Below are 53,576 nucleotides of genomic sequence, written 5' to 3'. Positions count from 1 at the left end.
GCGTCGCCGTCACGGTCGCGGAACGGGCGGTCGCCACGCGGCTTGAACTCGCCGCGCGGTTTGAAGTCACCACGCGGAGCGTCGCCGTCACGATCCCGGAACGGCCGGTCACCACGCGGCTTGAACTCGCCGCGCGGCTTGAACTCGCCACGCGGGGCATCGCCGTCCCGATCCCGGAACGGGCGCTCTCCGCGGGGCTTGAACTCTCCGCGGGGCTTGAACTCGCCGCGCGGGGCATCGCCGTCACGGTCGCGGAACGGGCGGTCGCCACGCGGCTGGAACTCGCCACGGGGCTTGAACTCGCCACGCGGCTTGAACTCGCCGCGGGGTTTGAAGTCACCGCGCGGCGCGTCGCCGTCGCGGCTGCGGAACGGACGATCGCCGGCATCCTCGGCCTGGCGGGCCTGGCGGTTGTCGAAACGCTCCTGCCGCGCGGCGGCCGGTTCGTCGCCGCCCATCTTCTCGACGCGGACGCGTCGGCCACGCGAATCGGTCACCGGCGCACCGCGCTTGAAGTCGCGCGCGCCGTCCTCCTCGGCCGTCCGGGTGCCCTTGAAGGCCGGGCGCGCCTTGTTGCGCGGTCCGAAATCGGTCGCCTCGCCGTCGCGCCAGACGCGCGGACGGTTGCCGAACCGGTGCTCCGGGGTCTTGGACGCGCCCCTGTCGCCCTCGTCGCGGTCGCGGCCGGAACGGGCGGGACGCTCGTCGCGGTCGCCGAACCGGGCGGGACGCTCGCTGCGGACCGGGCGTTCGCCGCGCGGCTCGAAGCGGGCCGGGCGGGCGTCGCGGTCGGGGCGTGCTTCGGGACGGCCCTTGCGGGCGGAGCGGTCGTCGCGGGCGCCCACCATCTCGAAGACCGGTCGGTCGAATTCGACGCCGGCGAGTTCCGACAGCTCGTCGCCGAGCTGGTCGCGAAGCACGCGGGTCCTGATCTCGTCGACCTCGCCCTCGGGCAGCTCGCCGAGCTGGAAGGGGCCGAAGGAGACGCGGATGAGGCGGTTCACGTCGAGACCGATGGCACCGAGGACGTTCTTCACCTCGCGGTTCTTGCCCTCGCGCAGCGACAGGGTGAGCCAACTGTTGGCGCCCTGCACGCGGTCGAGTTCCGCCTCGATCGGCCCGTATTCGATGCCGTCCACTTCGATGCCCTGGCGCAGGCGGTCGAGCGTGGCCTGATCGACGCTGCCATGGGCGCGCACCCGGTAGCGCCGCAGCCAGCCCGTGGCGGGCAGCGCGAGGACGCGGGCGAGGCCGCCGTCATTGGTCAGCAGCAGGAGGCCCTCGGTGTTGATGTCGAGGCGTCCCACGGTCACCACCCGCGGCAGGTCGTCAGGCAGGCGGTCGAAGATGGTCGGGCGCCCCTCCGGGTCGCTGTTGGTGGTCACCAGGCCGGCGGGCTTGTGGTAGAGCCACAGCCGCGTGCGCTCGCGCTCGGGCAGCTTTTCGCCGTCGACCAGCACCACGTCGCGCTCGGTGACGTTCATGGCCGGCGAGGTCAGCACCTTGCCGTTGACGCTGACGCGCCCCGCCTCGATCCACTCCTCGGCCTCGCGACGCGAGCACAGGCCGGCGCGGGCGAGCACCCGGGCAATCCGTTCCTCGCCGCGATTGACCGGCTCGAACGAGCGGTCGCGCTCGCGCGGCACGGTGTTGCGGTCACGCTGGCCGCGGTCCTCGCTGAACGTGCGCTGCGGACGGTCGTCGCGCGACCGCTCGCCGCGCGGCTTCTTCTCGATCCCCGCCTCGCGGGCGAGAGCCTTCACCACCGGATCCTCGTCGATGTCCTCGAGAAAGGCCGGCGCGTCGTCGGAGAGGTCGAGGTCGAGATCGATGGGATCGTAGCTCTCCTCGCGCGGCGTCTTGGCCTTGCGGGCGGCCTTGCCGGCCTTGGCCGGCTTCGCGGCGGCCGGCTCGGCTTCCATCACGGACGCGACGGCGGCGGGCTCCACCGGAGCGGCCGCAGCGATCTCGGCGGTCTCGGCCTTCGGCGCCTTGGCCTTGGTCGTTTTTGCGGCCACCGTCTTGGCGGTCGCCGTCTTGGCGGTCGCCGTCTTGGCCTTGGGCGCCTCGGCGGGCTTTGCTGCCGCCGGCGCCGCCGGGATCGTCACGGATGCCTCTTTCACGGTGACCTTGGCCTTCTTGACCGTTTCCTTCGTCACCTTGGCCTTCTTCGCCTCGGGCGTCGACGCCTTGGCGGCCGTCACGGCAGGAGCCGCTTCGACTGCCGGCTTGGCGGTTTTCGCTGCCACGGCCTTGGTCTTCGCCGACTTGGCGGCGGCAACGGTCACGGCCTCGGCGGCCTTCGCCGGCATGGCCTTCGAGGTCTTCGCAACCTTCGGCGCCGTCGCCTTGGCAGCGGGGACCTTCACGGATGCTGCTGCATCCAGCGCGCCTGCCGCGGCCTTGACGGCCTTCTTGGCGGATGCGGGCTTGGTCTCGGCGGTCTTCGGGGAGGCTTTCGAATCAGTTTTCCGCGTCCGGCCGGGGGCCGGACGGTCATCGTCGCGCTTGCGGGGCATGGGGTTCTCGTGAGATCGGGTTGTCGCGGCGCCATCCGGCGTGCGCGGCCGGGTGCCCCGGCAGGAACGCGGGCCTTTAGCACGAACGGTGCGAAATGGCGAGAGCCGGTGATTCGCAGCAGCCAGAAGCGGCCCCGACCCCCATGGCGGAGGCCCTCGATGAGGCCCGCGCGGCGGCCGCCCGCGGCGAGGTGCCGGTCGGTGCGGTCATCGTCCGCGACGGTGTCGTGATCGCCCGGGCCGGCAATCGCACGCTCGCCGACCGCGACCCGACCGCCCATGCCGAGATCCTGGCGATCCGCCTCGCCTGTACGGCGCTCGGCTCCGAGCGGCTGCCCGGCTGCGACCTCTACGTGACGCTGGAACCCTGCCCGATGTGCGCCGCCGCGATCTCCTTCGCGCGCATCCGCCGGCTCTATTTCGGCGCTGCCGATATCAAGGGCGGCGCCGTCGAGAACGGCGTCCGGCTCTATGGCAGCCCGTCGTGCCATCACCGCCCGGAGGTCTATGGGGGATTGAGCGAGACCGCCGCGGCCGACCTGCTGCGCGACTTCTTCCGCGACCGCCGCTGAATCTCAGGCGCCCGGCCGCGAGCCGAGGCGGGTGTCGCGCGCGATCATGCGCGTCAGGATGATGACCGGCACGATGCCGATGGCGACGATCACCAGCGCGCCCGTCGAGGCCTGGGCGAGGCGTTCGTCCGAGGCGAGATTGTAGACGCGGACGGCCAGCGTATCGAAGTTGAACGGCCTGACGATGATCGTCGCCGGCAGTTCCTTCAGCACGTCGACGAAGACGAGCAGCGCGGCCGTCAGCAGCGAGCGCCGCAGCATCGGCGCATGGATCGCCGCGGCCACCTTGGCGGCACTGGCGCCGAGGGTGCGCGCCGCCGCGTCGAGGGAGGCCGGAATCTGATGCAGCCCGGATTCGACCGGGCCCGCCGCGACGGCGAGGAAGCGGACGAGGTAGGCATAGAGAAGAGCGACGGCCGAGCCGGAGAACACCAGCCCGGTTCCCCAACCGAACGTCGCCTGCGACCAGCCGTCGAGGGCCGCGTCGAGCCCGCCGAGCGCGGTGAGGATCCCGACGGCGATGACCGTGCCGGGCACGGCATAGCCGATGCTGGCGACGCGGATCACGGTGCTGGTCATCGGGCCTGGCGCGATCCGTCCGGCATAGGCGACCATGGTCGCGGCGGTCACGACGATGAGGGCTGCGGCTCCGGCGAGGACGAAGGAGTTCTGCGCATAGGCGAGGAAGCGGGGGTTGAGCAGCGAGTCGCCGTCCACGACATGAAGGCGCAGCAGCGCTGCGATCGGCAGGATGAAACCGAGCAGTACCGGCAGGGCGCAGGCGGCGAGGGCGGCCAGCGCGGCGCGCGGTCTCAACTGCAGCGGCGCGATGCTGCGATGGCGCCGGCCGCCGGCGCCGAAGCGGCGGCCGCGGCGCGCCACGAACTCGACAGCCACCAGCAGCAGGACGAAACCGAGAAGACCCGTGGCGAGCTGGCCGGCGGCAACGCGGTCGCCGAGGCCGAACCAGGTCCGGTAGATCGTTGTCGTGAAGGTCGTGACGCCGAAATATTGCACCGTGCCGAAATCGGCGAGGGCCTCCATCAGCGCCAGCGCGACGCCGGCGGCTATGGCCGGCCGGGCCATCGGCAGTCCGACGCGCAGGAAAGCCGACAGGGGGCTCGCCCCCAGCGTCCGGGCCGCCTCAAGCACGCAGGTCGACTGGTCGAGGAAGGCGGAGCGGGCGAGAAGATAGACGTAAGGGTAGAGCACCAGGGTCAGCATCAGACTGACGCCCGGCAGGTTGTGGATGTCCGGGAACCAGTAGTCGCTGCGCGACCACCCGAACATCGCCCTGAGGCCGCTCTGGATGGGCCCTGCGAAGGCCATGGCGTCGGTATAGGCATAGCCGATGATGTAGGCGGGAACGGCGAGCGGCAGCAGAAGCATCCATTCCAGCGCCCGCGACCCTGGAAACCGGCACAGCGTCACCAGCCAGGCGGTACCGACACCGATCACCGCTGTGCCGAGCCCGACCAACAGCATCAGCCCCAGCGTGTTCAGGACGATCTCGGCGAGAACGGTCTCGGCCAGGTGGGCGATGGCGCCGCCACTCGGCAGCACGACGCTGAAGGCGACCGCCAGGATCGGCGTCATCACGACGGCGGCGAGAACCAGCGCCACGGCCAGCAACGCACGACGCCCGGCCATGAAGGCCGGGCGCGGGTCGGTCACGGAAGGCGGGCCGATAAGGGCGTCAGTCAAGTCAAGTCGTCACTTCCAGCCGGCGCGATCCATGATCTTCAGGGCTTCGGCATTGTTACGGGCGAACACGCGGGCATTCAGAGGATCCGCCTTGAAGGTGCCCCAGGCGGCGACCTGCGGCGGCGGCTCGACGCCGGCCACGACCGGGTATTCCGAATTGCCCCAGGCGAAATAGCGCTGTGCGGCGGGTGTCGACAAGTACTCGAGGAAAGCTTTTGCAGCGTCGAGGTTCTTGGCGTGACGGGCGATGCCGGCCGCCGAGACGTTGAGATGGGTACCGCGATCGCCCTGGTTGGGGAAGACCAGGCGCAGCTTCTCCACGACCGCCTTGTCCTCCGGCTTCTCGGAAATCGCCAGGCGGCCGAAATAATAGGTGTTGGAGATGGCGATGTCGCCTTCGCCGGCGGCAGCCGCCCGGATCTGATCCGTGTCGCCGCCGCGCGGCGGCCTGGCGAGGTTGGCGACCACGCCCTTGGCCCAGGCTTCGGTCTTCTCAGGCCCATGGGCGGCGAGCATCGCGCCCGCCAGGGACTGGCTGTAGATGTTGGTCGAGGAGCGCGTCAGCACCTTCCCCTTCCACTTCGGATCGGCGAGGTCCTCGTAGGTGCGGATCGCACCTTCCGCGACCTTGTCCTTGGCGACGAAGAGCACGCGTGCCCGGGTCGAGAAGGAATACCAGTTGCCATCGGGATCGCGGAGGTTTGCCGGGATCCGGCTCGCCAGCGGCTCGGAGGCGAAGGGCTGCAGCAGGCCGAGGGCGGATGCCCGTTCGATGCGACCCGCGTCGACGGTGATCAGCACGTCGGCGGGCGAATTGGCGCCTTCGCTCTGCATGCGGGCGAGCAGCTGGTCGGCGCCCGCCTCGACGCGGTTGATGGCGAAGCCGGTCTGCCGGGTGAAGTCGGTGTAGAGCGCCTCATCGGTGTCGTAGTGCCGCGACGAATAGAGGTTGAGCGTGCGCGTCTGGGCGCGCAGCAGGGCCGGGCTGGCGATGAGAAGGGCGGCGCCACCGAGAAGGGCGCGACGGGTCGGCGAGATGATCATCGGGGGGTCTCCAGCGGGCTGCCGTCGATCGGACGGGTTCCAGAACGGCACGCGGTCGGCGTGAAATTCACTGTCCACTATCCTATCGCGCAGCCAATCCACGACAAGCCGCGGCCAAAAGATTGGAATGACTCCAAGGAATTGTTTGGAACGGCTCCAGTCTTTTCCAATTGTTGATTGATTCAGTCAGGTTGTCAGCCAGACCCCGGCCACTTCGCCCCGCGGAATGGCCGTCATTGCCGTTTCCAGCGCGATCACAAGACTGCGACCGAAACGCGCAGCCTGCCCAAATCAACGCCGCCCGGCGGCCGCATAGGCGGCACTGCAGGCGATGAAGTGATCGGTGCGGAACTGCCGGTCGGCCCGCCCATAGACCAGCGGGCTGCCGTCGGGGCGGGTCATCTCGCCCCCCGCCGCCGCCAGCACGGCATGGGCCGCGGCGATGTCCCATTCGGTGATGGAGGCGAAGCGGGCGCTGACATCCGCCTCGCCCTCGGCGATGAGCGTGTATTTCAGCGAGGATCCCACCGGGCGCTGATCGGCGATGCCGCGCTCGGCATAGTAGGCGCTCGTCGCCGCATCGGCATGGGACCGGCTGACCAGCGCCACCGGGCCGCCGGCGGGCAGCGGCCGCGTGCGGATGTCGCGGCGACCCGTCGCGGCCTCGATGGGTGCGCCGGGCGGCAGGTCCATCGCCTCGGCCCGGCCACCGGCCCCGATCCACAGTCGCGACAGCGCCGGCGCGAAGACGATGCCCGCCACCGGCCGCCCGGCTGTGACCAGCCCGATATTCACGGTGAACTCGCCGTTCTTCTGGATGAACTCCCGCGTGCCGTCGAGCGGGTCGACGGCGACGAGCGTCCCCTCGCAGACCGGCCAATGGCCGGCGGCGGCGGCCTCCTCGGCGAGGACGGGAACGCCGGGCAGCAGGCGGGCGAGGCCGGCGAGGATGACCGCCTCGGCCGCCGTGTCGGCCGCCGTCACCGGCGAGCCGTCGCCCTTGATCGTCGCGGCGCCGCCGTAATGGGCCATGATCTCGGCGCCGGCCCGGCTTGCCAGGGTGCCGAGCGCGTCGAGCAGCCGCGCGTCCTGAAAGGTCGTGTCCATGACGCCTGACTAGGCGATGCGCCGCCGCGAAGGAAGTGTCTCGTCCGGCGACACCGGCGCAACGCTTTCTTCACCGCCTTTCTTGGCAGGCTGTTCACCCGGCTGGGCGATGATGAACGCAGCGTTAGGGACATTCCCCGCATTTTCGGAAAAGCCGATGAGTGTTGCGTTCGGCACACAGCGCCCGGGCCGCCGGGCCTTCAAATGGTTCGCCATTGCCGTCGTCGCGATGACGATGGCGGCCTGCGGTCGCTATGCCTATGAGCGGCGCGAGCAGTGGCGCTCGGACCTCGAGAGCCGCTGCATGGCCTCGGGGGCCGTGCAGATGTCGCGCTATGTCCAGCGCTCCACCACGATCAACGGCCCGGGCACCTGCGGGATGGACTACCCGCTGCGCGTCGCCGCCCAGGCGCGCGGGCAGGTCGCCTATGACCGGCCGCAGACGCTCGCCTGCCAGATGGTGCCGACGGTCGACCGCTGGATCGACAATGTCGTGCAGCCGGCGGCCCAGCGCTGGTTCGGCGCCGCTGTGGTCGAGGTCAAGGCCGGCTCCTATGCCTGTCGCGGCGTCCGTGGCGGACGGTCTGGCCGCATGTCGGAGCACGCCTTCGGCAATGCCCTCGACGTCTTCGCCTTCATCCTCAGCAGCGGCCACACCGTGGTGATCCGCCAGCACTGGCGCGGCGAAACCGCCGAAGCGGGATTCCTGCGCGAGGTTTTCGTGCGGGCCTGCGACCACTTCACCACGGTCCTCGGGCCCGGCGCCGACGCCTTCCATTACGACCATTTCCATCTCGACCTCGCCCGTCACGACCCGCGCTGGACGCGCCGCGTCTGCCGGCCGCGGCCCGAGACGGTGCAGATGCTGCAGCCCGCCGCGCCCTCCGGCGCCTTCGGTCTCGGCATCAGCCAGCGCGGGATGCTGACACGCTGAGGCCTGATCGGCCGCGGCAGCCTTTCGAACCCCTGTCGCATCCCCTACATTCAGGCCTGCCGCCTTCGCCGCGGAGTGCGCCGCCTTGCAGAACTCGTTGCTCGCCATCGCCCTTGCGCTGATCGCCGCCATCGTGACGGCGGTGGTCGGGCCGTGGCTGGTCGACTGGAACAGCTACAAGCCGCAGATCGAGGCGGAAGCCTCGCGCATCTTCGGCACCCCCGTGCGCATCGGCGGCGACCTCTCCATTCGCCTGCTGCCCACCATCCGCGTCGATGCGCGCGACGTCTCCATCGGCACCGAGCGCAGCGGCGCGCGCATCGGACGGCTGCACGGCGAACTGCGCGTCGCGCCGCTGCTGCGCGGCGAGGCCTCGCTCAACGCCCTGCACCTGCGCGACGCCGACGTGCGGCTGCTGCTCGGCCAGGTTCCGGGCCGCGTCCTGCCGATCGATGCGCTCACCGTCGAGAATGCGCGCCTGTCCGTCGCCAAGGGCACCGGACCCGCCACTCTGGTCGCCGAGCGGATGATGCTCTCGGGCGAATCCCGCGGCATCAACGGACCGGTGCGCCTCGAGGGATCGGCGACGGTCGGCGAGAGCGTCTTGCCGCTGCATCTGATGATGAGCCTGGCCGAACAGGGTGACCTGTTGCTGCGGCTGCGGGTTCCCGAGCGCCGCGACGGCCCCGGCCTCGAAGCCGAAGGGACCATCGGCGCGGAAGGCCGGCAGCGCTTCGACGGCACCCTGATCCTCACCGGCCGGACCGGCCGGCTGCCCTGGCGGGTATCGGGTCCGGCCGCGGTCACCGCCCAGGCCCTCGTCATGCATCGCGCCGAGGCACAGCTTGGCTCCGGAGACCGCATCGCCCGGGCGACGGGCTCGCTGCGCCACGGGTTCGGGCCACAGGGCAGTCTCGACGTCATCGTCTCCGCCCGGCAGGTCGATTTCGACCGTCTGGTCGAGGGGCCGCCGCGCACGGCGCGCGAGGTGCTCTCTCAGCTTCTGGCGGAGGTCCCGCGTCTCGCCGACGGCACTCTGCCCATGGCGATCGGCTTCGACATCGCCGGCGCCACCCTCGGCGGGGCGCCGCTCGGCGACCTGCGCGGCGACATGGAGGCCCGGGGCGGCCGCTGGCTGGTCAAGTCCTTTTCCGGGCGGCTGCCGGGCGAGGCGGCGGTCGAGGCGACGGGTGAGGTGACGCTCGCGGGCGACATGGGCTTCGCCGGCACCGTCGTGGTCAATGCCGCGCGGCCCGCCGTGCTGCTGTCCTGGCTCGACGGGCAGCCGACGCCGCCGGGAACCCTCGACGATCCGCTCCGCCTGACCACCCGCATGACGGTCGATGCCGGCCGCCTGCTGCTCGACGACATCACGGCCCAGACGGCGGCGGGGCAGACCTCCGGCCGCATCGCGCTCGACGTTCCCGCGCTCGGCCGTCACGCCCTCCAGGCCGAGCTCACCGCCGATGCGCTCGATCTCGACCTGTTGCTGCGCATCGCCCGCGGCGCCGGCGCCAGGCTGGACCCGGCGACCGACACCCGTATCCAGCTGCGCGCCGGCCAGGCGCGCTTCGCCGGCTTCCTTGCCCGCGACGTCGACCTCGCCGTCGCCACCGACGGGCGCACCTTCGAGGCCGAAAGGCTGCGGGTGGGCGATCTCGCCGGCTTCGGCCTCGACCTGACCGGCCGCCTCGACGGCCTCGGCGGGCCGCTGCTCGGCCGCCTTTCCGGCCGCCTGCGGGCCGACAATGCCGACGGCCTGATCGCCCTGCTGTTGCGCGACGAGAGGTCGAGGGCTCTGGCGGAATGGATCAGGGACAGGGCCCCCTCGCTCGCCGGCGCCGACCTTTCTCTCACCTTCGCGGCGAGCGGGCGCTCGGCGCTCGGCCTCCGGATCGAGGGGCGGGTCGGCGACGCCAATGTGCAGATCGACGCCGCCGGCGCCGGCGATCCCTTCGAGCCCGCCGGGCTGACGGGCCGTGTCGCCCTCGCCGTCGACGCGCCGCGTGCCGACCAGATCTTCGCGCTGGTGAGCGGCACGCCCGCACCCGCCCCGACGCCGGTGGCGCGCACCCAGCTGTCGGCCCAGATCGAGCGTCCCGAAGCCACGTCGATGCGGCTCAGGGGCACGCTCGTCTCCTCGGGCAGCACCCTATCCTTCGAGGCGGACCGCCGCGCCGACGGGCCGGCCCGCCTCGTCGCCGCCCTGCGCTCCGACGACGTGTCGACGCTGATGCCGCTGGCCGGCGTCCCGGCCGAACTCGCCGGGCGCCTGCCGGCGACCTTCGATCTGACGGCTGTCGCAGAGGGGGCCGACTGGCGCACCGAACGCGCCGAGGGCCGTGTGGGCGCCACGACGGTCGCCGCCCGGCTGACCGGGCGCGGTTGGACCGGCCGCGGCGAGGTGAGCCTCGGCGACATCCCGGGCGAGGCGGCGCTGGCGCTGCTGTCCGGACCGGCCTGGCTGATCGACGCCGGAGCCGGCGAGTTTGCCGCCGCGGCCTTCGGCGCGACGGTCCTCGACCGGGTGGAAGCCGATCTCGCCATCCGCGTCGAACGCGTCGGCCTCGGCGACTATCCCGCCCTGACCGGCCTTGCGACCCGCCTGGTGCGCCAGGGCCGCACGACGTCGCTGCACGACATCAGCGCCGCGCTCGGGCCGGCGCGGCTCGACGGCAGCCTGACCCTCGACCGCTCCGCCCTGCGCACCCTGCTGTCGGCGCGCCTCGCCCTCGCCGGCGTCCCCGCCGCACTGGCATGGCCGGGCGCTGCGGGCGATCTCGCCGTCACGGCCGACCTTGCCGCCGACGGCGCGACGCCGGCGGCCCTCGTCGCCGGCATCAACGGAACCGGGCGGCTTAACTTCCGGACGACGGCGCTGGCCGGCGCCGATCCGGCCTCGCTGGCACGCGTCACCCGCCAGGCGGAGATCGCCCAGGACATCGGTCGGCCGATGACCGACATGGCCTTCGGGGCGGCCCTCGCCCAGGCGCTGGAGACGGTCGTTCCCCTGGGCGAGGGGCAGTCGCCGCTCAGCGTCGTCGGGCTGACGGCGCGCGCCGGCGTCGCCGCCTTCGCGGTGCCCGGCGGCAGGCTGACCTGGTCCGGCGGCTTCGACCTCAGGGAAGGGACCATGGGCGCCCAGGTGCGGATCGCGCCCGACCCGATTCCCGAGGCGGAGACCATGCCGGTCATCGCCATGCAGTTCGTGGGACCGATCGGCACGCCCGCCCGCACCATCGATACCGACGACGTCTCCGGCTGGCTCGGCCTGCGGCTGATCGATCGCGCCGCCCTGCGCATCCGCCTGACCGAAAGCGACCGGCTCGAGCGCAGCCGCCAGCGCGCCTTCTCGCGCTTCACGGCCGTGCCGCCGCCGCAGGTCCAGATCGCGCTGCCGCCGATGCCGCCGCCGGTCGCGGCCGAGATGTTCCTGGTGCCGCCGCCCGCAACGGAGGTCGTGGTGCCGGCGGTCGTGGCGCCGGATGCGCCGCAGGAGACGGCACCGCTTCCCGCGCCCCGTCCGGCGGCCCCGCGCGCCGCCCCCGCGCCGGTCGCCACGGACCTGCCCTCGGTGGTGCGCCGCGCGCTCGACGGGGCCCGCCCGGCTCCTCCGGTGGCCACCGGGGCGCCGCTGTCGATCCTGCCGCCGCTGCCCCCGCCGATCGACGTGGGGCCCGCCCCCGGCATGCGCCGCTGAAGGCCTTTCGCTGACGCGCGGCCTCCCCTATATTCAACGGGCCGGGGCAACCCGGCTATGGTGATAAACGACCATCGCAATAAGCCTTTCGGACCCGGGGGCAGTACCCGGCGCCTCCACCAGAAGGGCCCTTCAAGGGCGTTTCTGATGGGGGCGAAATAGGATCGACGAGGGTGTAAAGGGTGGGCTTTTGCTCGGCATGGTTCCGCCGTTATCGGGCCGTCTCAATAGTTGCCAATGACAACTATGCTCCGGTGGCCGTTGCCGCGTAATGCGGTAATAGTACCGAAATCAAGTCCTTGCGGGTAGCACTGTAAGGCGGGGTTCGGAGGCACCTGGCAACAGAAGCCTCCACTTCTCTCCGGTCCGCGGCGCGGCGGTCGGGGGGCGTCCAGCCCCGCGCCACAGAAGGCCCCGGGTCCGTTCCGCGATCGACCAGCTCATGCCAACAGACCTCATCCGCTACGATCTTCTGGCCCAGGACGCCCTGCGCGGCGTGGTCCGCCGTGTCCTCGTCGACGCGGCACGCGACGGGCTTCCCGGCGACCATCATTTCTACATCACCTTCGACACCCGCGCCCCCGGCGTGCGCCTGTCGAACCGCATGCGTGAGAAATACCCGCTGGAAATGACCGTGGTGCTGCAGCACCAGTACTGGGACCTGATCATCACCGAGCACAGCTTCGAGGTCGGGCTGTCCTTCGGCGGCATCCCCGAGCGGCTTCTCGTGCCCTTCGACTCGATCAAGGGCTTCTTCGACCCCTCGGTGCAGTTCGGCCTCCAGTTCGAGGTGGCCGGCGCCGAGGCCGAGAAGGGCGATGTCGGCGTCAAGGAAATCACCCCCCGTCTTTCGGCCGATGCCGATACGGAAGCGCCCACGCCGTCGCCTGCCGCCACGCGCCGTCACGACGACGGCGCAGCGGCGAAGACCGATCAGGCGGCCGCGGAAACCGGTTCGAGCGGCGCAGAGGTCGTCAGCCTGGACAAGTTCCGCAAAAAATAGACCCGCGGATTCGTCGGGTTTCGCCGGTCATCTCCGTTTGGTCCGGTCAAGAGCATGACTGCTCTGTCACAGCGGTACCGAGAGACGGTTTCCATGCAGGCCGGTGCTGGCTAGACAATAGGCGACGCCGGTCTTGTACCGCACGGCGCCGGCCGGTTTTTTTTCGCCTTGAAGGGAACCGCAACGCTGTCTGTGAATTTGGAATGTTACCATGGGTGACATCATCAATTTGAAGCGCGCACGCAAACGCAAAGCCCGCGAAGCCGAGGCGCTTGGCGCCGACGCCAACCGCCTGCGCTTTGGTCGTCCAACCAGTGAACGACAACTCGACGAGGCCCGCGAGGCCTTGGAGTCCCGTCGGCTGGATGGTCACAAGCGCCCGGAGTGAATCTGCATGAAGAGCCACGTCATCAAACGTTCGATCGTCGTCGAGGGCCACAAGACCAGCGTCAGCCTCGAAGACGAGTTCTGGAACGCGCTGAAGGAAATCGCCGCCGAACGCCGCGAGACCCTGTCGGATGTGGTCGGCCAGATCGACGGCGGCCGCTCCCAAGGAAACCTGTCGTCTTCCATTCGTCTTTTCGTCCTCGACCATTACCGTACGAGAAGCACGGCGACCGGCTGACGGGCCGCCGCGAATGAGCACCTGCTGCGCATTGTCCCGGGCCTGTGAATCGCCTCCTGCTTGTGTTCGGGCAGTTGACATGATGTCATCCGCGCGCAAGAGCACGGGGTGACATTTGGTCTCAATACGATGCTCCGAAGCGGGGGGACTATGCAGGACGGAAACGCGACGAGTGCGGGTGAAGAAACACGCGGACTGGTCAAGAGCCCCCAGGACATGTTCGCCGGGCTCTTCATCATTGCCTTCGGGCTCGCCTGCCTGTGGGCCTCTTCCAACCTGAGTGGCGGACGTGGTGCCAATCTCGGCCCCGGTTCCTTCCCGCGCGGCCTTTCCTTCCTGCTGATGGGGATTGGCGGGATCATCGTGCTCCAGGCCCTGACCGTCATCGGCCCGCGCCTCGAAGCCTGGTCGATCCGTGGCCCGATCTTCGTCCTCGGCTCCGTGCTGATCTTCGCCGCCACGATCCGCGGCACCACCCTCAACATTCCCGGCATCGGCCGCACGGACCTGCTGCCGCCGCTCGGCCTCATCGTTGCTGGTCCGCTGACCCTGATCGTCGCGAGCCTCGCGGCCGACGAGCGCAACTGGATACAGACGCTGATCTTCTCGGCCGCCATGACGGCCTTCTGCATCCTTCTGTTCAAGGTTGCGTTGAGGCTGCCGATCCCGGTCGCCCCCTGGGCCGGCTGGTAAGGCGCTTCACATGGACATGATCTCCAATCTGGCGCTCGGTTTCGGCGTCGCCCTGACGATCAAGAATCTCGGGCTCTGCTTCCTCGGCTGCATGATCGGCACCCTGATCGGCGTCCTCCCCGGCGTCGGCCCGATCGCCACGATCGCCATGCTGCTGCCGATCACCTTCGGGCTCGATCCCGTCGGCGCCCTCATCATGCTCGCAGGCATCTATTATGGCGCGCAGTACGGCGGCTCGACCACCGCGATCCTCGTCAACATCCCCGGTGAGGCGACTTCGATCGTCACCGTGCTCGACGGTCACCAGATGGCCCGCAACGGCCGGGCCGGCGCCGCCCTCGGCATCGCCGCCATCGGCTCGTTCTTCGCCGGCAGCGTCGCCACCCTCGTCATCGCCGCGCTCGCTGCGCCGCTGACGCGCGTCGCCCTGCTCTTCGGCCCGGCTGAATATTTCTCGCTGATGGTCATGGGCCTGATCTTCGCGGTGGTTCTCGCCCGCGGCTCGGTCATCAAGGCCATCGCCATGGTGCTTGCCGGCCTCATGCTGTCGACCGTCGGCCAGGACCTGGAGACCGGCGCCGACCGCATGACCTTCTCCTGGCCGGAACTGTCCGACGGCATCGATTTCACCACCATCGCCATGGGCATGTTCGGCTTCGCCGAGATCCTCCGGAATCTGGAATCGCCGGAAACGCGCGACGTCCTGAAGAGCAAGATCGGCAGCCTCCTGCCCAACTGGGAGGAGATGAAGCGCTCGGTCATGCCGATCCTGCGCGGCACGGGTCTCGGTGCCGGCCTCGGTATCCTGCCCGGCAACGGCGCCGTGCTCGGCCCCTTCGCCAGCTACACCCTGGAGAAGAAGATCGCCAAGGACCCCTCGCGGTTCGGCAAGGGCGCCATCGAGGGCGTCGCCGGTCCGGAGAGCGCCAACAATGCCGGCGCGCAGACCTCCTTCATCCCGCTGCTCACCCTCGGCATCCCGCCCAATGCCGTCATGGCGCTTATGGTCGGTGCCATGACCATCCACGGCATCGTGCCGGGTCCGCAGGTCATGGAGAAGCGGCCCGATCTCTTCTGGGGCATGATCGCCTCGATGTGGATCGGCAACCTCATGCTGCTCATCATCAACCTGCCGATGATCGGCATCTGGGTGAAGCTGCTGAAGGTCCCCTACCGCATGCTGTTCCCCTCGATCCTGATGTTCTGCTGCATCGGCATCTACTCGGTGAACAACAACCCCTTCGACGTGATGATCACCGCCTTCTTCGGCCTGGTCGGCTATGCCTTCATCAAGATGGGCTTCGAGGTCGCTCCGCTGCTGCTCGGCTTCGTGCTCGGCAAGCTGATGGAGGAGTACCTGCGCCGCTCCATCCTGATGTCGCGCGGCGACTGGTCGGTCTTCGTCGACTTCGTCAACCGTCCGATCTCGGCCTTCCTGATCGCCATCGCCGTGCTGATGCTGATCATCTCCTTCCTGCCGGCGATCACCAAGAAGCGCGATACCGTCTTCGTCGAGTGACCGTCCTTGCCGGCGGCGCCCTGCGCGCCGCCGGTCGCCGTCCCGCGACGGCGTAACACCGGCCGGTGCGGACCCGAACAGGGTGAAACGAGGGCATGTCGCCCTCGCTTGTCGCCCCGAGGTCCTCGCCATGACCGGCATCGTGTATCCCTCCCGCCGCGCCCTCACCGCCTTCGTTCTTCTGACCACGGTTGGCCTGTCGACGGTGTCCTCCCTCGCCGGACCCGAGATCTATACCGGCACCCTGTCCAGTCTGGCCGCCGACGGCCACGACGTCGTCGCCTTCCACACCGAGGGACGCCCGGTGCGCGGCGACAGCCGCTTCACCCACCGCTGGAAGAATGCCACCTGGCGCTTCGCCAGCGCCGCCTCGCGGGATGCCTTCGCCGCCGATCCGGAACGCTATGCGCCGGCCTATGGCGGCCATTGCGCCTGGGCCGCCGCGCAGGGTTATCGCGCTGCCGGCGATCCCCGCCACTGGCACATCGTGGCCGGCCGCCTCTACCTCAACTACGACGCCAGGGTTCACCGCACCTGGCTGACCGATGTCCCCGGCTTCATCGCCGCCGCCGACACCAAATGGCCCGCCGTCGCCGCGCGCTGACCGCCGGAGGCCGCCGCCTATCGGGTTTTTGACGGAGGCGGCAGGCGGGGACGGCGCGACCGGGCCGATGGTAGTCTGCTCCCGTTCCGGCATCCGAAGCCGGGCGATGCCACAGAGCAGGGGGAGGATCGACGTGAGCGATTGGCTGGCCGATGTGAAGAAATACGCGCCGAAGGCGGACGAGGCGGCTGTCGCCGGTCTGGTCCGCTATCTCGGCATCGCGCTCAGGAACCGCGATTCCTCGCTCGTCTCCTTCAGCGACCCGGAAGAGGTCGCCCGCGTGAAGAAGAATTTCTGCATGAAGAAGCTGGCGCTGACCGACGAGGCGGCGATTGACGCGGCGCTGACCAAGGTCGGGACGGCCATGAAGGCCGACAAGACCAAGAACCGCGTCACGGTCTATTACCTGCTCGCGGACCACTTCAAGAAGCTCGACCTCTTCATCAAGAAGTGACGGTCTGACGGGCGCACGAAGGCTGTGCAACCGCGACGAGCGCCGCCCGCGGGCGGCGTTTTAGTGTGGAAGCGCGTATCGCGACGGTTCCGGCTGCTGCCGCCGGATGGCGAACCGCGCTATAAGATGCGTTTTCGGATTCGCCCCGCCGGAGGCCGCGATGCGCCAGTACCACGACCTGATGGAGCACGTCCTGCGCCACGGCGCCCGCAAGGACGACCGCACGGGCACCGGCACGCTCTCCGTCTTCGGCCACCAGATGCGCTTCGACCTGTCGGAGGGCTTTCCGATGGTCACCACCAAGAAGCTGCACCTGAAGTCGATCGTCCACGAACTCCTCTGGTTCCTGAAGGGCGACACCAACATCGCCTATCTCAAGGCCAACGGCGTCAGCATCTGGGACGAATGGGCCGATGCCGACGGCAATCTCGGCCCGGTCTACGGCAAGCAGTGGCGCTCCTGGGCCGCCCCCGACGGCCGCAGCATCGACCAGATCGCCCAACTGGTGAAGACGCTGAGGACCAATCCCGATTCGCGCCGCCTCATCGTCTCGGCCTGGAACCCGGCCGATGTCGAGGCCATGGCGCTGCCGCCCTGCCATTGCCTGTTCCAGTTCTACGTCGCCGACGGCAAACTCTCCTGCCAGCTCTACCAGCGCTCGGCCGACATCTTCCTCGGCGTGCCGTTCAACATCGCCTCCTATGCCCTTCTGACGCTGATGCTGGCGCAGGTGGCGGGTCTGAAGCCCGGCGATTTCGTTCACACGCTCGGCGATGCCCATATCTACACCAACCATGTCGAGCAGGCCGAACTGCAACTCAGCCGCCCGCTGCGCCCCCTGCCGGTGATGACGCTCAACCCTGATGTGACCGACCTGTTCGGCTTCACCTATGACGACTTCACGCTGACCGGCTACGAGCCGCATCCAGCCATCAAGGCGCCGGTGGCGGTGTGACCCCCATCGTGCTCATCGCCGCCGTCGCCGCCAACGGCGCCATCGGCTGCGACAACCGGCTGCTCTGGCGTCTCAAGGCCGACATGGCGCACTTCCGTGCCGCCACCGCCGGCAAGCCGCTCGTCATGGGGCGCAAGACCTTCGAGAGCTTCGGCGGCCGGCCGCTGCCGAAGCGGCTCAACATCGTCGCCTCGCGCCAGCCGGGCCTGTCGCTGCCGGGTGCCGTGGTGACGGGGTCGCTGCAGGCGGCCCTGGCGATCGCCCATGCAGAGGCGCTGCGATCGGGCGCCGACGAGATCGCCGTCCTCGGCGGGGCCGACATCTATGCGCAGGCCATGCCGCACGCCGACCGCCTCGTCATCACCCATGTCGAGGCCGAGCCGGAGGCCGACGCCTTCTTTCCAGCCGTCGACCTGGCCCTCTGGACCGGCGAAACGCACGCCATTCACCCCGCAGGCCCCGACGATGACCATCCGTTTCGCGTCGTCACCTACCGCCGGGCCAGCGGCGGAACGCCGCATGGCGCAGGGCCCGATGCCGACACTGCGCCCGGATAGGCCGTCGCGGGCTGCCTCAGGAGGCGCCAATCTTCACCAAGACGCCTATTCATGGGTCTGTGCAGCCAAGCCGCGTTGAAAGCAGCGAGACGGTCTTCTATATCCGTCCTTAACTTCCAGCGCCTTCGGGCGTGAGCGGGGCTTCGGCCGCGCCATCAAGCGAGGACAGTTCATGCCGTGGAACAATCAAGGCGGCGGCGGCCCATGGGGCGGCGGCGGCGGCACAGGTGGTGGCGGCGGCGGCGGCGGTGCGCCTCGCGGTCCCTGGGGGCAGGGCCCGCAGGGCGGTGGTGGCGGCGGCGGTGGTGGCGGCAACCAGCCGCCTGACCTCGAGGAGCTGATCCGTCGGAGCCAGGAGCGCCTCAAGAACGTCCTTCCGGGCGGCGGTGGCAATATCGGCGCCAAGGGCATCGCCCTGATCGGCGTGCTCGGCGTGATCATCTATGGCCTCACCGGCTTCTTCACGGTCAACCAGAACGAGGTCGCGGTGAACACCGTCTTCGGCCGGCATATCGGCAACGCCGCACCGGGCCTGAACTGGAACCCGCCGGCGCCGTTCGGCGCGGTGTACAAGGTTCCGGTCACCGACGTGCGGCGGACCGAGGTCGGTTACCGCTCCGGCGGCGGCGCCCGGGGCGCCAACCGTGAAGTTCCCGAAGAGAGCCTCATGCTGACCGGCGACGAGAACATCGTCGACATCGATCTCGAAGTGCAGTGGGACGTCAATGCGGCGCAGGTCGCGAACTACGTCTTCATGCTTCAGAATCCGGAAGGCACCGTGAAGGCGGTGGCGGAAAGCGCGCTGCGCGAATCGATCGGCCGCCGCAACATCCAGAACATCCTGACGGTCGACCAGGCGGCCATCGCCGCCGAAATCCGCCAGATCATGCAGCGGATCATGGACGATTACCGCTCGGGCGTGAACATCCGCGTCGTCCAGCTGCTGTCGGCCCTGCCGCCGGCACCGGTGCGCAACTCGTTCCTTGACGTCAACGCGGCCCAGCAGGACCAGACGCGCGTCCAGAACGAGGCGCGCACCTATGCCAACCAGGTGGTTCCCGAGGCGCGTGGTCGTGCCTCGCAGATCCTGCAGGAGGCCGAGGCCTATCGCGACCGCGTCGTCGCCGAGGCCAGCGGTCAGGCGAGCCGCTTCACCCAGGTCTTCGAACAGTACCGCCTGTCTCCGGACGTGACGCGCGAGCGCATGTTCCTCGAGACGATGGAGCGCATCTTCGGCGGCACCGAGAAGATCATCATCGACCAGGCCGGTAGCTCCGTGCAGCCGTTCCTGCCGCTCGACCAGATCATGCGCCGCCCGGGACAGCCCGCCCCGGCCGCTGCGGCCGCTGCTGCCGCGAGGACTTCGCGATGAACTCTTCCCTGAAACTCGCCTTCGGCATCGTCGCGGCGCTCACGCTCTTCGCCCTCGCCAATGCCTTCTTCATCGTCCAGATGACGCAGCACGCCATTGTTCTGCGCTTCGGTCAGGTCGTGCGTGAGCCGATCAGCGAGCCGGGCCTCTACTTCAAGGTCCCGTTCATCGAGAACGTGGTGACGGTCGACAAGCGTATCCTTGACCTTGACCTGCCGGTGCAGACCGTTCTGTCCACCGACCGGCAGAACCTCGACGTCGATGCCTTCGCGCGCTATCGCATCACCCAGCCGCTGCGCTTCTTCCAGACGGTGCGGACCGTTTCCAACGCGAACACCCGCCTGGCGAGCTTCGTCAACTCCTCGACGCGCAACATCATCGCCGGCGCCACCCTTGCGCAGCTGATCCGCACGGATCGCGACCGGCTGATGAACCGCATCCAGGAAGAAGTGAACCGCGAGGCGACGACCCTCGGCGTCGAGATCGTCGATCTGCGTCTCACCCGCGTCGACCTGCCCCAGGTCAACCAGGAGGCGGTGTTCAACCGCATGCAGACCGAGCGCCGTCAGGAAGCCGCCGATCTGCGCGCCACCGGCCAGCAGGCCGCGGTCACGATCCGCGCCCGCGCCGACCGCGAGGTCGTCGGCATCCTCGCCGAGGCCGACCGTCGCTCGGAAGAGGTCAGGGGTACCGGCGATGCCGAGCGCAACAAGATCTTTGCCGAGGCCTTCAACCGTGATCCGGACTTCTTCTCCTTCTACCGGACCATGCAGGCCTATGAGCAGAGCATGAAGCAGGGCGACACCCGCATGGTGCTGTCGCCCACCTCGGACTTCTTCCGCTACTTCGGAGATCCGTCCGGGCGCCGGTCCGGTCAACGTGCCCCGGCAGCGCCCGGGGCTCCGGCTCCGGGCACCCCGGCGCCGCTCACCGGTAACTGACCCGATCCCACACCGGACAGGGCCGTCGCGACAACCTCGCGGCGGCCCTGTCCCCATATCGAAACGCCATGCAAGACTTCTTCGTCGCCATAGGTCTCGTTCTCGTGATCGAGGGGCTGATCCTCGCAGCCTTCCCCTCGCGTATAAGAGATGCGCTCGAGACGATGCGCGTGACGCCCGACCAGCAACTGCGCGCCGTAGGCCTCGTCGCCGCCGTTCTGGGAACGCTCGTGGTCTGGTGGATGCGCAGCTGACGGCGGCGCGCTCACCGGCCCCGACAAAAGACCCGATTGACAAGGGCGCTCCGAGGCTTGATGGGAAGTCCAGCCTTGCTCGGCCCGTACGACAAGTAGACATCACATGGCTCAGTTCACGCTTCCGAAGAACTCGAAGATCACCGAGGGAAAGACCTGGCCGAAGCCGCCCGGGTCCAACCGGCTGAGCGAGTTCCGCATCTACCGCTGGAACCCGGACGACGGCGCCAACCCGCGCATCGACACCTATTACGTCGACCGCGACGATTGCGGCCCGATGGTTCTCGACGGCCTCATCTGGATCAAGAACAAGGTCGACCCGACCCTGACCTTCCGCCGCTCCTGCCGCGAGGGCATCTGCGGCTCCTGCGCCATGAACATCGACGGCACCAACACGCTCGCCTGTACCAAGGGCATGGATGAGGTGAATGCCGGCCAGGTGAAGATCTACCCGCTGCCGCACATGCCGGTGGTCAAGGATCTGATTCCCGACCTGACGCGGTTCTACGCCCAGCATGCCTCCATCGAGCCATGGCTCAAGACGACGACCGCCCGCCCCGAGAAGGAGTGGCGCCAGTCGAAGGAGGACCGCGAGAAGCTCGACGGTCTCTACGAGTGCATTCTCTGCGCCTGCTGCTCGACCTCATGCCCGAGCTAGTGGTGGAACGGCGACCGCTATCTCGGCCCCGCCATCCTGCTGCAGGCCTATCGCTGGCTGATCGATTCGCGCGACGAAGCCACGGGCGACCGCCTCGACAACCTCGAGGACCCGTTCCGCCTCTATCGCTGCCACACGATCATGAACTGCTCGAAAGCCTGCCCGAAGGGTCTGAACCCGGCCAAGGCCATCGCCGAGATCAAGAAGATGATGGTGGCGCGTCAGGTCTGACGCGCGACCGGGGACGGGGTCCGGTTTCATTTTTGCGGTCCCGCCGAAGAAACAGGCTGCACCAGCCTCAACGATCGGTTAACCAGAACCTGAACATCGTCCGGATGTCGCAGGCCTGCCACGGAATTGCCGCTGCATGGCGTCATCGTGGCAAGGCTCGCGCGCCGCGCGACCTCTTCTGGGTGAACCGCTCCATGGGTATGCGCCCCGCCGCAGCACTCTTCCTCTGCTCCGTCGCCCTCGCCGGATGCACCTCTTCGTCGCGTTTCGGCGACAGCGGCGGCTCGCCCGTCGGCTGGGGCCGTTCCGACACCATGGCGCGCACCGAGGTACAGCCGCAGATCCGGCCCGCCCCGTCCGACGACGTCATCCCCGGCGGCCAGCCCGGCGCTTCGGGTGCGGTCGAGAGCCAGGAGATCGCGCCGCCCTCCGTCTCGGGACGGTCGGATACCGGCCCCCCGGCGGTCGAGACCGCGCTGGCGCCGAGCAGTCCGTCGGCCCAGCCGCAGATCATGCAGCCCGAGCCCCAGCGTGGCGCGCCGCAGTCGCCGCCCACTGTCGTCTCCGCCCTGCCGCGGCAGGAGCGTGCCGCATCGGGCGCCACCAGCGTCGCCGGCACCTGGACGGTGACCGACGCCGGTGACCGCTGCCGCATCACCCTGACCTCGACGCCGCTGTTCGAGTTCTACCGCGCCAGCCCGCAGAACTGCCGGGCGCCGACGCTCGCCCGCATCAACGCCTGGGAGCAGCGCGGCGCGGAGATCGTCCTGCTCCAGCCCGGCGGACGCGTGGCGGCCCGCCTGTCCCCGCAGGGCGGCGGCGCCTATTCGGGTGCGACCGCCACCGGCGCCCCCGTCAGCATGGCCCGCTGAGGGCTCAGCCCTCGTTGCGCGGCCCACGCAGCGCGACCGTGCCGTCGCGCAGCAGCCCCATCTGCCGGTCGATGACGCTCGCCGTGGCAGAAGCCGAGTCGGTGACGACCTCGCGCCAGAACGACAGGGGCGTCGCCGGCCGCGCCGTCACCTTGGCGAAACTGTCCCCGGATGCGGTGGTGATCGTCCCGTCGAACCGGGCCGCGAGGCGCTGCATGCCACGGTTGGAGGGCAGGCAGGTCATGACGAGGCCGGTGAGGCCGCGGTTGCGGGCGGTCAGGAGCAGGCGGCCGAACAGTGCCGAGCCGACGCCGGTGAGCCGCCAGGCGTCCTCGACGCTGACAGCCACCTCGCCGGTCCGATCGGCCATCAGCCGCAATTCGGCGGCGCCGCGCATCACCCCGTCGATCAGGAAGCCGTGGACCACCGCGTCGGATCCGAGCGCGCTCCCGGCATAGTTCACGACGGTCTCGTCGGAGACGCCGGCGGCGAAGCGGCAACGGCGGGTTTCCGGGTCGAGGCGCAAGAAATGCGCCGTCAGGAGATCGGTCTCCCAGGCGTAGAGCTTGCGAATGACGCCGGGCGTCGTCAGGTCTTCCAGCATGCGATGATCTCCCGAAGGCCGCATTGCGCCTTTCGCCGGCTATTCCCTCACATGTCCGACGCCGTCTCCCTCTGCGCGGTCTAGCCGACGGCAGGGCCATGAGCAACGACGATATTGCAGTGCAACATGACGCTCTCGTCATACCTGCGCCGCGGGCGCCCGCCGACAGGGCCAACCTCGACGCAAAAAACCCCGGCCTTTCGGCCGGGGTTTGTCAGGACCGCCCGAGAGGGCCTGAAAATCAGCTCTTGAGAGCGCCGATGCCGCCGAACTTCTGGTTGAAGCGGGACAGACGACCGCCGCGGTCCATCAGCTGCTGCGAGCCGCCGGTCCAGGCCGGGTGGACCTTGGGATCGATATCGAGCTGGAGGACATCGCCCTCCTTGCCGTAGGTCGAGCGCGTCGTGTACTCGGTGCCATCGGTCATCACGACCTTGATGGTGTGGTAGTCGGGATGGATGTCGGTCTTCATGGGTCGTCCTCGAAGGGCGCCGCTCTAGGGGGGCAGGCGCTAAGGGTCGTGTCCTGTGATGAGAAGCCGCGCTATTAAAGGAACTCGGTCGCCTTTTCAAGCGAAGACGTGGGTTCGATAATCAGTAACGAGAAGACGAGTCCGGAATCCATGTCCACGGTTGATACGCTCGACGCAGGCAAGGCCGCCGCAACGCCGGCGCGCCGTGCCAAATTCCGTCCGCTGATGAAGTTCCTGCCCTTCATGCTGCGCCATCGCGGCATGCTGGCCGGCGCCGGCCTCGCCCTGCTCGTCGCCTCCCTCGCGACGCTCGCGGTGCCGCTCGCCATCCGCCGCATGATCGATTTCGGTTTTGCCGCCGAGGGGATGATCACCCAGTATTTCGGCATGCTCGTCATCATCGCCGCCGTTCTGGCGGTCGCATCGGCGGCGCGCTTCTACCTCGTGACGACGATCGGCGAGCGGGTGGTGGCCGATATCCGCACCAGCGTCTTCAATCATCTGGCGACCCTCTCGCCCTCCTTCTACGACACGGCGCGCACCGGCGAGCTCGTCTCGCGCCTGACCGCCGACACGACACAGCTGAAATCGGCGCTCGGCGTCTCGGTCTCCATGGCGCTGCGCAACATCATCATGTTCGGCGGCGCCGTCGCCATGATGGTGATCACCTCGCCGCAGCTCTCCCTCTACGTGGTCGGCGCCATTCCCTTCCTGGTGCTGCCGCTGGTCGCCTTCGGCCGCAATGTCCGCCGACGCTCCCGCGCCGCCCAGGACCGGCTCGCCGAGGCCTCGGCCTATGCCAGCGAGAACATCCAGGCCGTGCGCACCATGCAGGCCTTCACGGCGGAGGCGACGGTGACGCAGCGCTTCTCCGCCGCCGCCGAGGACGCCTATGAAGGGGCCCGCGGCGCCAACCGGGCCCGCGCCATCCTCACCGCCGTCATCATTTTCCTCGTCTTCACCAGTGTCGTCGCCGTGCTCTGGGCCGGCGCCCAGCAGGTGCTGGCCGGCACCATCACCAGCGGCCGCCTGTCACAGTTCGTGCTCTATGCGGTCTTCGCCGCGAGCGCCCTGTCGCAGCTCTCGGAAGTGTGGAGCGAGATCAGCCAGGCCGCGGGCTCGGCCGAGCGGCTCGGCGAGATCCTCGCCGTCACGCCCGACATCAAGGCGCCTGAGCGGCCGCTGCCGCTGCCCGAGCCGCCGCGCGGCGAGGTCGCCTTCGTCGCCGTGCGCTTCGCCTATCCCTCGCGGCCCGAGACGCGCATTCTCGACGACGTCGCCTTCACCGTGAAGGCCGGCGAGCGGGTGGCGATCGTCGGCCCCTCCGGTTCCGGCAAGTCGACGCTCTTCGCCCTCGTCCAGCGCTTCTACGACCCGCAGGGCGGCGTCATCCGCTTCGACGGTGTGCCGGTGGCCGAGACCGATCCTCTGGCGCTGCGCGCGCGCATCGCCCTCGTGCCGCAGGACGTCGCCATCTTCGCTGCCTCGGTGGCGGAGAACATCCGCTACGGACGACCGGGCGCCAGCGACGAGGAGGTGGTCGCCGCGGCGCGCATGGCCCATGCCGACGAGTTCATCGCCCGCATGCCCGGGGGCTATGCCAGCCTCATCGGCGAGCGCGGCGTGACGCTGTCGGGCGGCCAGCGCCAGCGCATTGCCATCGCCCGCGCCATCCTGCGCGACGCGCCGCTCCTGCTTCTCGACGAGGCGACCTCGGCCCTCGACGCCGAGAGCGAGACGCTGGTGCAGGAGGCGCTGTCGCGGCTGATGACCGGGCGCACGACGCTGGTCATCGCCCACCGTCTCGCTACCGTGCTCGACTGCGACCGCATCCTCGTCATGGACCAGGGCCGCATCGTCGAGCAGGGCACCCACGCCACCCTCGCGGCGGCCGGCGGTCTCTATGCCCGCCTCGCCGAACTGCAGTTCAAGAGCGTCGCGGCGCCGGAGCGGACGGCGCCCACGCCATGAGGTCGATGGTCCGGCCCTGTTCGTTGACGCGGGTGCCGGTTTTGTCGAAGCCCTGCCGCCGGTAGAAGGCGATGGCGCGGGCATTGTCCGTATTGACGTCCAGCGACAGGCCCGCCGGCGCGGTGGCCTTGGCCGCATCCATCAGAGCTCCTGCGAGGCCGCTGCCCTGATGGGCGAGACCGACCAGCATCTGGTCGATCCATCCGGTGCCGGTGTGGACCGTGACGAAGCCGCCGGGAACGCCGTTCACGAGCCCCACAAGGATCGCCGTGCCGTCTTTCGCCATCGCCGCCATGCGTTCGGCGAGCCAGCCGCGCCGTGCCTCGAAGTCGATTCCGGGATAGGTCCGCGCCCAGGCCGCGACCCACAGCTCGGTCAGCGCCGGCAGCATGGGATCGGCGCAGGCGACGACCCGTACCGTCACCGGTCGGTCAGGCGCAGCTCGATGCGGCGGTTGCGGGCGAGCGCCTCCGGCCCGTCGCCCTGGTCGAGAGGCTGGAACTCGCCGAAACCGGCGGCCACCAGCCGCTGCGGCGCGATGCCCCTGGCAATGAGATACTGGACGACGGCGATGGAGCGGGCGGCCGACAGTTCCCAGTTCGACCGGAAGCGCCCGCCCTGCATCGGCCGCGCGTCGGTATGGCCATCGACCCGCAGCACCCAGGCGATGTCGGTCGGAATGTCCCTCTCGAGCTGGATCAGGGCGGCGGCGAGCTTGTCCAGTTCGGCCCGTCCCCCCGGTTCCAGTTCCGCCTGGCTCGACCCGAAGAACACCTCCGAGCCGAAGACGAAGCGGTCGCCGACGACGCGGATGTCGGAGCGCTCGGCGAGAATTTCGCGCAGGCGTCCGAAGAATTCCGAGCGGTAGCGCGACAGTTCCTGCACGCGCTGGGCCAGGGCGAGGTTGAGCCGCCGGCCGAGATCGGTGATGCGCGTCTGCGCGTCGCGGTCACGGGCCTCGGTGGCGCCCAGCGCCTCCTCGAGCGAGGCGAGCTGCCGGCGCAGCGCCGTGATCTGCTGGTTGAGGAGTTCGATCTGCGACAGCGCCGCCTGCGCCGTCTGGCGGTGCTGGGCGATCTGGGCCTCCAGCGTGGTGGCACGCCCCAGCTGGGCCCCGGCCTGGCCCTGCGCGTCCTCCAGCAGGCCCTGGAGCCGCCGCCTTTCGGCATCCGAGGTGCCGAGCGTCGCGGTGATCGCCGCGAGCCCCTCCTGCACGGTCTGCCGCTGGCCACGTTCGAGCTGCAGCAATTCGCCGAGCTCGGCGATCTGGCGCTGCAGCCGCACCATGGCGTCGTCCTTGCCGGCGATGTCGCGCGCCAGGAAATACTGCGCCAGCATGAAGACGGAGAGCATGAAGATGATCGCCAGCAGGAAGGTCGACAGCGCGTCGACGAAGCCCGGCCAGTAGTCGATCCCGCGCTCGCCGCGGCGTGACCGCGACAGGGCCATCAGACCGACCCCTTCTCTCGCAGCACCTGTTCGAGCAGGCGCCGCAGCTCCTTCTGGTCGGTGGACTGGGCCTGCATCCAGTCGCGCACCACCTGCTGCTCCGAGCGCATATGGGTGACGAGGCCCTGGATGCCCTCGGCGAGATTGGCCATGGCGGCGCTGGCGCGCTGGTTCGATGAGCCGTCACCCATGGCCTCTCGCAACCTGTCGAAGGCGCGCTGCAGGTCGGCGACGCTCACCTGGGGCGATCCGCCATCGGCCGAGGGGCTGATCACCGCCATGTCCTGCACGGTCGACGACAGCCAGTCCTCCACCTCGGTGTAGAAGCGGTTCTGCGCCTGGCTGGCCTGCAGGTCGAGGAAGCCGAGGACGAGCGAACCGGCGAGGCCAAACAGCGATGACGAGAAGGCGATGCCCATGCCGGCGAGGGGCTCGGCAAGGCCGCGCTTCATGTCCTCGAAGATGGTGCCGAGCTCGCCCTGGTTGGACAGGCTGTTGATGACGCGGCCGACCGAGGTCACCGTCTCGATCAGGCCCCAGAACGTGCCGAGCAGGCCGAGGAAGACGAGGAGGCCCGTCAGGTAGCGCGCCAGTTCCCGCCCCTCGTCGAGGCGGGTGGCGAGCGAATCCAGGAGCGAGCGCATGGTGACGGTCGAGATCGCCATCTGGCCGCTCCGCGCGCCGAGCATGGTCGCCATCGGCGCCAGCAGGATCGGCGGCCTCTCGACGGTGATGCCGGGATCGGCGAGGCGGAACGTGTTGACCCAGCGCGCCTCGCGGAACAGGCGGATGACCTGGCGGAACGACAGGACGATGCCGATCAGGCCGACGGCGACGATGACGCCGTTGAGGCCCGGATTGGCCATGAAGGCGGTCTGGATTTCGCGCTGCAGGACGAACACGACCAGGCCGACCAGCGCCAGGAACACCAGCATCCGGAACAGGAAGATCCGCGGGGACGAGACCTTGAAGGGATCGAGTTCTCGGGCCATCGGCACTCATCGAATTGTTGAGGGTTCCGACAGGCTAACCCTACCGGAACCAGAAATGAAGCAGAGGTTGTGGCAGGCTTGTGACGGCGGCGGCTCTCGCCGCCATGCAGCGGCGCTCAGGCGCCGAGCAGGCCCTCCGCCTTCACCTTGTCGAGCGTGCGGTCGAGCGTCCGCGCCAGTCGGTCGAAGAGGTCGTCGATCTCCTCCGGTGTGATGATCAGCGGGGGGCAGACGGCGAGCGAATCCCCGAGATTGCGGATGATGAGGCCTTCCTGCTGGGCGATCGCCGTCGCATGGGCGCCGATGCCGGCCTTCGCCTCGAAGGCCTTCTTGGTCGGCTTGTGGGCGACCATCTCCAATGCGCCGACCAGACCCATGCCGCGTGCCTCGCCCACCAGCGGATGGTCGGCGAGGGCCCTGAGATGCGCCTGGAACTGCGGCGTCTTGGCCGCCGACTTCTCGATGATGCGGTCGCGCTCGTAGATCTCGAGGGTCTTCAGCGCCACCGCCGCGCCGACCGGGTGGCCCGAATAGGTGAAGCCGTGGCCGAACGTGCCGATCTTCTTCGATTCGATGATCGTCGCCTGATACATTTCCTCGGGGATCATCACCGCGCCCACCGGCATGTAGGCCGAGGTCAGGGCCTTGGCGACGGAGATGGCGTTCGGCTTGTAGCCGAGCGCCGAGGAGCCGAACCATTCGCCGAGGCGCCCGAACCCGCAGATCACCTCGTCGGCGATCATGTAGATGTCGTAGCGCTGGCAGACCGCCATGATCTTCTCGAAATAGCCCGCCGGCGGCACGATGACGCCGCCCGCGCCCATCACCGGCTCGGCGATGAAGGCGGCGACCGTCTCGGGCCCTTCGCGCAGGATCATGTCCTCGAGGTCCTGGGCGCAGCGGGTGGCGAATTCCTCCTCCGTCTCGCCCTCATGGGCGAAGCGGTAGTGGTGCGGGCAGGAGGTGTGCAGGATGCCGGAGATCGGCAGGTCGAAATCGGTGTGGTTGGCCGGCAGGCCCGTCAGCGAGGCCGAGGCGATGGTGACGCCGTGATAGCCCTTGATGCGGGAGATGATCTTCTTCTTCTGCGGCCGTCCCAGCGCGTTGTTCATGTACCAGACCATCTTGATCTGGGTGTCGTTGGCCTCCGAGCCCGAGCAGACGAAGAAGACCTTGGAGATCGGCACCGGCGCCTTCTCCTTGAGCTTCTCGGCAAGTTCGATGGCCGGGTCGTGGCTCTTGCCGCCGAACAGATGGGTGAAGGACAGCTTCTTCATCTGGTCGTAGGCGGTCTGCGCGAGCTCCTCGTTGCCGTAGCCCAGCGCCGTGCACCACAGGCCCGCCATGCCCTCGATATAGGGCTTGCCGTCGACGTCGTAGACATAGATGCCCTTGGCCCGTTCTAGGACCAGCGTGCCCGTGTCGCGGATCGTCGCCTGGTTCGTATAGGGGTGAAGGACGGTTTCCAGGTCGCGGACCTGCAGATTCGACAGCGCCATGGCACTCTCCGGGGCGGGAATGGTGGAGAGTGAAGCCGATCCGCTGCCGCCCTGTCAAAGCAGGGCAGGACAGCGAAAGCACGGTTCCGGGACACCTAGCCCTCGGGCGGCATGTCCTTCGGCTCCGACGGCGTCGTGACCGCTCTCGGCTGCGCCGCGGCCCGCGGCTTGGTCTCGCGTCGCTTCAGCCGCCGCGGCGGCAGGATCTCCGGGTCGCTCACCACGGTCTTGGCGAGGAAGATGGCGGCGTCCAGCTTGGTGAACGAGCGGCCGCGGTAGAACTTCAGGGCGTTGTCGTTGTTCTCGGCGACTTCCAGGACGAGATGCGTGCAGCCCCTGAGCCGCGCCAGGTGCTCGAGCTGTTCCAGCACGAAGGTGCCGAGGCCGCGGCCCTGGAATTCCGGGTCCACCGCCAGTTCCTCTACGAAGAGCGGGCGCATGTCGCGGGCCCGGAAATAGCGCTCGTTCATCCAGTTGTCGGTGCCGATGATGGTCAGCGCGCATTCGGCATAGCCGACGATCCGCTCCTTGCCGCCGATGCGGATGACGAACAGGAGCTGCTCGATCCCCTTCTCGTCGAAGACCTCGAGGAAGCGCTTCTTCGACTTCGGCCGCTGATACTCCACCGTCGAGCGGTTCACCTCGCGGAACACCGCCTTGATGAACTCCCAGGTGCGGTTGAGGTCGCGCTTGTTGAGATGGCGCACCCGCACCTGCGGTTCGGCATCGGCGATGTCGTCAGGGATCGTTGAGTCCGAGGCCATGGGATGCACAGGGTGTTCCGTTGCGGCCAGTCTCTACCGCATCGGAGGGGGCGAGCCTAGGCTCAGGACGCATTGCACGGAGCCGGACGGCGCGGGCGGCCGTGATCCCATTGCGGTCGTGCAGCCGGCCGGCAGGAAAATCCGGGGCGACGCGCGATTGACCGCATGCGGCGTGACATCCTATGCCGAACAGTAGGAAACGCACCAAGACCAGAGAGGCTCGACCATGGCCCCGTCCCCCACCACTGTCACCCGCCGCGCGACGCTTGCCGCTGCGGCGGGCGTCGCCCTTGCCCCGTTCGTCGCCCGCGCCCAGGGCGCCTGGCCGCAGCGTCCCATCCGGCTCGTCGTGCCCTTCTCGGCCGGTGGCGCGGCGGACAGCGCGGCGCGCGTGCTGACGGGCCATATGGGCGAGCGGCTCGGCCAGCGCTTCGTGGTGGAGAACCGCACCGGCGCGGGCGGGAGCATCGGCGGGGCGGAGGTGGCGCGCGCAACGGACGGCCATACCTTCCTGTGGGACGCGTCGAGCCACATCGTCAACCCGTCGCTGCTGCGCGGCCTGATGTTCGATTATGCGACGGCCTTCACGCCGATCTCGCTGGTGGTGACCTTCCCATCGGCCGTCGCGGTCAAGGCCGATTTCCCGGCCCGGACGCTCGGCGAATTCGTGGCAGCCGCCAAGGCGCAGCCGGGGAAGCTCACCGTCGGCACGCAGGGCAATGCGACGGCGGGGCATATGGGGCTCGTCGCCTTCACGCGTGCAGCGGGGATCGAGGTGATCCACGTTCCCTATCGCGGCGGCGCGGCGGCGGCGCAGGACCTGGCGACCGGGGCGCTTGACGCGGTGTTCACGACGCTGGTCTCCGCCGGCCCGGTGGTGGATAGCAACCGCGCGCGGTTCCTGGGCGTCGGCACGCTCACGCGGGTGGAAAGCCGGCCGGATGTGCCGACCATCGCCGAGCAGGGTTTCGCAGGTTTCGAGTCCAACGAATGGGCCGGGCTGTTCGGGCCGGCGGGCACCCCGGCGCCGGTCGTCACCGCCCTCTACGATTCCCTGGCGGAGGCCATCGCCCAGCCGGCGCTGCGCGAGCGTCTCGTGCAGATCGGCTGCGTGCCCATCGCCTCACGCCCCGACGCCTTCGCGCGCTTCGTGACGGACGGCCGCGCGGCGATGGCGACTCTGGTGCGCGAGGCGAATATCCGCGCGGAGTGAGGCCGCGCGGGGAGGGGCGCGGCCCCCACCCATTCCTCCCGCGCATGTCCCCCGGTCCCTTCGCGCCGCTTGCCGTGGCGGGAGCGCCATTGCACGGTGCCGGCAACGAAGACCCGAGGGGACGCATCCATGGCCGCCGATCTGTCGCTGATCGAGAAGAGCGCAACCGACATCGTCAGGCTGCTGAAGTCCGGCGAGGTGACGCCCATCGACCTCCTCGACACGCTGGAGAAGCGCATCAAGGCCGTCGACGGCAAGGTCAATGCCCTGCCGACCCTGTGCTTCGACCGGGCCCGCAGACGGGCCCGCGCCCTGATGAAGAAGCCGAAGGAGGGCAGGGGCCTCCTGCAGGGCATGCCCGTGCCGATCAAGGACCTCACCGACGTCGCCGGCGTGCTGTCGACGCAGGGCTCCCCCATCTTCAAGGACTTCGTGCCGGAGGTCTCCAACATCCTCGTCGAGCATCTCGAGACCCAGGGCGGCGTCATTTACGCCAAGTCCAACACGCCGGAATTCGGCGCCGGCGCCAATACCTTCAACGAGGTTTTCGGCGCCACGGTGAATCCCTACAATACGAAGCTGTCTGCGGCCGGCTCCTCGGGCGGCGCCGCCGTGGCGCTCGCCACCGGCATGGCCTGGCTCGCCCACGGCTCCGACATGGGCGGCTCGCTCCGCAACCCCGCCAGCTTCTGCGGCATCGTCGGCATGCGCCCCTCGCCGGGCCGGGTCGCCGCGACGCCCGGGACCAAGATCGACGCGACGCTCGGCGTCGAGGGCCCCATGGCCCGCACGGTCACCGATCTCGCGCTGCTGCTCGACGCGATGAGCGGCGATGACCACCGCGACCCGCGCTCGCTCCCCGGCCCGAAGAAGAGCTTCCGTTCCATCCTCAAGGGTCCGTGGCGGCCGAAGCGCGTCGCCTGGTCGCCGGATCTCGGCATCACGCCGGTCGACCCTGAGGTGCGCGCCATCACGGAAGCCGCCGCCAAGCGCTTCAAGGAGGCCGGTGTCATCGTCGAGGAGGCCCATCCCGACTTCTCCGAGGTGCACGAGTGTTTCGGCACGCTGCGCGCCTATGCCTTCGCCACCACCAAGTTCGAGCTCCTCAAGACCCACCGCGACAAGCTCAAGCCCGAGGTCGTCTGGAACATCGAGAAGGGCCTGAAACTCACCATGGACGAGCTGACCCGCGCCGAGGCGCAGCGTCAGGCCATGCTGCGGCGGACCCTCGCCTTCTTCGAGCGCTACGATCTCCTGCTGACGCCGGCCACCATCGTCGCCGCCTATCCGGTGGAGCAGCGCTTTGTCGCCGAATGCGACGGCTTCACCTTCCCCGACTATGTCCAGTGGCTCTCCATCGCCTATGCGCTGACGACGGTCTCCTGCCCCGCCCTGTCGCTGCCCTGCGGCTTCACCCGAGACGGCCGCCCGATCGGCCTGCAGATCGCCGCCCGACCCCATGGCGAGGACCGGGTTCTGGCCGGCGCCAAGATCATGGAGGACATTCTCGGCATCGGCTCGGTGAAGCCGATCGATCCGAGGGGCTGAGCCAGGGCGTAGCGGCCGTGTTGCTATGACAGGTCTCGCCGCTTCACCTCTCCCCGCCGGGGAGAGGTGAGGCCCGCCCGGCAGTGCCCCACTGTCCCGCGCTGTCCATCACCCCCGGCGAGGCCGAAGGCCGATGGAAGGGGGGCAGGAGGGGAAGGGTTGCGGTGTGAGGGAAGGCCCCACCCGCACCCTCCCCACGCTGTCGCGTGGAGAGGGGGACTTCGGCCTCGCTCCTCTGCTCGACCGACGTGCCTGGCGCGACCGTCGATGGCTGCTCCATCAACGGCCGGGCTCGGCGCGACAGCCACGACAGGACGCTACGCGGTAGCCCCCCTCTCCGCGCAGCGGGGAGGGTAAGGGTGGGGCATCGCGGCAAGGTCCTGACGATACCTCGCTGTCCGTCACCCCCGGCGAGCGTTAACGGACCATCCACCGCGATCCGCGGTTTTTGCCCCGGCCTGTCCACCCGGTGTTAAACATCAATCGGGTCGCGAAAGGTTGGGGGAGATGGCCGTGATACGCCACGCCTTGCGGCTCGTCGTCATGATCTGTTGCAGTCTCGCCGCGGTTCCCGCCGCCGCCCAGGACGTGCGTCCCTCTGCCATTCCCGATTTCGACGCGGTGGCGGCCGGCAATCGCGGTTTCGGCGGGTTCTACATCGCCGGCGGCCTCGGCCACAGCCTGCCCGCCCATCGCGACTTCACCATCGTCGACGGTTTCGCCTGCCCGGGCGCCGGCATTCCCTTTCTCGGCCCGGTCTCGGTCGGCGGCGGGTCGGGCTGCCGGACTTCGGCGGGTCTCGCCGGCCTCACCGCCCATGCCATCGCCGGCTGGAACGCCGGCGGGCCGAACGGCTGGATCGCCGGCCTCGAGTTCCGTGGCCGGCTGGGGCGCGAGGGCGGTACCGGCCGGCTCGGTGGATCGGCGCTCGTCGCCATTCCCGGCCTGACGACCTATACCAACACGGCCTCGGGCACCTACCGCGCCAGCCTCGACGGCGGCCTCGCCGTGACCGGCCGCTGGGGCTATGCCTTCTCCGGATTCATGCCATTCCTGCGCGGCGGCCTCGGCGTGGCGCAGCTCACCGAACAGGTCGACTTCGACGCCACGGGCTCGCGGTCCTGTACGCTCGGGCCGCCGGTCTCCTGCACCACCGGCGGGCGGGTCGCGAGCCGCACGTCGCGCTGGCTGCCCTCGGCGGTCTTCGGCGCCGGAATCGAGGTGCCGATCGGCCGCGCCTTCGTCCGGCTCGACGGCGAGGTCGAGGCGGTCTTCTCGCCCTCGCAGAACCTGCTGCAGAATCTCGCCGGCCAGACGCTGGTCACGGCGACCGGTACCGGCACCGGCGCGACGCCGGGCACGGTCGGCCAGGCCTCGCTCCGCTCCGAGAACTGGATCGTCTCGCGCAGGATCATGCTCTCCGGTGGCTTCCGGTTCTGACCGCGCCTCACTATGTTCGGGGGCTCTGAGACCGCGGGATGATCCCGGCGGCAATGACCCCGGCGCTGATGACCACCACCCGAATGACGACGCTTCCCTCCGGCCTGACGGTCGTGACGGACGCCATGCCCCATCTCAAGACCGCCTCGATCCAGGTGACGTTCGGCGTAGGCGGCCGCGACGAGCGGAGCGATGAGCACGGCATCAGCCACCTGCTCGAACACATGGCCTTCAAGGGCACGACCAAGCGCACGCCGCGCGGTCTCGCCGAGGAGATCGAAGCGGTCGGCGGCGACCTCAACGCCGCCACCGCCTCGGAGAACACGTCCTATTACGCCAAGGTGCTGGGCGAGGACCTGCCGGTGGCCATCGACATCCTCTCGGACATCCTCACCGACCCGCAGTTCCACCCGGCCGAACTGGTCAAGGAGAAGAACGTCATCGTTCAGGAGATCGGCGCCGCCGAGGACGATCCCGACGATGTCGTCGTCGACCACTTCATCGCCGAGGCCTATCCCGGCCAGCCGCTCGGCCGCACCATCCTCGGAACGCCGCAGGCGGTGCGGGCGGCGACCCCGGACAAGCTGCGCACCTATATGGGCCGCTCCTATGCGGCGCCGCGCGCCGTGGTGGCGGCGGCCGGCGCCGTCGACCACGACCGCGTCGTCGACGCCATCGCCCGGGCCTTCGAGACGCTGCCGCAGGAGGCCCCGCCCGATTGCGAGAGCGCCCGCTACAAGGGCGGCTCGACGACCATCGTCCGGCCGCTGGAACAGACCAACCTCGTCTTCGGCTTCGAGGGCATGAGCTACCGCGACCCCGACATCTATGCCGTCGGCGTCTTCAACAACCTGCTCGGCGGCGGGCTGTCCTCGCGGCTGTTCCAGGACGTGCGGGAGGACCGGGGTCTCTGCTACGAGATCCACTCCTTCCACTGGTCCTACAGCGATACCGGCGTCTTCGGCATCTCCGCCGGCACCGACCCGGCCGACGCCGTCGACCTGTTCAATCTCACCATGGACGTGCTCAACGCCACGGTGGACGGGGCGAGCGAGGCCGAGGTCGGCCGCGCCAAGGCGCAGATGAAGGTCGGGCTGCTCGGCGCGCTGGAAAGCTCGTCCTCACGCACCGACCAGATGGCGCGGCAGGTGCTCGTCTTCGGCCGCACCCTCGACCTCGAGGAGATCGCCGCGCGGATCGACGCCGTCACCGTCGAGGAGGCCCGCGCCGCGGGCGCAAGGCTGGTCCGCTCGTCGCCGATGACCTTTGCGGCGATCGGACCGAAACGCGGGCTGGACAAGGTGCGAAAGCTGGCGGAACAATTCCGGCCGACATGAACGCCACGACCAAGGTTCCAGCGCCCCGATCGTCAGCAGGCCGGCCCCTGTCGCTGCTGCGGGCGGTGGGCCTCGCCTATAGCGCGCCGGAACCGGTCATCGGCCCGAAGGTCATGCTGCGGATGCCCGACATGGCCGACTACGACGCCTGGATGCGGCTGCGCGAGGCGAGCCGCCACTTCCTCGTGCCCTGGGAGCCGGCCTGGCCTCCGGACGACCTCGGTCGCACGGCCTTCCGCCGCCGCATCGCCCGCTACCGCCAGGACTGGCGGGACGATCAGGGCTACGCCTTCTTCCTCTACCGCAAGGAGGACGGCGCCCTCGTCGGCGGGCTGACGCTTACCAATGTGCGGCGCGGCGTCGCCCAGACCATCTCGCTCGGCTACTGGATGGGTGAGGCCTTTGCCGGCCGCGGCTATATGAGTGCCGGCGTCCGCACCGCGATCCCCTATGCCTTCGGCGTCCTCGGCTTCCGCCGCGTCGAGGCGGCCTGCGTGCCGCAGAACGCCGCCTCGGTGGGGCTGCTGGAGCGGGTCGGCTTCACCCGCGAGGGCCTCGCCCGGCAATATCTCTGCATCAACGGCACGTGGATGGACCACGCGCTTTACGCCTTCGTGCAGGGCGACCGGCTCGGGTGAGGCCGGGCCCCGTCAGTCGACGATGAACAGCCTCGCACCCAGCGGCGCCCGCGAGCGGTGCGCCTCGGCGCCGTCGGCCACCTGGTAGCTCATGCCGGGTTTGAGGACGAAGACGCGGCCGTCCTCCAGCGTGGTCTCCAGTTCGCCGGAAAGGCAGAAGAGCACGTGGCCCTTGGAGCACCAGTGATCCGACACGTAGCCGGCCGAATAGTCGACCATCCGGACGCGGATCGCGTTGCCCTCCGGACCGAAATGCCGGGTGCGCCACAGCGCCTCGCCGACCTCGCCGGGATGATGCGTCGGCTCCACGGTGGACCAGTCTACCGTGCCGAAGGGAATGTCGGACATCTTCATGGCGGAACCCGTGTCAGAACAGGGGGATGAGGCCCGGCTTGAGGAGGCCGATGGCGGAGAAGGCGATGCCGACGACACCGAGCCCGCCGGCGAGGAAGGCCAGCGCCATCGCGCCGGTCACCACCGCGGCCGAGGCCAGCACGATGGCGATCTGGAAGGCCGCCGAGGAAATCTCGAAGTCGTGGTAGCGCTTGTAGGAGACGTCGCGCTTCTTCTCCGCGGCCTGAGCGCGCGTCGACAGCTGGCGCCGGCCCTCGTTGGTCTCCGGCTCGTTGTCCCAGCGGGCGGCGCGGCCGCGCCAGGTCTCGATCTGCCGGCCCATGGCCGCCTTCGCCGCCTCGTCGGCGATGGCATCGCGGGTGACCGCCATGTCCTCGGCGGCGGTGGTCACCGCCGTCATGCGGATGGTCTTGGCCTGGAAGAAGGCCCAGAGGTTCGAGGCCTCCACATTGGCGTTGAGCGCGTCGGTCTGCGAGCTCTTCGCCGCCGTCTCGGCGAGCGCCAGGAACAGCGCGAGGACAGCGATCAGCAGGGCGATCTTCTTGTTCGACGGGTCGATGTGGCCGTGGCCGGACATGGGTGATTCCTCAGGGGACGGGCGCCCGCGAGGCTTTGCCCGCTGCGACGTTCTGGCGCAAGAGGGCTCAAGCGCCCCCTGGCTTTGCCGAATGTCGGTGAACCGATTAAGACAGCCCACATGACCATCTGGGGAAAACTGGCGGGCGCTGCCGCGGGCTTCATGCTGGGCGGGCCGATCGGCGCGCTGCTCGGCGCGCTGGCCGGCCATTTCATCGTCGACGAGCGCCTTCTCGCCCCCGAACCGGGGCCGCCGCTGCAATCGGTCGTCTTCACCATCGGGCTGATCGCGCTGGCCGCCAAGATGGCCAAGGCTGACGGGGTGGTCACCCGCGACGAGGTCGCCGCCTTCCGCCGCCTGGTGGCGGTGGCACCCGAGGACGAGGCCCATGTCGCCCGCCTCTTCGACCTCGCCAAGCAGAGCACGGCCGGCTTCGACGCCTATGCCCGCCAGCTCGCCGAACTCCTGAAGGACGAGCCGGACACGCTCGAGGACCTGATCGACGGCCTCTTCGGCATCGCCACCGCCGACGGCGCGGTTCATGCGGCCGAAAGGGCCTATCTCGCCGAGATCGCCAGCATCTTCAGCCTGTCCGAGCCGGCCTTTGCCCGCATCGAGGCCCGCCATGTCGTCGCCGGCCCGCGCGATCCCTACCGCATCCTCGGCATCGCGCCGGATGCCGCCGACGGCGAGATCAAGCAGGCCTGGCGCGCCCTCGTCCGGCAATATCACCCCGACCGTCTGATCGGGCGCGGCGTGCCGGCGGAGTTCGTCGTCATCGCCACCGGCAAGATGGCCGCCATCAACGAGGCCTATGACGCCCTGCGCCGGGCGAGGGGGTTCGCATGACCGGGTCCTGCGACCATGACCACCACCACGATGGCCCGCTGGAACGGCCGGATTCGCCCTGGGCCGGCGGCCTCGCGCTCTCGCAGAACCATGACGAGCGCCGCGCGCCCGTCGATATCCTGCTGATGCACTATACCGGCATGAAGGACGGCATGGCGGCCCTTCAGCGGCTCTGCGACCCGAACCCGCCGCGCGTCTCCGCCCACTACGTCGTCTTCGAGGACGGTGAGATCGTCCAGTGCGTCGCCGAGAGCCGGCGTGCCTGGCATGCCGGCGCCGGTTCCTGGCAGGGCCGCGAGGACATCAATTCGCGCTCCATCGGCATCGAGATCGTCAATCCGGGTCATGAATGGGGCTACCGGCCCTTTCCCGAGGCCCAGATCGCCGCGGTGATCAACCTGTCGCGCGACATCCTCACCCGCCATGCCATCGCGCCCGCCTGCATTCTCGCCCATTCCGACACGGCCCCGGGCCGCAAGCAGGATCCCGGCGAACTCTTTCCCTGGCAGCGGCTCGCCGACGAGGGCGTCGGACTGTGGGTGCCGCCCGCCCCGCTCCAGCCCGGGCCGACCTATCGCCGCGGCGAGGAGGGACCGCCCGTCCAGGCGCTGCAGGCGCTTCTCGGCATGGCCGGCTACGGCCTCACGGTGACCGGCGTCTTCGACGCCGCGACCGAGGCGGTGGTCACCGCCTTCCAGCGCCACTGGCGGCAGGAGAGGGTGGACGGCATCGCCGACGCCTCGACGCTGCGCACGCTCCGCGACCTCCTCGCGGCACGCTGACCAAAGGTCATGCACCCGCCGCATGGGTGACCTGTCTGATGCTTTGTCTGGGAACCCCGGGAGACCTGGCGCATTGTCTTCGCGCTCCACCGGAGATGCCATCATGACCGACTTCACGCCTTCCGCCGCCGAGACCAGCCCCGCCGAAACCCGAACGGCCCGGTCGCTCGGCGCCCACCTCATTCCGCTGCGCCGCAACTGGGGCTGGCTGATGGGGGCGGGCATCGCTCTCATCGCCCTCGGGCTGTTCGGCCTCGCCGCGGCCAATCTCTTCACGGTGGTGAGCGCCCTGTCCTTCGGCGCGATGATGCTGGTCGGCGGCGGCGTGCTGCTGGCCGATTCCTTCCGGCGCGAAGGCTGGCAGAGCCGGCTGGCGATGATCGCCATCAGCCTGCTCTACATGGCGACGGGCGCCCTGGTCTTCTACAATCCGCTGCAGGCCGTCGTGGCTCTGACGCTCCTCTGTGGCGCCATGCTGGTGGCCGTCGGGATGCTGCGCATCGTCACCGCCTTCCAGATGCGTCCGCTCGCCGTCTGGGGCTGGGTGCTGGCCTCCGGCATGATCTCGCTGCTGCTCGGCCTGTTCATCTTCGTCCAGCTGCCGCAGGCGGCACCCTGGGTGCTCGGCACCTTCCTCGCCATCGAGCTGATCTTCCAGGGCTGGTCCTATGTCTTTCTCGCCATGGCGATCCGCTCCACCTTCGACGGTGTGCAGCCCCGGCCCGTCGCCTGACAGCACGCGCATGGTCACCAAATCCTTGCCGGAAACCGTTTCTTAACGGCCGCCCGCGTTAATGAGGCGTTGACGACACGAGGCCCGCGGACAGGCCCGGTGGGTCGTGATCGTCACCGACGCCCGTGATGCCATGCCGGTCCTGCGAGAGCCGCCGATTCCGACGCCACAGACGCGCGCCCCGCGCGTGCGACCGGCGGCAGGGACGCGCCCGTCCGACCGCCGGCCTCGCCCCGTCGGCGCGGTGCGCGGGAGGATTGGCATGACGGCAGCAGACGGCAGGGGAGGCGCGGGAGAGACGTCCCGGCACGTGCCCGTGCTGCTGGCGGAGGTCGTCGCGGCGCTGGCGCCCGCCGACGGAGAGGTTTTCGTCGACGGCACCTTCGGCGCCGGCGGCTACACCCGCGCCCTTCTGGACACCGCCGCCACTCGCGTTGTCGCCATCGACCGCGACCCGACCGCCATCGCCGGCGGCGCCGAGATGGCGGCGCAATATGCCGGCCGGCTCACCCTGGTCCACGACCGCTTCGGACGCCTCGACGCCGTCGCCGCCGAATGCGGCCACGAGACCGTCGACGCCGTCGTGCTCGATATCGGCGTCTCCTCCATGCAGATCGACGAGGCCGATCGCGGCTTCTCCTTCCGCTTCGACGGGCCGCTCGACATGCGCATGGCACGGGAAGGCGAGAGCGCCGCCGATCTCGTCGCGCAGCTCGAGGAGACCGCCCTCGCCAACCTGATCTACACCTATGGCGAGGAGCGCCTGTCGCGGCACATCGCCAAGGCCATCGTTCGCGAACGTGCCGTCGCGCCGATCGTCACCACAAGGCGCCTCGCCGACATCGTCGCCCGCGTCGTGCGCTCCAAGCCCGGCGACATCCACCCGGCCACCCGCACCTTCCAGGCGCTGCGCATCGCCGTGAACGACGAGCTCGGCGAGCTCGAAGCCGCGCTCGACGCCGCCGAGCGGGTGCTGAGGCCCGGGGGGCGGCTCGCCGTCGTCACGTTCCACTCGCTGGAAGACCGCATCGTCAAGCAGTTCCTCGCCGACCGTTCGGGGAAGAGCCCCGGCGGTTCGCGCCATGCCCCGGCGAGCCGGCCGCCCGAACCGACCTTTACCCTCGTCACGCGCAAGGCGGTGGCGGCCTCCGAGGCCGAAAGCCATGCCAATCCGCGCGCCCGCTCCGCCAAGCTGCGCGCCGCCGCCCGCACCGCCGCACCCGCGAGGACCCGCCGATGATGCGCCTCCTCAACATCGTGGTGCTGGCGGCGCTCGTCACGGCGGCAGCCTATGTCTACAGCATCAAATACGAGGCGGCCCGCCATGCCGGGCAGGTCGCCAGACTGCGGCTCGAGATCAAGCAGGAGCGCGAGGCCATCGCCGAGCTGAAGGCCCAATGGGCGCAGCTCAACAGCCCCGACCGCCTGCAGGCCCTCGCCGAGAAGCACCTCAGGCTGCGGCCGCTCGCCATCAACCAGCTGCACGACCTCGCCAACCTGCCCGAAAAGCCTTTCGTCGACCCCGATCCGATCGGCTCGATGCTGGAGGCCCTGGGGTCCGGGGCTGATCCCGTGACGACGGGTTCGGTGCCTGGCATGCCGCTGCCGCAACGCCGACCGGCAGGAGGCCGCTGATGACCCCACGGCCCTCCTTTCTGATGCGTGTCCGCCACGCCATCGCCTGGGTCCTCGCCGGCCCGCAGTCGGAGCGCCTGAAGAAGGCGAAGGCGCGCGTGCGGCTCGCCATGCTCGGCTTTGCCGTGCTCTACGGCGTCATCGCCGTCAGCCTGGTGCTCTACGTCGTCCGCTACGACAGGACGGCCCAGTCGGGCGTGCGCAGCGCCGAGGCGGTGTCCTCGACCCGCCCTGACATCCTCGACCGCAACGGCGAGGTGCTGGCCACCGACGTGCGCGCCATCTCGCTCTATGCCGAGCCGAAGAAGCTCGCCGCCAGTTTCGACGTGGACGAGGCGACCGAACTGCTCACCGCCGTCCTGCCCGATCTCGACGCCCGCGAGGTGCGCGAGCGCCTGCGCTCGGGCAAGGGCTTCGCCTGGCTGCGGCGCGAGATCACCCCTACCCAGCGCGACCAGATCCACCGTCTCGGCATTCCCGGCGTCGGCTTCATGCGCGAGGCGAAGCGCTCCTATCCCAACGGGCCGACGCTGTCCCACGTCCTCGGCATGGTCAATGTCGACAACCAGGGCCTCGGCGGCATCGAGCGCTACATCGACACCCAGGGCCTCGCCGAACTGCACCGCGCCGGCTTCATCACCGACCGCAACCAGGCTTCGGTTCAGCTCTCCATCGACCTGCGCGTCCAGCACGTGCTGCGCGACGAACTGGTGCAGGCGCATCAGAAGTTCCGCGCCAAGGCGGCGGCCGGCGTCATCGTCGACGTCAACACCGGCGAGGTCGTGGCGCTCGCCTCGATCCCCGATTACGACCCCAACCGTCCCTCGACCGCCGCCGGCTTCGACCGCGCCAACCGCATCACCACCGGCGTCTACGAGATGGGTTCGGTGATGAAGTCGCTGACCACCGCCATGGCGCTGGATTCCGGCCGGTTCACCATCAACTCGACCCTCGACGCCCGTTTTCCCATGGCGGTCGGGCGCCATCAGGTGAAGGATTTCCACGCCCAGCGGCGGGTGCTGACCCTGGCGGAGGTCTTCACCTTCTCCTCCAATATCGGCACCAGCCGCATGGCGCTCACCCTCGGCGGCGAGCATCAGCGCGGCTTCCTGCGCCGGCTCGGCCAGTTCGACCGCGTCGTCACCGAGATCGGGCCGTCCACCGCGCCGCTCGTGCCGCGCCGCTGGGCCGACATCACCGCCGCCACCGTCTCATTCGGCCACGGCATGTCGGTGGCGCCGCTGCAGGCAGTGATGGGCACGGCGGCCCTCGTCAACGGCGGCCGTCTGATCCCGCCGACCTTCCTGCGCCGCACGCAGGAGGAGGCCAATGCCGTCGCCCGCCAGGTCATCCGTCCCGAGACCTCGCAGGCCATGCGCTTCCTGATGCGGCTTAATTCCGAGCGCGGCTCCGGACGGCGCGCCGAGGTCGACGGCTTCTATGTCGGCGGCAAGACGGGCACCTCGGAAAAGGTCATCGGCGGGCGCTATTCCAAGGACAAGAACATCAATTCCTTCATGGCGATCTTCCCGGCCGACCAGCCGCGCTACCTGCTCCTCGTCATGCTCGACGAGCCGCGCGGCATCCCGGAAACCCATGGGCTCGCCACAGCCGGCTTCAACGCTTCGCCGACGGCCGGCCGGATCATTGCCCGCTCCGCGCCGCTGCTCGGCCTGCAGCCCCGTTTCGACATGCCCCCGGCCATGCAGGCGATCCAGGCGGGCTATCGCATGCCCGGACGCTGAGTCGCGGGGCCGCCCCATGGCCGCCACAGTGCCGAACTGATATCCGCCAGGACTGATATCCGCCGAGAGAGAACGCCGAATCCCGTGCCGCCCATGGACCTTTCCGCCCTGCTCGCCGAGGAAGCGCCGCCGGCGCTCGCCGGCCTCGCCGTATCCGGCCTGACCGCCGACAGCCGGGCGGTCGGCGCGGGGACCGTCTTCTTCGCGCTGAAGGGGGAGAAGTCCGACGGCATGGCCTATGCCGCCGCTGCCGCCGTCGCGGGCGCCGCAGCCATCGTCACCGACAAGACCGGTGCGCCGGGCGCCGTGTCCGGCGTTCCCGTCATTGCCGTCGCCAATGCCCGCCTGAGCCTCGCCCTGGCGGCGAGCCGGTTCCACGCCCGCCAGCCCGGCACGATCGCCGCCGTCACCGGCACCTCGGGCAAGACCTCGGTCGCCGCCTTCCTGCGCCAGATCTTCGCGGCCGAAGGCCATGCCGCCGCCTCGATCGGCACGGTCGGCGTCGTCCGGCCCTCCGGCGAGGTCTATGGCGGGCTGACGACGCCCGATCCGGTGACGCTGCATCAGACCCTCGACACGCTTGCCGGCGAGGGCGTCACCCATGTCGCCTTCGAGGCGTCCTCGCACGGTCTCGACCAGCGCCGCCTCGACGGGGTGCGCATCCAGGCGGCCGGCTTCACCAATCTGTCGCGCGACCATCTCGATTATCATCACACTTTCGAGGCCTACCGCGCCGCCAAGCTCAGGCTCTTCACCGATCTCCTTCCGGCGTCCGGCACGGCCGTCGTCATGGCGGGCGAGGAGGGTGACCCCTTCATCGCCGCGGCGCGGGCGCGCGGCCAGAAGCTTATCGTCATCGGTCGTGATCCGGCGCTCGCGACCGACGGCATCGCCATCCTCTCAGAGGCCATCGCCGGCGCCGCCCAGCTGGTCGAGATCGCCGCCTTCGGCCGCCGCCACGCCATCCGCATTCCGCTGCTCGGCCGTTTCCAGGTCGACAACGCCCTGGTCGCGGCGGGGCTCGCCATCGGCTGCGGCATCGCCCCGGATCGCGCCTTCGCGGCCCTTGCCGGTCTCGAGGGCGCCAGGGGCCGCCTCGAATTCGTCGGCGCCAAGGATGGTGCCCCCGTCGTCGTCGACTATGCCCACAAGCCCGGCGCCCTCGAGACGGTGCTCGACGCCGCCCGCCCCTTCGCCACCGGCCGCCTCGTCGTGGTGGTCGGCTGCGGCGGCGACCGCGATCCCGGCAAGCGGCCGATGATGGGCCACATCGCCGTCGACAAGGCCGACCGCGTCATCGTCACCGACGACAATCCGCGCTCCGAGGACCCGGCGGCGATCCGCGCCCAGATCCTCGCCGCGGCTCCGGGGGCCGAGGAAATTGCCGACCGCGCCGAGGCGATCCGCGCCGCCGTCCGCGACCTTGCGGCCGGGGATCTCCTGGTGATCGCCGGCAAGGGTCACGAGACCGGACAGATCGTCGGCACCACGACGCTGCCCTTCTCCGACCACGAGGTCGCGGCCGACGCGATCCGCGCCTTCTCCTCTTCCAGCCCCGCCGTGAAAGGGCCCGCCGCATGAGCCAGCAGCCGCTGTGGACCACCGAAGCGCTGGCCCGCGCCATGGGCGGCCGCCTGACCGGCCAGCCGGCCGCCACGGTCTCGGACATTTCCATCGACACCCGCACGCTCGTCGCCGGCGAGGCCTATGTCGCCATCAAGGGCCTCGCCCATGACGGCCATGCCTTCGTCCAGGCGGCGCTCGACAAGGGCGCTGCGGTCGCCGTCGTGTCGCAGGACTGGGCGCAGGCGGCCCCTCCCGGCGCCTATATCGTCGTCGCCGACCCGCTGAAGGCTCTGGAAAAGGCCGGCGCCGTCGCCCGCGCCCGCACCGCCGCGAAGATCGTCGCGGTGACCGGATCCATCGGCAAGACCTCGACCAAGGAGGCGCTGGCCCATGTCCTGTCTCGCGAGGGCCGCACCCATGCGCCGCCGAAGAGCTTCAACAACCATATCGGCGTGCCGCTGACCCTGTCCCGCATGCCGGCGGCGAGCCAGTTCGGCGTCTTCGAGATCGGCATGAACCATGCCGGCGAGATCACGCCGCTCAGCCGTCTGGTGAAGCCCGACATCGCCGTCATCACCAATGTCGAGGCCGTGCATATCGAGAATCTCGGCACGATCGAGGCCATCGCCGACGCCAAGTCGGAGATCTTCGCCGGTGTCGAACATGGCGGGGCGGCGGTACTGCCGCGCGACAGCCGGCATTTCGACCAGCTTGCCCGGGCGGCGCGCGCCGCCGGCATCGAGACGATCGTCACCTTCGGCGAGCATGAGGAGGCCGACGTCCGCCTGCTGCGTGTCGTCCTCGCCGCCGATTGTTCGACCGTCTTCGCCCGGGTGATGCAGACCGACGTCACCTACAAGCTCGGCTCGCCCGGCCGCCACCTCGTCATGAACTCGCTCGCCATCCTCGCAGCCGCCAAGCTCGCCGGCGCCGATCTCGCCCTCGCCGCGCTGACGCTCGGCGAGACGCGCGCCGTGGCCGGCCGGGGCGAGCGCAGCCAGCGGCGCCTCGCCTCGGGCTCGTTCACCCTGCTCGACGAGAGCTACAACGCCAATCCGGTCTCGGTGCGCGCGGCGCTCGCCGTACTCGGCACCGCGCCAAAGGGCCCCGAGGGCCGCCGCCTCGCCGTCCTCGGCGACATGCTGGAGCTCGGGCCGGAGGCCGCGGATCTGCATGCCGGGCTGGCGGAGGCCGTCGAGAAGGCCGGCATCGACCTCGTCTTCTGCTCCGGACCGCTGATGGAACATCTCTGGAAGGCCTTGCCGCCGCACCGGCGCGGGGCCTATGCCGCGACATCGGCGGAACTCGGGGCCCTGGTGATCCGTGCGCTGAGGGCGGGCGACGTCGCCATGGTCAAGGGCTCGCGCGGCAGCCTTATGGCGCCTCTCGTCGAGACGCTGAAGCAGAGGTTCCCGCCCGTTCCGGCGGACGAGCACCAGGGCGCCACCTGACCGCCCGCGGCGGCGGGCATTGCGTCCGTCCCGCGGCAAGGCATATCGAAGCAGACGAGACCGGGGGCGGCAGCGGTGATTCGCGCCGGGCACTGCGGCGCGACGGACCGAAAGACTGACGACGATGTTCGCCTTCCTTGCCGAATTCTCCGGCGTCTTCTCGCCGCTCAACATCTTCCGCTACATCGCGTTCCGCACCGGCGGCGCGATTTTCACCGCCCTGATCTTCGTCTTCCTGTTCGGCCCGGGGCTGATCCAGCTCCTGCGCCTGAAACAGGGCAAGGGCCAGCCGATCCGCGAAGACGGACCCGAGACGCATCAGGCCAAGAAGGGCACGCCCACCATGGGCGGACTGATGATCCTCTCCGGCCTGCTGGTGGCGACGCTGCTCTGGGCCAATCTGCGCAGCCCCTATGTCTGGATCCTGCTCTTCGTCATGCTCGGCTTCGGCGCCATCGGCTTCTATGACGATTATCTCAAGGTGACGAAGCAGAGCCATGCCGGCTTCTCCAGCAAGGCCCGCCTGGCGCTGGAATTCCTCATTGCCGGCCTTGCAGTCACTGCGGTCATGATGGTGACGCGCGAGCCGCTGAACACCTCGATCTTCTTCCCCTTCATCAAGGACCTGTCGATCAATATCGGCTATCTGATGATAGTGTTCGGGGCCTTCGTCATCGTCGGGTCGGGCAATGCGGTGAACCTCACCGACGGCCTCGACGGCCTCGCCATCGTGCCGGTGATGATCGCCGCCGGCACTTTCGGGATCATCGCCTATCTGTCGGGCAACGCCTTCTTCGCCAACTACCTGCAGATCACCCACGTGCCCGGTACCGGCGAGATCATCGTCATCATCGGCGCCTTGATAGGCGCCGGCCTCGGCTTCCTGTGGTTCAACGCGCCACCGGCCCAGATCTTCATGGGCGATACCGGCTCCCTGGCTCTGGGCGGCCTCATCGGCACCATCGCCGTGGCGGTGAAGCACGAGATCGTGCTGCTCGTCGTCGGCGGCCTCTTCGTGCTGGAGGCGGTCTCGGTCATCGTCCAGGTCGTCTCCTACAAGCTCACCGGCAAGCGCGTCTTCCGCATGGCGCCGATCCACCACCATTTCGAGAAGAAGGGCTGGTCGGAATCGCAGGTCGTGGTCCGCTTCTGGATCATCGCCTTCGTCCTGGCGCTGGCCGGCCTGTCGACGCTGAAGCTCCGGTGACATGATCCCCGTCACGACCTTCAGGGGCGAAGCCGTCGCCGTCTTCGGTCTCGGCGGCTCGGGCCTCGCCACCTGCGCCGCGCTGGCGGCCGGCGGCGCCCGCGTCATCGCATGGGACGACAATCCCGCCTCCGTGACCAAGGCCGTGGCGGCCGGCCATGAGACCGCCGACCTGCGCAGCCTGGACTGGACCGGCGTCGCCGCCCTGGTCCTCGCCCCCGGCGTGCCGCTGACCCATCCGGCGCCGCACTGGAGTGTCGGCCTCGCCCGCGCCCGCGGCGTCGAGATCCTCGGCGACATCGAGCTCTTCTGCCGCGAGCGGCGGGCAACGGTTCCCCGCTCGCCCTTCGTCGCCATCACCGGCACCAACGGCAAGTCGACGACGACGGCGCTGATCGCCCATATTCTCGCCGCGAGCGGCCGCGATCCGCAGATGGGCGGCAATATCGGCACGGCGATCCTGTCGCTCAGCCCCCCCGCCGCCGGCCGCAGCCATGTCATCGAGTGCTCCTCCTTCCAGATCGACCTGACGCCCTCGATCGACCCCTCGGTCGGCATCTGCCTCAACGTCACGCCCGACCATCTCGACCGCCACGGGACGCTGGAGCTCTATGCCGGCGTCAAGGAGCGGCTCGTCGCCGGCGTGCAGCCGGGCGGCACCGCCATTCTCGGCATCGACGACCGCCACAGCCAGGCCATGGCCGACCGGGCCGAGCGGGCGGGGCACCGGACGGTGCGGATCTCGATCCGCAATCCCGTCGCCGACGGTCTCTGCCTCGATGGTGCCGACATCCTCCGCATGAAGGCGGGGGCGGCGGTGGAACGCTTCTCGCTCGCCGCGGCGGGCGCGCTGCGCGGTACCCACAACGCCCAGAACGCCATGGCCGCCTATGCCGCCTGCGAGGCGCTCGGCCTGACCCATGCCGAGATTGTCCGCGCCATGCTGACCTTTCCCGGCCTTGCCCATCGCATGGAGCAGGTCGGGCGCATCGGCAGGGTGCTCTTCGTCAACGATTCCAAGGCCACCAACGCCGATTCCACCGAGAAGGCGCTGGCTGCCTTCTCCGACATCTACTGGATCGCCGGCGGTACGCCGAAGGAGGGCGGCATCGCCCCGCTGGCCCGCTTCTTCCCGCGCATCCGCAAGTCCTACCTGATCGGCAAGTCGGCGGAGGATTTCGCCCGGACCCTCGGCGGCCATCCCCATGTCGTCGCCGGCACCCTCGACAAGGCCGTGGCCCTGGCGGCGGCGGATGCCGCGGCGGACGGCGCCGCCGATCCCGTCGTGCTGCTGTCGCCGGCCTGCGCCAGCTACGACCAGTTTCCCAATTTCGAGATCCGTGGCACCGCCTTCCGCGATCTGGTGCTCGCCATGCCGGGGGTCGAGAAGGCGTGAGACGGCCGTACGCTGTCTCACGGGGTGAGGGACGGATGAAGAATGCCCCACCCTTACCCTCCCCTCGCTGCGCGAGGAGAGGGGGGCTTCGGCGTCGAAGCGTACTGGCCTCGGTTGCGCCGGGCACGTCGGCAGGGACAAAAAAACGGGCCGTCAAAGTCCCCCTCTCCTCGCGTGAGCGAGGGGAGGGTACGGGTGCGGCCATGGGTGTCGTGGCTCCTGCCACCAGCAAAGGCCCCACCATCCCGCGCGGTTAACGAAGCGTTGAGCCGATCCCTCTAATCTCGCCGCCGGGGCCCGTTCTGCGGGCGCATTCACGCATGGCGGGGACGGGGCATGATCTCCAGGGCTGAACGCACGGCCTTCGGCGAATGGTGGTGGACCGTCGACCGGCTGCTGCTCGCGGCCCTGTTCGGGCTGATGCTCGCCGGCATCGTCCTGTCGCTGGCGGCCTCCCCCGCCATCGCCCACCTCCACCGCCTCGATACGTTCCACTTCGTCAACCGCCAGGTCATCTTCCTGATCCCAGCGACGATCATGCTCATCGCCACCTCTTTCCTGTCGCCCTACTGGGTCCGGCGCCTCGCCCTGGTCGCCTTCCTCGGTTCGCTTGTTCTCGTCGTCGCGACGCTCTTCGTCGGGGCCGAGATCAAGGGCGCGCGGCGCTGGCTCAATTTCGCCGGCGTCACCCTGCAGGCCTCCGAGTTCCTCAAGCCCGCCTTCGTCGTGCTCGCCGCCTGGCTCTTCGCCGAGAGCGCCAAGCGTCCGGAAATGCCGGCGAACCTCCTCGCCATGCTGCTCCTCGGAATCACGGTGACGCCGCTGATCCTGCAGCCGGATGTCGGCCAGACCTCGCTCGTCATCGCCGTCTGGGCGGCTCTCTTCTTCATGGCGGGCATGCGCTGGCTCTGGGTCTTCGGCCTCGCCGGAGTGGGCGCCGCCGGCATCGGCGCCGCTTACTTCACCTTCCCGCACGTGCGTCGGCGCATCGACAAGTTTCTCGAGCCGGGCACCGCCGACACCTTCCAGGTCGACGTCGCCATCGACGCCTTCCAGCAGGGCGGCTGGTTCGGCAAGGGACCGGGCGAGGGCACGGTCAAGCGCATCATCCCCGACAGCCACACCGACTTCATCTTCGCCGTGGCGGCGGAGGAGTTCGGCGCCGTCCTCTGCCTCGTCATCATCGCCATCTTCGCCTTCGTGGTGCTGCGCGCGCTGAACCACGCCCTCAAGGACGAGGACCCGTTCTGCCGCTTCGCCGTCGCCGGGCTCGCGATCCTCTTCGGCCTGCAGAGCTGCATCAATCTGATGGTCAACCTCCACCTGATCCCGCCGAAGGGCATGACCCTGCCCTTCGTCTCCTACGGCGGCTCCTCACTGGTCGCGCTGGCCTTCGGCATGGGCATGCTCATCGCCCTGACGCGGCGACGGCCGCGCGCCGAGACGATGGCCGAGCTCAGCCACTATCAGGCGAGCCGGACCTGACATGAAGCAGCCCCTCGTCCTCGTCTGCGCCGGCGGCACCGGCGGCCATCTCTTCCCCGCCGAGGCCCTGGCGGTGGCGCTGGCCGCCCGCGGCTGCCTCGTCGATCTGGTCACCGACGAGCGGGCGGAGCAATACGGCCGGGCCTTTCCCGCCCGCGCCACCCATATCGTCTCCTCTGCGACGATCGCCTCGAAGAACCCGATCGCCCTGGCGAAGGCCCTCTTCGCGCTGGGCAGCGGCTATCTCCATGCCCGCAAGATCATCACCGTGCTGAAGCCCGCCGCTGTCATCGGCTTCGGCGGCTATCCGACGCTGCCGCCGATGTTTGCGGCGACCCAGGTCGGCGTGCCCACCCTCATCCACGACCAGAACGCCGTGATGGGCCGCGCCAACCGCCAGCTCTCCGGCCGCGTCACCGCCATCGCCACCTCCTTTCCCGGCGTGCTCGACGGCAACCCGACACTCGCCGGCAAGGCGTCCTTCACCGGCAATCCCGTGCGCCCGATGGTCATCGCAGCCGCGGCGACCCCCTATAATGCGCCGGTGGCCGGTGGGCCGTTCCGGCTCTGCGTCTTCGGCGGCAGCCAGGGCGCCCGCGTCATGAGCGAGATCGTGCCGCCGGGCCTCGAACAGGTGGACGCCGCCCTGCGTTCCCGTCTCCATCTCGTGCAGCAGGCGCGCGCCGAGGACCAGGCCGCGGTCGAGGCGACCTATGCCCGGCTCGGGGTGACCGCCGAGGTCGCGCCGTTCTTCGTCGACCTGCCGGCGCGGCTCGCCAGCGCCCATCTCGTCATCGCCCGCTCCGGCGCCTCCACCGTCGCCGAGCTGTCGGTCATCGGCCGGCCCTCGATCCTCGTGCCGCTGCCCCATGCGCTCGACCAGGACCAGCTGATGAACGCCGCGACGCTGGCGAGTGCCGGTGCCGCCACCATCGTCAAGCAGGCCGACTTCACGCCCGACTGGCTCGCCGGCGAACTCACACGGCTGCTCGCCGATCCGGCGCCGCTCGTCGCCGCCGCCGCCGCCGCCCGCGCCCAGGGTCATGCCGACGCTGCCGACCGGCTCGCCGATCTGGTGATGACGACCGCGGGGCTGACATCGTGACGCATCGTCGGGAAGGCCCCACCCGCACCCTCCCCGCGCTGCGGGCGGAGAGGGGGACTACGGCCCCCCGGGTACCCGTACGGCCTTTGCGCCGGGCGCGACGCTCGCAGAAGGTCGCAGCCGTCATAGTCCCCCTCTCCGCGCAGCGGGGAGGGTAAAGGTGGGGCCCTTCTGGCCTCAATGGCCCAGCCTGTTTTCGTCCTTCATGCAGCCCCAATTCTCCCGCTTCTGACCGCACCCTTCGAATCCGCTAGAAGACGCCCCATGAAACTGCCTCGCGACATCGGACCCATCCACTTCATCGGCATCGGCGGCATCGGCATGTCCGGCATCGCCGAGGTCCTGCTCAACCTCGGCTACAAGGTGCAGGGGTCGGACGCCGCCGAGGGCTACACGATCAAGCGGCTGAAGGACCGGGGCGCCACCATCACCATCGGCCATGCCGCCGAGAACCTCGCCGCCGCCGAGGTCGTGGTCGTCTCCACCGCCATCCGCCGCGACAATCCAGAACTCGTCGCCGCCCGCGAGCGGCGCATCCCCGTGGTGCGCCGCGCCGAGATGCTGGCCGAGCTGATGCGGCTGAAGTCCTGCGTCGCCATTGCCGGCACCCATGGCAAGACCACCACGACCTCGATGGTCTCGACACTGCTCGACGCTGGCGGTTTCGATCCGACCATCGTCAATGGCGGCATCATCAACGCGCTCGGCACCAACGCCCGCCTCGGCGCCGGCAACTGGATGGTGGTCGAGGCTGACGAGAGCGACGGCTCCTTCCTGAAGCTGCCGGCCGACGTCGCCATCGTCACCAATATCGACCCCGAGCACCTCGACCATTACGGCAATTTCGACGCCGTGAAGACGGCCTTCCGGTCCTTCATCGAGAACCTGCCCTTCTACGGCTTCGGCGTCATGTGCATCGACCATCCGGTCGTGCAGGACATGGTCGGCGCCATCGCCGACCGCCGCGTCGTCACCTATGGCGAAAATCCGCAGGCCGACGTGCGCCTCGTTGACGTCGACCTCAGCGGCGGACAGTGCCGGTTCAAGGTGCAGTTCCGCGACCGCGCCGGCGCCCTCCGCGAGGAGATCGACGACCTCGTCCTGCCGATGCCTGGCCGCCACAATGCGCTGAACGCCACCGCGGCCATCGCCGTGGCCCACGAGCTCGGCATGGCCGGCCCGCAGATCCGCAAGGCGCTGGCCGGCTTCGGCGGGGTCAAGCGCCGCTTCACCAAGACCGGCGAATGGAACGGCGCGGCGATCTTCGACGATTACGGCCACCATCCCGTGGAGATCACGGCGGTGCTGAAGGCGGCCCGCGCCTCGACCGAGAGCCAGGTCATCGCCATCGTCCAGCCGCACCGCTACACGCGACTCGCCTCGCTGTTCAACGAGTTCTGCACCTGCTTCAACGACGCCGACACGGTGATCGTCGCCGACGTCTATGCGGCTGGCGAGCAGCCGATCCCCGGCGCCTCGCGGGACGACCTCGTCTCCGGGCTGAGGACGCGCGGCCACAAGTCGGTCATCGCGCTGGAGAGCCCCGCCCGGCTCGCCAGCATCGTCGCCGGCCTCGCCGGGCCGGGCGACTACGTCATCTTCCTCGGCGCCGGCAACATCACGCAATGGGCCTATGCCCTGCCGGGCGAGCTCGAGAAGCTGGCGCGGGACTGAACGGCCGTGGAAAGCCGCGGAGGGCCGCCCATGTTTGACGACATCACGCCGCTTCTGCGCAGCCTCGCGCCGGACCTGCGCGGCAGGCTGGCCGCCAACGAGGCGATGGCGCCGCTCACCTGGTTCCGTGTCGGCGGGCCGGCGCAGGTGCTGTTCACGCCCGAGGACGAGGCCGACCTCGCCTATGCCCTGTCGAAATTCCCCGCCGACCTGCCGGTCATGCCGGTCGGGGTGGGCTCCAACCTCATCGTCCGCGACGGCGGCGTCGCCGGCATCGTCGTCCGCCTCCGCCCCCGCGGCTTCGGCGAGGTGACGGTTGCGGGCACGCGCATCACCGCCGGCGCCGTGGCCCCGGACCGCCGCGTTGCGGAGGCCGCGGCGGCAGCCGGGCTCGGCGGGCTCGAATTCTACCACGGCATTCCCGGCACCATCGGCGGCGCCCTGACCATGAATGCCGGCGCCAATGGCGGCGAGACCAAGGACGTGCTCGTCGAGGCGCGCGCCGTCTCCCGCGACGGCGCGGTCATGACCCTCAGCAACGCCGCCATGAACTTCGCCTATCGCAAGTCCGATGTCGGCCGCCCGGTCATCTTCACCGGCGCCGTCTTTCAAGGGCTGCCCACCGACCCCGCCGTCATCCGCGAACGCATGGAGGCCGTCCAGCATCACCGCGAGACGGAGCAGCCGATCCGCGAGAAGACCGGCGGTTCCACCTTCACGACCCCGCCGGGACATTCCGCCTGGAAGCTGGTCGACGCCGCCGGCTGCCGCG

At 69.5% G+C, this 53,576-nt stretch carries 49 protein-coding genes, 1 other RNA gene and 1 pseudogene; 38 read left to right on the top strand and 13 right to left on the bottom strand.

What is annotated here, in order from left to right:
- Positions 1–2,519, bottom strand: a 2,519-nt coding sequence (locus Q8O26_RS13975; protein ID WP_305576598.1) for a pseudouridine synthase, incomplete at its 3' end; no start/stop codon positions are given.
- A 143-nt stretch (positions 2,520–2,662) separates the two neighbouring features.
- Between Q8O26_RS13975 and Q8O26_RS13970 the strand changes: the two genes are divergently transcribed.
- Complete coding sequence (locus Q8O26_RS13970; protein WP_305576596.1) at positions 2,663–3,091, top strand: nucleoside deaminase; 429 nt, start codon at positions 2,663–2,665, stop codon at positions 3,089–3,091.
- 3 nt (positions 3,092–3,094) lie between these two features.
- Here Q8O26_RS13970 and Q8O26_RS13965 read toward each other — a convergent pair whose 3' ends face one another.
- The 3 genes from Q8O26_RS13965 to Q8O26_RS13955 form a co-directional block, all read right to left on the bottom strand.
- The gene (locus Q8O26_RS13965) at positions 3,095–4,795 is read right to left on the bottom strand and encodes an iron ABC transporter permease (protein WP_305576594.1); all 1,701 of its coding nucleotides are present in this window, start codon (positions 4,793–4,795) and stop codon (positions 3,095–3,097) included.
- 9 nt (positions 4,796–4,804) lie between these two features.
- Positions 4,805–5,839: a Fe(3+) ABC transporter substrate-binding protein gene (locus Q8O26_RS13960; RefSeq protein WP_305576592.1), complete on the bottom strand. Its 1,035-nt coding sequence runs from the start codon at positions 5,837–5,839 to the stop codon at positions 4,805–4,807.
- 291 nt (positions 5,840–6,130) lie between these two features.
- Positions 6,131–6,946, bottom strand: coding sequence for a 3'(2'),5'-bisphosphate nucleotidase CysQ (locus Q8O26_RS13955; RefSeq protein ID WP_305576590.1), 816 nt, complete (start codon positions 6,944–6,946; stop codon positions 6,131–6,133).
- A 157-nt stretch (positions 6,947–7,103) separates the two neighbouring features.
- On the opposite strand from Q8O26_RS13955, the gene Q8O26_RS13950 reads away from it, so the two are divergent.
- The 17 genes and pseudogenes from Q8O26_RS13950 to Q8O26_RS13870 all read left to right on the top strand — a co-directional run bounded on the left by Q8O26_RS13950 (position 7,104) and on the right by Q8O26_RS13870 (position 22,318).
- A complete protein-coding gene (locus Q8O26_RS13950; protein ID WP_305576588.1) occupies positions 7,104–7,880 on the top strand; it encodes an extensin family protein in 777 nt (258 codons plus the stop codon).
- An 85-nt stretch (positions 7,881–7,965) separates the two neighbouring features.
- The gene (locus Q8O26_RS13945) at positions 7,966–11,580 is read left to right on the top strand and encodes an AsmA family protein (RefSeq protein ID WP_305576587.1); all 3,615 of its coding nucleotides are present in this window, start codon (positions 7,966–7,968) and stop codon (positions 11,578–11,580) included.
- A gap of 1 nt (position 11,581) precedes the next feature.
- Positions 11,582–11,936: a transfer-messenger RNA gene (ssrA, locus tag Q8O26_RS13940) on the top strand.
- A gap of 86 nt (positions 11,937–12,022) precedes the next feature.
- Positions 12,023–12,583, top strand: a complete 561-nt coding sequence (locus Q8O26_RS13935; protein ID WP_305576585.1) for an SspB family protein — start codon at positions 12,023–12,025, stop codon at positions 12,581–12,583.
- Positions 12,584–12,794: 211 nt separating this feature from the next.
- Positions 12,795–12,971, top strand: a complete 177-nt coding sequence (locus Q8O26_RS13930) for a DUF4169 family protein (RefSeq protein WP_305576583.1) — start codon at positions 12,795–12,797, stop codon at positions 12,969–12,971.
- Between the two features lie 6 nt (positions 12,972–12,977).
- On the top strand, positions 12,978–13,208 hold the full coding sequence (locus tag Q8O26_RS13925) for a ribbon-helix-helix domain-containing protein (protein ID WP_305576581.1): 231 nt from the start codon (positions 12,978–12,980) through the stop codon (positions 13,206–13,208).
- A 216-nt stretch (positions 13,209–13,424) separates the two neighbouring features.
- Positions 13,425–13,901 (top strand): tripartite tricarboxylate transporter TctB family protein, encoded by a 477-nt coding sequence (locus tag Q8O26_RS13920; protein WP_305576579.1) that lies wholly within the window; start codon positions 13,425–13,427, stop codon positions 13,899–13,901.
- A 10-nt stretch (positions 13,902–13,911) separates the two neighbouring features.
- Entirely contained in the window at positions 13,912–15,420 is a 1,509-nt protein-coding gene (locus Q8O26_RS13915) for a tripartite tricarboxylate transporter permease (RefSeq protein ID WP_305576577.1), read from the top strand.
- 130 nt (positions 15,421–15,550) lie between these two features.
- Positions 15,551–16,024: a YHS domain-containing (seleno)protein gene (locus tag Q8O26_RS13910; RefSeq protein ID WP_305576575.1), complete on the top strand. Its 474-nt coding sequence runs from the start codon at positions 15,551–15,553 to the stop codon at positions 16,022–16,024.
- Positions 16,025–16,157: 133 nt separating this feature from the next.
- The gene (locus Q8O26_RS13905; protein WP_305576573.1) at positions 16,158–16,478 is read left to right on the top strand and encodes a DUF2853 family protein; all 321 of its coding nucleotides are present in this window, start codon (positions 16,158–16,160) and stop codon (positions 16,476–16,478) included.
- Positions 16,479–16,638: 160 nt separating this feature from the next.
- Positions 16,639–17,433, top strand: a complete 795-nt coding sequence (locus Q8O26_RS13900) for a thymidylate synthase (protein WP_305576571.1) — start codon at positions 16,639–16,641, stop codon at positions 17,431–17,433.
- Positions 17,430–17,990, top strand: a complete 561-nt coding sequence (locus tag Q8O26_RS13895; protein ID WP_305576569.1) for a dihydrofolate reductase — start codon at positions 17,430–17,432, stop codon at positions 17,988–17,990. The genes Q8O26_RS13900 and Q8O26_RS13895 overlap by 4 nt, the downstream gene beginning before the upstream one ends.
- A gap of 172 nt (positions 17,991–18,162) precedes the next feature.
- Positions 18,163–19,362 carry an FtsH protease activity modulator HflK gene (gene hflK, locus Q8O26_RS13890; RefSeq protein WP_305576567.1) on the top strand — a complete coding sequence of 400 codons (1,200 nt, stop codon included), beginning with the start codon at positions 18,163–18,165 and terminating at the stop codon, positions 19,360–19,362.
- A complete protein-coding gene (gene hflC, locus Q8O26_RS13885) occupies positions 19,359–20,303 on the top strand; it encodes a protease modulator HflC (RefSeq protein WP_305576565.1) in 945 nt (314 codons plus the stop codon). The genes hflK and hflC overlap by 4 nt, the downstream gene beginning before the upstream one ends.
- 68 nt (positions 20,304–20,371) lie before the next feature.
- On the top strand, positions 20,372–20,557 hold the full coding sequence (locus Q8O26_RS13880) for a DUF2065 domain-containing protein (RefSeq protein WP_305576564.1): 186 nt from the start codon (positions 20,372–20,374) through the stop codon (positions 20,555–20,557).
- A gap of 106 nt (positions 20,558–20,663) precedes the next feature.
- A pseudogene (locus Q8O26_RS13875) lies at positions 20,664–21,446 on the top strand (succinate dehydrogenase iron-sulfur subunit).
- Between the two features lie 194 nt (positions 21,447–21,640).
- The gene (locus Q8O26_RS13870) at positions 21,641–22,318 is read left to right on the top strand and encodes an AprI/Inh family metalloprotease inhibitor (protein WP_305576562.1); all 678 of its coding nucleotides are present in this window, start codon (positions 21,641–21,643) and stop codon (positions 22,316–22,318) included.
- 4 nt (positions 22,319–22,322) lie between these two features.
- On the opposite strand, the gene Q8O26_RS13865 is transcribed toward Q8O26_RS13870, so the two are convergent.
- On the bottom strand, positions 22,323–22,922 hold the full coding sequence (locus Q8O26_RS13865; RefSeq protein ID WP_305576560.1) for a GNAT family N-acetyltransferase: 600 nt from the start codon (positions 22,920–22,922) through the stop codon (positions 22,323–22,325).
- A 241-nt stretch (positions 22,923–23,163) separates the two neighbouring features.
- Positions 23,164–23,394, bottom strand: coding sequence for a 50S ribosomal protein L31 (gene rpmE / locus Q8O26_RS13860; protein WP_305576558.1), 231 nt, complete (start codon positions 23,392–23,394; stop codon positions 23,164–23,166).
- Positions 23,395–23,544: 150 nt separating this feature from the next.
- Between rpmE and Q8O26_RS13855 the strand changes: the two genes are divergently transcribed.
- Positions 23,545–25,365, top strand: coding sequence for an ABC transporter transmembrane domain-containing protein (locus Q8O26_RS13855; protein ID WP_305576556.1), 1,821 nt, complete (start codon positions 23,545–23,547; stop codon positions 25,363–25,365).
- Here the strand turns inward: Q8O26_RS13855 and Q8O26_RS13850 are convergent.
- The 5 genes from Q8O26_RS13850 to Q8O26_RS13830 form a co-directional block, all read right to left on the bottom strand.
- Positions 25,322–25,789, bottom strand: a complete 468-nt coding sequence (locus tag Q8O26_RS13850) for a GNAT family N-acetyltransferase (RefSeq protein ID WP_305576554.1) — start codon at positions 25,787–25,789, stop codon at positions 25,322–25,324. The genes Q8O26_RS13855 and Q8O26_RS13850 overlap by 44 nt on opposite strands.
- Positions 25,786–26,814: a peptidoglycan -binding protein gene (locus Q8O26_RS13845; protein ID WP_305576553.1), complete on the bottom strand. Its 1,029-nt coding sequence runs from the start codon at positions 26,812–26,814 to the stop codon at positions 25,786–25,788. The genes Q8O26_RS13850 and Q8O26_RS13845 overlap by 4 nt, the downstream gene beginning before the upstream one ends.
- Positions 26,814–27,806, bottom strand: coding sequence for a flagellar motor protein MotA (locus Q8O26_RS13840; RefSeq protein WP_305576552.1), 993 nt, complete (start codon positions 27,804–27,806; stop codon positions 26,814–26,816). Before Q8O26_RS13840 ends, Q8O26_RS13845 begins: the two co-directional genes overlap by 1 nt.
- Before the next feature lie 116 nt (positions 27,807–27,922).
- A complete protein-coding gene (locus tag Q8O26_RS13835) occupies positions 27,923–29,305 on the bottom strand; it encodes an aminotransferase (RefSeq protein ID WP_305576551.1) in 1,383 nt (460 codons plus the stop codon).
- A 95-nt stretch (positions 29,306–29,400) separates the two neighbouring features.
- Complete coding sequence (locus tag Q8O26_RS13830; RefSeq protein ID WP_305576549.1) at positions 29,401–30,069, bottom strand: N-acetyltransferase; 669 nt, start codon at positions 30,067–30,069, stop codon at positions 29,401–29,403.
- 226 nt (positions 30,070–30,295) lie between these two features.
- On the opposite strand from Q8O26_RS13830, the gene Q8O26_RS13825 reads away from it, so the two are divergent.
- The 5 genes from Q8O26_RS13825 to Q8O26_RS13805 all read left to right on the top strand — a co-directional run bounded on the left by Q8O26_RS13825 (position 30,296) and on the right by Q8O26_RS13805 (position 36,245).
- Positions 30,296–31,282, top strand: a complete 987-nt coding sequence (locus Q8O26_RS13825; RefSeq protein WP_305576547.1) for a tripartite tricarboxylate transporter substrate binding protein — start codon at positions 30,296–30,298, stop codon at positions 31,280–31,282.
- Between the two features lie 129 nt (positions 31,283–31,411).
- Complete coding sequence (locus Q8O26_RS13820; RefSeq protein WP_305576545.1) at positions 31,412–32,830, top strand: amidase; 1,419 nt, start codon at positions 31,412–31,414, stop codon at positions 32,828–32,830.
- A 513-nt stretch (positions 32,831–33,343) separates the two neighbouring features.
- Positions 33,344–34,270 (top strand): hypothetical protein, encoded by a 927-nt coding sequence (locus tag Q8O26_RS13815; RefSeq protein ID WP_305576544.1) that lies wholly within the window; start codon positions 33,344–33,346, stop codon positions 34,268–34,270.
- A gap of 68 nt (positions 34,271–34,338) precedes the next feature.
- Positions 34,339–35,607: a pitrilysin family protein gene (locus Q8O26_RS13810; RefSeq protein ID WP_305576541.1), complete on the top strand. Its 1,269-nt coding sequence runs from the start codon at positions 34,339–34,341 to the stop codon at positions 35,605–35,607.
- On the top strand, positions 35,604–36,245 hold the full coding sequence (locus tag Q8O26_RS13805; RefSeq protein ID WP_371134564.1) for a GNAT family N-acetyltransferase: 642 nt from the start codon (positions 35,604–35,606) through the stop codon (positions 36,243–36,245). The genes Q8O26_RS13810 and Q8O26_RS13805 overlap by 4 nt, the downstream gene beginning before the upstream one ends.
- A gap of 12 nt (positions 36,246–36,257) precedes the next feature.
- Here Q8O26_RS13805 and Q8O26_RS13800 read toward each other — a convergent pair whose 3' ends face one another.
- Both Q8O26_RS13800 and Q8O26_RS13795 read right to left on the bottom strand, forming a co-directional pair.
- Complete coding sequence (locus tag Q8O26_RS13800) at positions 36,258–36,599, bottom strand: DHCW motif cupin fold protein (protein WP_305576539.1); 342 nt, start codon at positions 36,597–36,599, stop codon at positions 36,258–36,260.
- A 13-nt stretch (positions 36,600–36,612) separates the two neighbouring features.
- Positions 36,613–37,176 (bottom strand): DUF4337 domain-containing protein, encoded by a 564-nt coding sequence (locus tag Q8O26_RS13795; protein WP_305576537.1) that lies wholly within the window; start codon positions 37,174–37,176, stop codon positions 36,613–36,615.
- Between the two features lie 120 nt (positions 37,177–37,296).
- On the opposite strand from Q8O26_RS13795, the gene Q8O26_RS13790 reads away from it, so the two are divergent.
- The 14 genes from Q8O26_RS13790 to murB form a co-directional block, all read left to right on the top strand.
- The gene (locus Q8O26_RS13790) at positions 37,297–38,025 is read left to right on the top strand and encodes a TerB family tellurite resistance protein (RefSeq protein ID WP_305576535.1); all 729 of its coding nucleotides are present in this window, start codon (positions 37,297–37,299) and stop codon (positions 38,023–38,025) included.
- Positions 38,022–38,807: an N-acetylmuramoyl-L-alanine amidase gene (locus tag Q8O26_RS13785; RefSeq protein ID WP_305576533.1), complete on the top strand. Its 786-nt coding sequence runs from the start codon at positions 38,022–38,024 to the stop codon at positions 38,805–38,807. The genes Q8O26_RS13790 and Q8O26_RS13785 overlap by 4 nt, the downstream gene beginning before the upstream one ends.
- 103 nt (positions 38,808–38,910) lie before the next feature.
- Entirely contained in the window at positions 38,911–39,540 is a 630-nt protein-coding gene (locus tag Q8O26_RS13780) for an HdeD family acid-resistance protein (protein ID WP_305576531.1), read from the top strand.
- Positions 39,541–39,802: 262 nt separating this feature from the next.
- A complete protein-coding gene (gene rsmH / locus Q8O26_RS13775; protein ID WP_305576529.1) occupies positions 39,803–40,780 on the top strand; it encodes a 16S rRNA (cytosine(1402)-N(4))-methyltransferase RsmH in 978 nt (325 codons plus the stop codon).
- Positions 40,777–41,175: a hypothetical protein gene (locus Q8O26_RS13770; RefSeq protein ID WP_371134563.1), complete on the top strand. Its 399-nt coding sequence runs from the start codon at positions 40,777–40,779 to the stop codon at positions 41,173–41,175. The genes rsmH and Q8O26_RS13770 overlap by 4 nt, the downstream gene beginning before the upstream one ends.
- Positions 41,175–42,920 (top strand): penicillin-binding protein 2, encoded by a 1,746-nt coding sequence (locus tag Q8O26_RS13765; RefSeq protein WP_305576527.1) that lies wholly within the window; start codon positions 41,175–41,177, stop codon positions 42,918–42,920. The genes Q8O26_RS13770 and Q8O26_RS13765 overlap by 1 nt, the downstream gene beginning before the upstream one ends.
- A 93-nt stretch (positions 42,921–43,013) precedes the next feature.
- The gene (locus Q8O26_RS13760; protein WP_305576525.1) at positions 43,014–44,501 is read left to right on the top strand and encodes a UDP-N-acetylmuramoyl-L-alanyl-D-glutamate--2,6-diaminopimelate ligase; all 1,488 of its coding nucleotides are present in this window, start codon (positions 43,014–43,016) and stop codon (positions 44,499–44,501) included.
- Positions 44,498–45,937: a UDP-N-acetylmuramoylalanyl-D-glutamyl-2,6-diaminopimelate--D-alanyl-D-alanine ligase gene (locus Q8O26_RS13755; protein ID WP_305576523.1), complete on the top strand. Its 1,440-nt coding sequence runs from the start codon at positions 44,498–44,500 to the stop codon at positions 45,935–45,937. The genes Q8O26_RS13760 and Q8O26_RS13755 overlap by 4 nt, the downstream gene beginning before the upstream one ends.
- A 124-nt stretch (positions 45,938–46,061) precedes the next feature.
- The gene (mraY, locus tag Q8O26_RS13750; protein WP_305576522.1) at positions 46,062–47,144 is read left to right on the top strand and encodes a phospho-N-acetylmuramoyl-pentapeptide-transferase; all 1,083 of its coding nucleotides are present in this window, start codon (positions 46,062–46,064) and stop codon (positions 47,142–47,144) included.
- A 1-nt stretch (position 47,145) separates the two neighbouring features.
- Positions 47,146–48,540: a UDP-N-acetylmuramoyl-L-alanine--D-glutamate ligase gene (gene murD / locus Q8O26_RS13745; RefSeq protein WP_305576521.1), complete on the top strand. Its 1,395-nt coding sequence runs from the start codon at positions 47,146–47,148 to the stop codon at positions 48,538–48,540.
- Between the two features lie 336 nt (positions 48,541–48,876).
- Positions 48,877–50,025: an FtsW/RodA/SpoVE family cell cycle protein gene (locus Q8O26_RS13740; RefSeq protein ID WP_305576519.1), complete on the top strand. Its 1,149-nt coding sequence runs from the start codon at positions 48,877–48,879 to the stop codon at positions 50,023–50,025.
- 1 nt (position 50,026) lies between these two features.
- Positions 50,027–51,130 (top strand): undecaprenyldiphospho-muramoylpentapeptide beta-N-acetylglucosaminyltransferase, encoded by a 1,104-nt coding sequence (gene murG / locus Q8O26_RS13735; RefSeq protein WP_305576517.1) that lies wholly within the window; start codon positions 50,027–50,029, stop codon positions 51,128–51,130.
- A gap of 264 nt (positions 51,131–51,394) precedes the next feature.
- A complete protein-coding gene (gene murC / locus Q8O26_RS13730) occupies positions 51,395–52,804 on the top strand; it encodes a UDP-N-acetylmuramate--L-alanine ligase (RefSeq protein ID WP_305576516.1) in 1,410 nt (469 codons plus the stop codon).
- Positions 52,805–52,834: 30 nt separating this feature from the next.
- A partial coding sequence (gene murB / locus Q8O26_RS13725) for a UDP-N-acetylmuramate dehydrogenase (protein ID WP_305576515.1) occupies positions 52,835–53,576 on the top strand: 742 nt, incomplete at its 3' end.

The organism is Phreatobacter sp. (assembly GCF_030691135.1).
GTDB lineage: Bacteria > Pseudomonadota > Alphaproteobacteria > Rhizobiales > Phreatobacteraceae > Phreatobacter.
Note: the sequence above shows the minus strand (reverse complement) of the source record. Positions and strands in the feature narration are given on the sequence as shown.

Bases quoted from the DNA above. Each gene is read 5' to 3' on its own strand.
- Q8O26_RS13825 (WP_305576547.1), top strand. From the start codon at position 30,296: ATGGCCCCGTCCCCCACCACTGTCACCCGCCGCGCGACGCTTGCCGCT.
- Q8O26_RS13770 (WP_371134563.1), top strand. From the start codon at position 40,777: ATGATGCGCCTCCTCAACATCGTGGTGCTGGCGGCGCTCGTCACGGCG.
- rpmE (WP_305576558.1), bottom strand. From the start codon at position 23,394: ATGAAGACCGACATCCATCCCGACTACCACACCATCAAGGTCGTGATG.
- Q8O26_RS13920 (WP_305576579.1), top strand. From the start codon at position 13,425: ATGTTCGCCGGGCTCTTCATCATTGCCTTCGGGCTCGCCTGCCTGTGG.
- Q8O26_RS13910 (WP_305576575.1), top strand. From the start codon at position 15,551: ATGACCGGCATCGTGTATCCCTCCCGCCGCGCCCTCACCGCCTTCGTT.
- Q8O26_RS13780 (WP_305576531.1), top strand. From the start codon at position 38,911: ATGACCGACTTCACGCCTTCCGCCGCCGAGACCAGCCCCGCCGAAACC.
- murD (WP_305576521.1), top strand. From the start codon at position 47,146: ATGATCCCCGTCACGACCTTCAGGGGCGAAGCCGTCGCCGTCTTCGGT.
- Q8O26_RS13950 (WP_305576588.1), top strand. From the start codon at position 7,104: ATGAGTGTTGCGTTCGGCACACAGCGCCCGGGCCGCCGGGCCTTCAAA.
- murC (WP_305576516.1), top strand. From the start codon at position 51,395: ATGAAACTGCCTCGCGACATCGGACCCATCCACTTCATCGGCATCGGC.
- Q8O26_RS13820 (WP_305576545.1), top strand. From the start codon at position 31,412: ATGGCCGCCGATCTGTCGCTGATCGAGAAGAGCGCAACCGACATCGTC.
- Q8O26_RS13855 (WP_305576556.1), top strand. From the start codon at position 23,545: ATGTCCACGGTTGATACGCTCGACGCAGGCAAGGCCGCCGCAACGCCG.
- hflC (WP_305576565.1), top strand. From the start codon at position 19,359: ATGAACTCTTCCCTGAAACTCGCCTTCGGCATCGTCGCGGCGCTCACG.
- rsmH (WP_305576529.1), top strand. From the start codon at position 39,803: ATGACGGCAGCAGACGGCAGGGGAGGCGCGGGAGAGACGTCCCGGCAC.
- Q8O26_RS13760 (WP_305576525.1), top strand. From the start codon at position 43,014: ATGGACCTTTCCGCCCTGCTCGCCGAGGAAGCGCCGCCGGCGCTCGCC.
- Q8O26_RS13955 (WP_305576590.1), bottom strand. From the start codon at position 6,946: ATGGACACGACCTTTCAGGACGCGCGGCTGCTCGACGCGCTCGGCACC.
- Q8O26_RS13900 (WP_305576571.1), top strand. From the start codon at position 16,639: ATGCGCCAGTACCACGACCTGATGGAGCACGTCCTGCGCCACGGCGCC.
- Q8O26_RS13740 (WP_305576519.1), top strand. From the start codon at position 48,877: ATGATCTCCAGGGCTGAACGCACGGCCTTCGGCGAATGGTGGTGGACC.
- hflK (WP_305576567.1), top strand. From the start codon at position 18,163: ATGCCGTGGAACAATCAAGGCGGCGGCGGCCCATGGGGCGGCGGCGGC.
- Q8O26_RS13810 (WP_305576541.1), top strand. From the start codon at position 34,339: ATGACCACCACCCGAATGACGACGCTTCCCTCCGGCCTGACGGTCGTG.
- Q8O26_RS13830 (WP_305576549.1), bottom strand. From the start codon at position 30,069: ATGGCCTCGGACTCAACGATCCCTGACGACATCGCCGATGCCGAACCG.
- Q8O26_RS13840 (WP_305576552.1), bottom strand. From the start codon at position 27,806: ATGGCCCGAGAACTCGATCCCTTCAAGGTCTCGTCCCCGCGGATCTTC.
- Q8O26_RS13790 (WP_305576535.1), top strand. From the start codon at position 37,297: ATGACCATCTGGGGAAAACTGGCGGGCGCTGCCGCGGGCTTCATGCTG.
- Q8O26_RS13915 (WP_305576577.1), top strand. From the start codon at position 13,912: ATGGACATGATCTCCAATCTGGCGCTCGGTTTCGGCGTCGCCCTGACG.
- Q8O26_RS13845 (WP_305576553.1), bottom strand. From the start codon at position 26,814: ATGGCCCTGTCGCGGTCACGCCGCGGCGAGCGCGGGATCGACTACTGG.
- Q8O26_RS13805 (WP_371134564.1), top strand. From the start codon at position 35,604: ATGAACGCCACGACCAAGGTTCCAGCGCCCCGATCGTCAGCAGGCCGG.
- Q8O26_RS13960 (WP_305576592.1), bottom strand. From the start codon at position 5,839: ATGATCATCTCGCCGACCCGTCGCGCCCTTCTCGGTGGCGCCGCCCTT.
- Q8O26_RS13925 (WP_305576581.1), top strand. From the start codon at position 12,978: ATGAAGAGCCACGTCATCAAACGTTCGATCGTCGTCGAGGGCCACAAG.
- Q8O26_RS13930 (WP_305576583.1), top strand. From the start codon at position 12,795: ATGGGTGACATCATCAATTTGAAGCGCGCACGCAAACGCAAAGCCCGC.
- Q8O26_RS13865 (WP_305576560.1), bottom strand. From the start codon at position 22,922: ATGCTGGAAGACCTGACGACGCCCGGCGTCATTCGCAAGCTCTACGCC.
- Q8O26_RS13880 (WP_305576564.1), top strand. From the start codon at position 20,372: ATGCAAGACTTCTTCGTCGCCATAGGTCTCGTTCTCGTGATCGAGGGG.
- Q8O26_RS13795 (WP_305576537.1), bottom strand. From the start codon at position 37,176: ATGTCCGGCCACGGCCACATCGACCCGTCGAACAAGAAGATCGCCCTG.
- mraY (WP_305576522.1), top strand. From the start codon at position 46,062: ATGTTCGCCTTCCTTGCCGAATTCTCCGGCGTCTTCTCGCCGCTCAAC.
- Q8O26_RS13755 (WP_305576523.1), top strand. From the start codon at position 44,498: ATGAGCCAGCAGCCGCTGTGGACCACCGAAGCGCTGGCCCGCGCCATG.
- Q8O26_RS13835 (WP_305576551.1), bottom strand. From the start codon at position 29,305: ATGGCGCTGTCGAATCTGCAGGTCCGCGACCTGGAAACCGTCCTTCAC.
- Q8O26_RS13935 (WP_305576585.1), top strand. From the start codon at position 12,023: ATGCCAACAGACCTCATCCGCTACGATCTTCTGGCCCAGGACGCCCTG.
- murG (WP_305576517.1), top strand. From the start codon at position 50,027: ATGAAGCAGCCCCTCGTCCTCGTCTGCGCCGGCGGCACCGGCGGCCAT.
- Q8O26_RS13785 (WP_305576533.1), top strand. From the start codon at position 38,022: ATGACCGGGTCCTGCGACCATGACCACCACCACGATGGCCCGCTGGAA.
- Q8O26_RS13970 (WP_305576596.1), top strand. From the start codon at position 2,663: ATGGCGGAGGCCCTCGATGAGGCCCGCGCGGCGGCCGCCCGCGGCGAG.
- Q8O26_RS13765 (WP_305576527.1), top strand. From the start codon at position 41,175: ATGACCCCACGGCCCTCCTTTCTGATGCGTGTCCGCCACGCCATCGCC.
- Q8O26_RS13870 (WP_305576562.1), top strand. From the start codon at position 21,641: ATGGGTATGCGCCCCGCCGCAGCACTCTTCCTCTGCTCCGTCGCCCTC.
- Q8O26_RS13800 (WP_305576539.1), bottom strand. From the start codon at position 36,599: ATGAAGATGTCCGACATTCCCTTCGGCACGGTAGACTGGTCCACCGTG.